Origin of the sequence: Kineothrix alysoides (assembly GCF_000732725.1) — a bacterium.
Classification (GTDB): domain Bacteria; phylum Bacillota; class Clostridia; order Lachnospirales; family Lachnospiraceae; genus Kineothrix; species Kineothrix alysoides.
Genome location: NZ_JPNB01000002.1, coordinates 1730144 through 1787814, shown reverse-complemented (window position 1 = coordinate 1787814; position 57671 = coordinate 1730144). Strand labels below are relative to the sequence as shown.

Below are 57671 nucleotides of genomic sequence, written 5' to 3'. Positions count from 1 at the left end.
ATAGGAAAAATCATCCTTCGGAAGGGGAAACGGAGAACCGATATAATCGTAATCCAGAAATTCATCACGCCACATATCAGGATTCACCACGAAGCCGTCATAATGAACGAGAAGCATGAAATCCGTTTGGATGTATTCATGAATCTTATAAATCATATTGTAATTGAAGTGATCGATGGTCTTTAAACTGTCGATATGCTTGTAAGTAATTCCTTTAGGAAGGAAAAAGGGGGTTCTGTGACTAATCAATACCACTTCCCCAAAATCGATATCTTTCATACTATAAGCAAGTGCTTTTACCGTTTCCTTCACTTTAACACTCGTCATTGCCGCCAATGTCACATTTGGCAGTTGTAACCTGCCATTGATATATTCGCTCATTTTACTTCGTTTTCCTCTCCTGAATCAATGAATCATCGTTCCTTTTTGAATATCTGGTCTTCTACCCGGTAAACGGAGTCACATTTCTCAATAGTTGACAGGCGATGTGCGATAATAACCAGTGTCTTCTTGCCATGCAGCCGTTCAATCGCCTCCATAATAGCCTGTTCCGTATCGTTATCGAGTGCCGAAGTCGCTTCATCGAAAATCATAATGTCAGGTGCCGTGTATAAAGCTCTTGCAATGCCAAGACGTTGTCTTTGTCCTCCGGAAATACGTACCCCGCGTTCACCGATGCTCGTGTCAAGGCCCTCCGGGAGCCCTCTTACGAATGCATCCATCTGCGCCTCTTTCAGCGCGTACCATACTTGCTCCTCATCGATATCCTCTTCATCCACACCATATGCCACATTATTTCTTATCGTATCATCCAGCATGAAAATCATCTGCGGAACATAACCTATTTTCGCATACCAGCCGGGATAATTCGTTCTGATATCTACACCATCTACGGTAATCCGACCCTTTTGCGGCTGTAAAAGCCCCAGAAGAATATCCACTGTGGTGGATTTTCCGGCACCGGAAGGCCCGATAAAGCCTACTGATTTTCCAATAGGAATCGTAACACCGGCATTCTCTAAAATATTCAGTTCCGTATTCGGATAAGCGTAAGTAATATTCTCAAGCTTCACTTCCTCCGCAAAATCCATCGGAACAATTTCCTCCGCTTTTAAGAAAAGGACATCCGTGTCCACATCCTTCTCATGACTGCGGATAATAATATCCTCCACCGCCCGTAAAGAAGGCTCGTAATAAGCGATGTTATTGATATAAGTAGAGAGCTTATTCGCGCTTGGCATAAGTTTGATAGCGACCGCCGCCAACATACCTACCTGCTTGATCATCTCTCCGATATTATTGCCCACTGCCAGAAAGACGGCTACAATCGCCAGAATTCCTGCCATACATACTGTTTCTATCGTGAGTCTCGGAATATTCTGCATGGAATTTTGCCGTTTCTGAATCGTATTAAGCTTAGAAGCGCTCTTCTCATACTGCTCCACAAAATAACGTTCCTTATTCAATACCTTCGTTTCTTTCATACCGTTTACAGCCTGCATGATCCACTTCGTCGTAAGAGCACTATTAGTCTGCACTTCATGGCCGAATTGCCGAAGGATAGGGCCTAGTACCTTTTTATTCAGCAGTAAAATGATTCCCAGAACTCCGCATATAATAATCGTCATAGCCGGGCTGATAGCAAGCGCCAGAATAAGCAGCGCAGTGAAAATAAATAACTCAGTGAACAACTGTAAAAAAGTAAGAAGCAGATTATAGGAACCGTTCACATCGCTCATAATATGGCGCATAAGCACTGGTGTACTCGCATCCAAATAGAATTCATAAGGACGTCTTACATAATCCTTAAACAGATTTTTGGATGTGTTGAACTGTCCGTTATAAATAAAGCGGTACTGCGCATAATACATAAAATATAAATAAATATTTTTTACGAAAAAAACAATAATGAGCACGATAGCCAGCATGATAAGAAAACCATTCGCATCAGTCAAATGGAATAGATCATAAAAATATTTCAAGTAATCGTTTTCCACAATGCTCCCCGGGTCCATAGCCACCGTAATAAAGGGAATGAGCAAGGAGGTTCCCACCGTTTCGAGCCCCGCACCGATCAGCATCATGAAAAGCAGAAGCAACAGCAGTTTTCTTTGTCTACTCGTTAAAATTTTTGATACTCGTTTCAATAAATCCATATCGATATCCGTCTCCTGTTATGACTTGGTCCGAAGCGGGATTACATATTTATCATACCCTTTTACGGCACAATAATATGCGAATGGGAACGCAAGAACTAATCTCATACGCACCTTATCCCCTGTCGCCACATAACCTTCCTTGTATATTCTTCTGATATTTTCTTTCTCTTTCCTGAGTTCTTTTGTAATCTCTCCTGCAAAATATCTGGTATCTTTACTTTCCATAAAATCGATATAATAGAAGAGCAGACGGCGATAGAAGTGATATGCTGCCTTATCGGACAGCTCTGTCAGCCCTTCCTTTGCCAAATGAGAAATCTGTTCCCGCCAAAAAGGGATTTCATCCTTAAGCCGGCGTTGTCCTATCTTTTCATTCATAATACTGCCTTCTCTGTCGAGCACATAGTTATAATAGGGCGCATCCAGATATGCGAGCCGTTCCATTCTGCAAAATGCCTTTGTAGTAAACATAATATCCTCGGAGTTTTTTCCTACCGGAAAACGTATATCCTCCACGAGCTTCGCCAGAAACAGCTTACTCCAAACAGAGTTATAGATAACATACGTCTCGTCTTCGCACAGATAAGCCTCCATGGCACGGGTTTTTGATAATGATACACTATTACCCGCAGGTGCGTCAATCTCAGGTACCAAGGTCTCCCCTGACGAAGTCCGTATCTGCTTGTAGCGGCATACTGCAATCTGCGCCTGCTCCTTCTCACACGCTTCATACATTGCCCGATACATATCTTGATCGATCCAATCATCACCATCCACAAAACCGATGTATTCCCCCGTAGCCATATCCATGCCCGCATTTCTCGCATCGGACAGACCACCGTTTTTCTTATGTACCGCTTTGACCCGTCCATCCTTCCTCGCATAACTGTCACAAATGGAGCCGGATGTATCGGCAGAGCCGTCATCCACCAAGATAATCTCCAGATTTTGAAAAGTCTGTGCCAAAAGAGAATCTACGCATCTTGGCAAATAAGCTTCTATATTATAAACCGGTACGATGACCGAAATCAATTTTTCCATACGCATCAATCCTAACCATATCCGGCGTGAAAATATCGTGACATTCACGCGTATTCAACCACTTTATAGGAGCAACCACACATTTACCAGGTCCGGCTCCAAGCCATGACCCCCACCAGCTAAAGCTGCTGTTGGCGATGATATGATGCCTGCATTTGCTCATAAGCATCAAATCGATATATCCGGTGGACTCTTGTGTTCCCTTTACTACTGTAAATGCCAATCCGGCATTTTCTTCTTGTTTTGCATCGCACCATTTCTCAGCCCAAAGGGTATCGTTCGTAAACACGAAAAAATGCGCTTCCGGATATTTGCTTTTCATATACTCTATGGCTTTTTCATAGTAAGCATCCGTACAGATGCCTCCATATACGTCCGCCGCCTGAAGATAATCTCCCCGCCTTATATGAATGCTGATGGAAAGTTTTTCGGCGATTTCCTTCTCATATCCTTTGACCTGCTTCTCTATTCCTGCAGGTATCCGGACATTCCGGAAGCGGAACGCTTCCCTCACTTCTTTTTCAATATCCTTAAAATACTTCTCGCTTTGAAAGTTTCCGCACAAATAAGCAGAATCCTTTCTTAATACCTCTTCGTCGTAATCGAAGGATGCTTCGTTATACTGCATGCTCTTTCGTCCCCGCAGCTTTCTTCTTACTCTGGACTTAAAGTCCAGGAAGCCGTCGGTTATCTCCATTATTTCATCCTTCGTCGCCCTCGGGTAATCGATGCCGAACACCGGAAGCATAATGGGCCTTGCGTTATCCAGTTCATACTCCGTCACATCATCGAACTTCACTTCCCTGCCGAGAGAAACGATCTTCAAATATAGTGCGTACTGAAACATCTGATTCCCGATTCCTCCGGACATACGAATTATATTCATTAACTATCACGCCTTTCCCGTCAGCATCCACTCCTGAAACATCAGTATAAACCATATCTGTATACGCCAAACACCATTCTTCGTATAGTCTTCCCAAATCTTCCATACTACGTCGGCATCGAGTATTCCCTGCTGCTGCAATGTCTTTCTGTCTATGAGTGCTTCTGCCCAGTTTCGAAGCTCCGGCTCAAGCAGCCATTTATCGACAGGTATACTGAACCCCTTTTTCGGGCGCTCCATCATTTCCCTCGGAACATATTTATACAACACATCCCTAAGAACCTTTTTCCCCGTCTTTCCCTGCCGTTTATATTCAATCGGGAGAGTCCATGCGAATTCCACCACGTCTTTATCCAGCATAGGCACTCTCGTTTCGAGGGAAACCGCCATCGCCGCCCGATCCACCTTCACAAGGATATCGTCAGGATGGTACATGAGCATGTCCATCAGCATAATGTTATGGTTCACTTCTTCCATATAATGGGTGAACTGACTGTATTTATACGGGCAGTCAACATGCGACCTGCTGATTTTCTTCGTAAGCGGATCCGTTTCATATGAAATTTCATATAGTCTGCCCGGTGTCTTAGCCCCTAAAAGGGTTGCCTTCGTACGGTAAATCTGGTTTTTTGCAAGGGGACTGTGAAGAACCAGCTCACTGCAAGGTTTTCTTACAAAATATGGTATACCCTTCATCTTATTCCAGATACGGCTTACCGACTCATAGGACGTATAGCCGCCAAACAGCTCATCTCCCGCGTCCCCGCTCAAGGAAACCGTCACATGCTCCTTCGTCATCTTACTTACAAGATAGGTAGGAATCTGGGAAGAGTCGGCAAAGGGCTCGCCGAACATATAACCCAGCTTTGGAATCACGTCGATGGCATCCTGTTTGGTAATATACAATTCCGTATGGTCTGTTCCCAAATGCTTTGCTATCTCTTTCGCCGCCGCCGCTTCATTGTACCCTTCCTCAGTCATTCCAATAGTGAAGCTTCGCACCTTGTTATGATTCAGAGACTGCATCAGCGCCACGATCGTGCTGCTGTCGATTCCTGCGGACAAAAAGGCGCCTACCGGCACATCCGCCACCATCTGCTCCTCTATGGACTCCTTCAAAAGGCGTTCCAACTCTTCTGCCGCCTCCTCTTCACTGCCCGTGAATAAATCCGATTGTCCTTTCACAGCCGCTTCTTTCATAGACCAGTAAGCGGAGATAGAAATATTCTCCTTATGGTAGGGTGCCTCAATTTTTAAAATACTGCCCGCTTCTAATTTATAAATATCTTTATAAACGGAATAGGGCGCCGGAATATACCCATGGGTAAAATAAATGTCCAGCACCGACGTATTGATTTCATTTTTGAAGTTTTCCAAAGCAGCGATACATCCTATCTCAGAAGCGAAGGCAAAAGTACCCTCTCCCACAAACCCATAATAGAGCGGTTTTTCTCCCACTCTATCCCTTACCAAAAATAACACCCGTTCTTTTTTGTCATATAAGGCGATAGCGAACATTCCCTTGCACATTCCAATTGCCTGTTCCACGCCGTAAGCCTCCATCGCCTCTAAAAGCACTTCCGTATCGCAGGTTCCCCTGAACTGTGCAACCTTTTTCTCCTCCAGAAGCTTTTTCGCGATTTTTTTATAATTATAGATTTCCCCATTGAATACGATGACAAAACGCCCGCTGGCAGATTCCATCGGCTGAGCTCCGGTAGGAGTCAAGTCCATGATAGATAGTCTCTGATGCCCCAGCACCACAGCTTCCTCTTCGCTTCTCCATACGCCGGAAGCATCCGGTCCTCTATGAAGCATGCGATGATTCATTCTATTTATATTGCTGTTCCAGTCGCCGCTTAAGTTGCAAAATCCCGCAATACCACACATATTCCTGTCTCCTTTATTCTTCTGCTGTCACTTCCGCAAAATCGCCATTTGCAATCCGTTCGGTAATTGTCTGTGCCGCTTCTTCATAGCTGCTTTTCCACTGCTCATATGCAGCATCCCATTTGGAATAGCGTTCATCGCCTCTTTTATCTTTTAAGGAATAATTGCTTGTGATATAATCCGTCAAAAATGACGTACACTTTTTCGCTCCCAGAGCATTGGTATGCCCGCCATAATCGCTGAAGTCGGAAGTGAAGTCCAGACCGATTTCTTCATAATAATCGTTCATATTCAGGAATTCATAACCATAGCTCTCAATAATATCCGTCATGTAATTGTACATCATCTGCTTTTCCTCCTCCATTACCGTTGGAGAGAGAATAAATAACGCTTGTAATTTTTCTTCTTTCAAATAATCGAGCAGCTCATATAAATGTTTCTCCTGCTCCCCGGGCATCTGGGTTTTCCCCGTAATCGCAGAGGTGTCCACCGCTTCGCAGGGCCCTACCTCGTCCGTCATCACATATCCCTTTTGTCCGTCCAAAAATTCATAGCGGAAGCATGCCAGCTGCTTTGGCAGCACCATCGTCTTCCAATTAGAATGGTATTTAAAAATATCGAAATAATACGTATAACGCTCAGAAGTTTCTTCTACCATGGCATTTATGGTCTTTATCCGGTTCCACGAGTATTTCATGTTGTCCGTAACGCCCCTGGTATATGCCATATTGTTGGTAAGATCTGTTTCACTGGCCGTATACATACGCATTTCGAATACATATAACGACGGACTCTGTGTCTTCCTTACTTCGTCCACCATATAGACTCCTGCTACCGGCCTTTGCAGATTGCTGGAGATGGGGTAAGCCGTTACTCCGTATTCTCCCCACATCTGTGGAGTGGCATAATAGGGATATACGGGGCTCGAACCTATCATGACCATGTCTATGGTACCCTTCGGTTCCGCATAAAATCCCGTAAACCTATCCTTCACATCCCCGTTAGTCCGTATAATATAAGTGACGGTAAGAAGGATATATATGAAAATAATAATAAAAATTGCCGATTTCACCGCTTGCTTTACAGTCATTTTTATACCCTTGCTTCTTTCAACCTTGTAAACATGCCGCGCTGCGGCACAAACATTTTTTCACACTTATCCCTGTATTATCTTTTCCAAATAATTTTTCCATGCCCGGTTTATGATTTCCGGATTGAATTCTTCTTTTACTTTTGAAGCATTTCTGCCCATTTTTTTTGCATAATCTATGTTATCTAATAGTTTTTGCAAGTTTTCTGCCAATTTCTCCCAGTCCCCTGGCGGGACTAACAATCCGTTCTCTCCATGTACGATCAGTTCTCTGGGCCCACCGGGAGGACAATCCGTAGAAATAACCGGTATTCCCAAGGCCATAGCCTCCAAAAGGGTATTGGGCATCCCCTCTGAGTAAGAGGATAGTATGAATGCCGATGCTTTATAAATGGCTTCCGCTACGTTAGATATGGCACCCGGCAGTTCAACCTGCTCCGACAGTCCCAAATCGTCGGCATATTCTGTCAGCTTCTGGCGCAGCGGACCTTCGCCGTATATGATGAGCTTATAGTCCGGATATCTGTCGGAGATTTCCGCAAATGCCCGGATAATCATTTCATGGTTTTTGTTGGCATCCAACCGCCCCACCGCCACGATCTGCTTTTCCCGCTCTCCTTCATAGCTTTCTTTTATAAATGCAGGATTAAGAGAATTTTTAAGTATAATTGCCTTTTTGTTCACCGCTTCCGGAAAAAACGTCAGGCAGCTTTTCGTCTGCAGAACAATACCCTCTGCCAACCGAAAGACATATCTTGCAGCCAATCTAAGTCCAAGAGAATAATATTCCTGCTCCGGCTCGCCCCTCACCGATACTACTACCGGTATGTGCAGAAAACGGGAGGTCAGTATCGCCATAATATTGTTCTTACCGATGAAGGATAAAATTAAATCCGGCTTTTCCCGTTTCCATATGCCGCGAAGCTTCATAAAGCGGCCGCAGAAATTGACCGCCCTGCTCTTTCTTATCTCATCTCCCTCAATATCCGACAGCACTCTTCTTATGCCTTCACTTACCGGATACTCGTTCTCCGAACGGTACTGGGTCACAATAGTTACCCGGTAACCCTGTGCATAAAAATATTCTGCGAGGTTGACCAGCACCCTTTCGGATCCTCCTTTATTCAAGGAGCTGATAAATAGAGCCAGATGTTTCTTATCCAAAAAATCATTCCTTTCTTATCTTAATGGCCGAGAGCTTATCCACCATTGGAAAGCAGTGCCCGCATCTTTAATTAAAATAATATTGGTACCACTGCTCAAATATAAAGAAGGACCATGAAAGCTTGGAATAATTAGCACCGGTAGCTGGACCTCCGTCCCCGGTCTTAATATACTCCCGAATCATATTGGACACATATGCTGAATCAAAAATCCCCTGCTTTTCCAAGTAATCTTTTTCACTGTAGGAAAGGAGCTGTTCCTTCAAAGGTCCTCTCAACCACTTGTCGAGAGGCACTCCAAAGCCTACTTTGGGTCTGTCCAGAAGATTCTTCGGTATATAATCATACGCAATATCCTTCAAAATATGTTTTTTTCCCCTTTGTAAAACTTATATTCATGAGGAATCCTGTAAGAATATTCCATAACGTCTCTGTCGAGAATGGGACATCTGGCCTCCAGAGAATACTTCATGGAAGCTCTGTCCACTTTGCAGAGAATATCTCCTGGAAGATAAGTGTCCATATCTAAAAGCATACGGCGGATCTGCCATTTGCTTTCTCCATATTTGCTTTCTATCTCGTAATGACAGGGAAATTCACTGCCATCGTTCTTTACCATAGCACCTGCGCGCACGATATAATTGCTGGCACCAAATTGCGTCTTCGTCTCTTTGTTTCGATTTTCCGCGATAACACGTACCCGAAAAGGAAGCTTTTCTGAAAGCCCCGTCTTATTTATGAAAGGTAATCCGCAGATTCCATGTACTGCAGCACCAGCCGCATCCAACATCTGTGCCTGAGCCACATTTTCATAGATATTATAGCCGCAGAAAAATTCATCACCGCCATCACCGGAAAGTGCTACAGTCACATGCTCCCTTGCAAGAGCCGAAACGAGCATAGAAGGTATCTGAGAGCTGTCGGCAAAAGGCTCGTCATAATACTTCGGTATACTCTCTACGAGATCGAACATTTGTTTTTCATCAATATACAGCTCCGTATGGTTAGTACCTAGATAATCCGCCACTTCTTTCGCATACTTGGCCTCATTATATCTTTCCTCCTGGAAGCCGATGGAAAAAGTCTTGACGGGTTCTGAAGAATGCTCCTGCGCAATAGCTGTGATCAAAGAGGAATCATAACCGCCGCTCAGAAAGGAGCCTAGCGGAACATCCGCAATCATCCGGGAGGCTGTGGCTTTTTTTAAGAGTTCCTTCAGTTCCCCTTTGGCCTGTGCATAATCCGTAACCATATGTTGTCTTTGCTTAGCGTATACATCTTTGATATCCCAATACTTCCATGTTTCTTTTGTAAGGGCAAGAGATTTACTATTCACGGAGATCTTCAGAATAGCCCCTGGTTCGAGTTTATAAACATTTTCAAAAATCGTCTCCGGCGCATTGATATACTGCTGATACAAATAACGTGAAATGACTTCTTTTTTTATTTTCTTTTCAAAGCCCGGAAAGGACATGATCGGCTTCAGCTCCGAAGCGAAAACGAGTTCAGTTCCATTCTCCATATAGTACACGGGCTTCTTTCCGATACGGTCCCGCATCAGGTACAATTCCCCTTTCTCCCTATCAAATAAGGCGATGGCGAACATACCATTAAAAAAATCCACACAGCTTATTCCCCATTTCAAATAAGCGGCGATAATTATCTCCGTATCACAAGTGGAGCAAAACGAATAAGCCGACAACTTCTCTCTCAGCTCATGAAAATTATAAATTTCACCGTTAAACACCACGCTGATACGACCGTTATCCGAGTGCATCGGCTGATGCCCCAAAGCGGACAAATCCTGTATGGAGAGCCTGCGTTGAGCCAGTCCCACACTATAGCCGTCCTTTAATCCATAGATTTCTTCTCCGCTGTCATTAGGACCTCTATGATACATTGTGTCATTCATTTCCTTTAATTGTGCCAGTCTTATATCCTGCCTCGACACAAATCCGCATATGCCGCACATTCCGGTACCTCCTGCCCTGTTCTTGCCTTCCTGGTGCATTGTCCTCAAATCAACTTGGTGCGATTATTTACAGGGCGATGCACTATCTTGCAAAAAGCTGTCCTTATATTCCGCAAAGTCCTTGCACTCCTTGTCGATGCTATCGATGAGCTCTATATATTTTTCGCGCACTAACGTCTTGTAATTTTCGTAATTGTCATATCCTTTTTTTGTCCATGCGAAAGGATGAGTCAAAATCTGCACCTTATCGCTTCCTAAAATGTTCTTCTCATCAGGATAGCCGTATCTCCATATATGGTTGGCATCTGACATGTATTTTACTCCCAGTTTGGAATCCTCCATTACATTTTCCGCAAAAGTAAAGAAGTTGTCCTGATATGCGTTGATAATGCCGGGAAGCTTAATATTTTCAGCCAGAACCGCCGGTGAAGGTCTATGAACGGAAAACTGGGATATTTCAAAGCCAAGCATCTCGCTTAGCATATGCATCTCCTTTACGATCTGTCTGCGAACCTCTTTCATATCCGTCATACCGTTCAGTGCAAAATGGAGGCCGATATTCTGCCCTCTCTCATGCATATCACATATCATATCCCTATTTTTTCTGGACAGCAGATTATAGGAATTGTTCGTCCACTGGAAAAAGAAGGTGGAGGTGAAATCCATGGAAGACTCTACTTTAGCCAAATCATATGCCCTCTCCACGCTATACTCCACGTCATGGCGCATAATGATGAACTTATCCCTATAAAGAGCCTCCTCGTAATCTGCCTGCAAACCGGTGGATTTAATTATCCTTATAATCTCCTTATAATCTTCGAATGAAAACATTTTTCTGCTCCTTTGTCAATTACTTCGGCAATTAAATACCGAATTTTCAAAATATCAAAAGCAGGCGTAATATTTACTGCCTCTGCTTTTAATATGCTTTACCGCTTACTTTTACTGCAAATTTCCTCTATATAATCCCGCCACTGCTCAAATATTGCCTTGGAATTGGCAATTTCACAAATCTTTCTTGCGTTATCTCCCAGTTCCTCCGCATATTCCGGATTCTCGATCAGCTTGTTAATTCCCTCCTCTAACGCCTTCTGGTCCTTGATTTCAATCAACAGACCATTTATCCCGTTTTTCATTATAGTACGCGGGCCGCCACAAGGACAGTCCGTAGCAACAATGGGAAGCCCTAATGCCATTGCTTCTAACAGTGCATTGGGCATTCCTTCCCAGTCGGAGGAAAAAGCATATACAGCTGCGTCAGTCAAATCTTTCTCCAGGGAGTCGCTGCCGCCCATCAGCTTTATATAATCTTCGGCATGATTTTCTTCGATAATACCCTCCAGAATTTCCCTCGTACCATCGAAGGAATCCGGGCCGTATATCTTGAGCGTATAATCAGGATGCTTCTTATGAACCTGGATAAACGCCCGAAGCAGCATCGGCTGATTCTTAAAGTCTACCAGACGCCCTGACTGCACCACTTCTTTTGTACGGCTTAAAGGCTTTGGAACACCAATATATTTATCATGCAGCGGATTCAATATGATCCGGGATTTTTTTTGTAAAAAGGGGGCAAAAAACTCGCGCTGGCCCTCTGTCTGGAACACACAGCCTGCTGCTCTCGGGAAGAGAAGGGGTATCTGTATCTTGTCCGAAAGAGCATCGTAATGTCCCATCGGGTCGGTACGAACGGATATGATAACCGGCACTCGCATAAAAAAGGAGGCCATCAGCGCCCTGTAGTTGGCCCGTTGGGCAAAGGCTATAAGAACATCCGGCTTTTCTTCTTTCATAAAGGCTTTCAAGTGCGAAATCTTCAGAAAAAACTGCATCGCCCGCGATTTCTTCTCATCTTCCTCCGTCAGTCCTACATGGACTCGTCTTATCCTCTCATCTATCTGAAATTCATTTTCTCCATACCACTGCGTTGCAATGAGCACCTCGTATCCTTCCTTCGCAAATTGATTCGCCAAATTGGACACTACTCTCTCGGCTCCGCCCTGCTCCAGACAGTTTAAATGAAACGCTATTTTTCGCTTTTCCAATATTTCATACCTCATGTAACTTTGCCTGGCAGGCTCAAAAGTTCTTAAGAACCCCCATTCATAATTCTTTCCAATTTTACCACATTCATATAGTAAGCGCAAATTAAAATACGGTAACGGAGATACAGATAGCCGGCCGGTATCATGGAAAGAAGGATATGCAGCCGCATATCCCTCTTATTCTATCGTTTATAAATGATTGCGTAAATCCATTATTTCTTCATAACTGATTTTTCATTCCTTTTCAGTTCAAATAAAATTCTAAGCGCTTCGGTGACTGATTTCATGCGAAAACTGGATTCAGAGCCTACATAATGAATGGGAACTTCTATCGTATGGTAATTGCGGCAGTAATACCTCATTTCAGTCTGATACATATGCCCCTTCGACAGAAATTTATCCAAATCCATATTTTCCAATATACGTCTCTGGAATCCTTCGAATCCGCTGGTCATATCTTTCAGTCTTGTTCCCAGCACTGCGTTAGCCAAAACAGTTCCTCCCGAACTCAATATTCTCCGATATAACGGATGATTGCTTACGCCTCCGCCCGTTACAAAACGAGACCCCCATACACAGTCATAGCCTTCTTCCAGTTTCTCTATAAACTGGGGTAACTCGGCCGGGAGGTGGCTGCCTCCGCCGTCCATCTCAATAATTCTCTCCGCACCATCCTTCAGTGCATGACGAAACCCCTCAAGATAACAACTAATAACCCCGTAAGATTCCTTATAGAAAATAAGCTTTACCTTATCCGTCTTTTGCTCAAATTCTTCCACAATTTTCTGCGTCTTATCCTTGGAGTAATTATCCATGACCGGATATATGTATAAATTGTCATAGCCTAACGATAAAATCTCATCGAGAACTTTTCCAATTGTCGCTTCTTCATTCGCTATCGGCATTACAATAATCGTCTTTTTCACTTTTACTATCCCTTCATCTACAATTCTATGTGTTTTTTCAGGATTTCCACATAAGCCTTATTCGAAAAATCTCCCGCACGCCTAACGGCAGCCTTTTTATAGCTCTCGTAGCTTTCCTTATCTGTCAGCAGCTTCTTTATTTCCTCATACAGTCTCTGTTCCTCTCCGGAAATCACCTTCTCATCCAGGTTCTTCTCCGGACTCATATTCGGTATAAGCACGCCATAGTCACTGTTTTGCAGTATTTCTCTCGGACCCGTCATACAATCTGTGGCAATGACCGGGATCTCTAACGCCATGGCTTCCAAAAGAGCGTTGGGAAAGCCTTCATTATAGGAAGTCAGAACATAGACTTTTGCCGCCTTCAAGTAAGGAAATGGATTTTTCTTCATTCCCGGGAAGTAAACGTGGTCTCCGATTTCCAAACACTTAGCGAGACTTCGATATTCTTCAAAATCGCCGTCCCCGATAATCATCAGCTTCGCATCAGGAATGTCCTTCTGTAAGAGTGAGAAACTCTTCATTAAATGCCAATAGCCTTTTACATCATCCTCCCGCCCCATGGAAACAATAATATGCTCCGCATTTTCCCATGGTAATCTGGGCTGCTGCATCGACGCGCTTTTTTGTATTTCTTCCACGTCCAGCGGATTGTACAAAGTAATTACCTTTTGGCAGTTGTATTTGGTACGGATTTCCTCCTCGATTAACTTGGAGCAGCATAATATTTTATCCGAAAGCCTGCAAAGCAGTCTGATTTTCCTTTCGTTCTCCATATCCATATAACTTCTTATGCCTACCCATACCTGCTCGCTCCTGCGGGAAAAAACATTTACCACATTTGCCGACGGCCCAAAGCTGTATGCAATATCGATTTTCAACTTTTTTTTCATTCCGCTCACTGCAAAGCTGCGTTTCAGAACGTTGAAAAGCTTGCCGGTCATATCCTTTTTCACGCCCATATGCAGGTCTATCACGTTCAACCCTTTGATATCATAAGCGATATCCTTGGAATCAAACATCACTATGTATACGTCGTAAAACGGCTCCAACAGCCGCGCCGTCGCTACGCATACTCTCTCGAACCCTCCCTGATGAAGCATTGGGACTATCAGCATGATTTTTTTCTTCATGATTACCTCCATTACATCTTTCCGGTCTTATAAAAGCCTTCCATCTTCGCCGCTTGTTCCTTTACATCGAATCCGGCTTCCTTTATCGTCTCGTACATGTCACTCCTTACGTATGAGGCATTCTCTAAAATATATTTCGCCCATAAATCCTCAGGCTCGTCTATGCTTTCGTAATGAACCAGTTGGCAAAGTCTCACTTCCGGCGTGATTTTATCGGATATTATGCACCTAATCCCTGCTGCCTGCGCCTCCACTACTGTTCCCGGAAGCCCTTCAAAGCGGGAAGGAAATACAAAAAAGTCCATCGCCTGATAATAATTTTCCACGTCCTTTTTATTCCCCATAAAAAACACATCTTCTTCCAGATTAAGCAACTTAGCCTGCTGGCGCACAGACTCCATTCCACCCCCGTCTCCGAGGAGGAGAAGTACGGCCCTTATACTTCTATCCTTCATTCCGGTGTGCAGAGCCGAAAATACCTTAAGCAAATATTCATGGTTTTTCGCATAATGAAACCGCCCTACATGTCCGATTACATAACAATCTTCTATCCCTAGCTCTTTCCTGACCTTATCCCTTATCTCCCCATTAAAAATATATTTCTCCGAAGCGATGGCATTGGGCAACACCACCGATTTCTTTGATTTCTCCCACCTTTTTCCAAAAACTGCTTCCCCTGCTTCCCTTGAGCAGGCAAAGCAATAGTCTGCCCGTTTTAACAACGGTAACCGCAGAATCTTGGTAACAATACCCTTCACTCCCTTATCCACTCCTGCACTTCTCGCATGGGCAACTGATACGGGAATCCCCGCCTTTTTCGCAGCAGGCAGATAGATAGAAGCAGTGCTGGTCATATGTCCCTGTATAAGCGCAAATTCATCATGTTCCTTAAAAAAATCTGCGACAGCTTTCTTATACTGAATATAATTATATACCTTAAACCTGGGGAGCACGAAAATCCTTCCGCCAAGCGACTCTATCTCTTCATCATAAAATTCGGGTTTTCTTGTCTCTACACATTCGGAGTGCACGAGAAAGTCAAACTGTATCTCTTCTCTGTCCATGCAGCGATATAAGTCCATGATGCGGCTTTCTGCGCCTCCAAGACTCACTCCTCCGAATACATGCAATATACGAATGGGCTGTACCATAATTTATACCTCATATCCACTTTCGCAGATTTTAAATCACAAAAACTTCACCAGTAAGCGCTTCACCGATGCCATCCCGTATTCGACAGCATTTCCGATCCATCCTCTTCTCACCGCTTTCAGCTTCAGATATTCTTCATAAGAAATTATTTCCTCAGACTGAAAAATCCTTCGGCATTTGTCAAAATCCAAATCCTTCATGGTATTCGTATGAATCACCATGGTTGTAACTCCCTGTTTTTTCTTCAGGCTGCTGCTCAGCTTGAAGGAAATCGGATAGAAAATGATTCCTCCGCGCATATACGGCTTGCTGCCGAACCCATCTGTCAGCTTCATAAATCCCAATTCCTTAAGTGCGCGAAGAGTATTTATGTCATAAGAATGTGCCGGAGCCATGAAGATGTCCGTTTCGATTCCATGGGAAGTGAAAATATCCTTACCCGCCTGCAGCATCCTTTTCTGCTGCTCCAAGCTTAAGCCGGCAAACTCCGAAAAACGGTTCAGCGGAAAACAGCCGCCCTTTTTTTGCGTATATAAGTGCTGATATCCATGCAATGCTACCGTCCAACCTTCGCTTTTCCACACTTTGACCTGTTCCCAGAAATACTCCTCCGGTAAGCCTCCGTCTTTATCTTTATTCAGATTTTCATCCCGGTTATCCGGAACAATCCCTACTAATGGCTTTACCCCATATTCTTTAAGAAGTCCCCGAAATCTCTCAAAGTTCTCCCAATCCATACAGGGCGTTATATCATCCATTCGAACAGCAATTTTCATTACTCCAGCACATCTCCCGTCATAAGCTCTTTTTCGCACTCATACCGTTCAATCAGAAGTGAACCGTCCACCGTGCGCACCACCGGCTTTCCGTCGAAAACGTCCACCACTTCTCCCGGCGCATAGGCTGAAAAATCTATAATCTCATCGAAGGGATGGGCCTCCCATATCGTAACCTTCCGCTCCCCGCACATAGCGAATGCCCCCGGAAAAGGCGCCGCCACCCCGCGAATCAGGTTATAAATATTTCTTGTGCGGTCATGAAAATCTATTTTGCCATCCGCTGCCGTACGTTTATTATACCATGAATCGAAGTCCCTGGACTCCGTTCTTATTACGATATTCTTCTCCGAATAAGCCTTTAACAGTTTCCTTATAAGGCTCTTAGAACAAATCATATTTTTATACTGAGCCGTGCGTATATCGTCATGGGGCGTTATGGAAAACATCTCCGTAGCAAATACGTTAGGGCTGTCCGCATTCTCATCATAACGGAAAAGATTCAAATTAAATCTCGTATCCCCGTTAATCATGGACCAGTTTAGCGGAGACCGTCCGCGCCCGAAGGGCAGGTACCCGCAATTGCCATGAAATCCGTACACACCGTATTCGAACTTTTCCAGCACATAAGCCGGAATCAGGCGCTGCCATCCCATAGAAATCGCTATTTCAAATTCATTCTCCGCCATGAAGCCGTGAGTTTTTTCATCTGTCAGGAAATAGCTTTGTGCCTCGAATACCGGTATCTGATACTTTTCTGTCAGCACGGACAGTCCCTTAAAGCCAGAGACCTCATTCTTACCCAAGACATCCTTATGGATGGTAATGACCAAATCCACCGGACAGATATTATTTTGAATGAATTCCACAATGTTTTCCGACGTATCTTTTACGCCGAATACCACAACCTTATACTTCATACACAGCTCCCTATTATTTTGTGCGATTCAGCCAATCAGCTTCATTGCAGCAAATTTTCCTTATACCAATCGATTGCCAGGCTGATTCCTTTCGCGAAGTCGTACTCCGGGTCATAGCCTAAAAGCTCTCTCGCCTTGGATATATCTGCATTGGAGTCCCGAATGTCCCCAAGCCGGTCCGGTCCGAAATTCGGTTCCACTTCTTTTCCCAGTGCCTTGCATAGATTATAATATACGTCAATTAAATATTCTCTTCCGCCGGCACCGATATTAAAGGCATTTCCTCCAGCTTCGCCGGAAGCGAGGCAGGCCCTTAAATTAGCCTCGATAACATTGTCGATATAAGTGAAATCGCGGGATTGCTTTCCGTCTCCATTGATAGTAGGCACTTCCCCGTTTAACAGCATACGGATGAACTTAGGAATCACCGCAGCATATGCGCCGTCCGGGTCCTGCCTTCTTCCGAATACGTTGAAATAGCGCAGGCCGTAGGTATCCAGACCGTACAGCTCCTTGTACAGCCTTCCGTATTCCTCATCCACCTTTTTAGTCAAGGCATAAGGGGATAACACCTTACCTTCAGCCCCTTCCTTCTTCGGAAGCTGCGGATGATTCCCATACACAGAGGAACTGGAAGCATAGACAAATTTCTTCACTCCGTTTTGCCTGCAGGCTTCCATCATATTCAATGTGCCCCTAATATTTATCTCTTCATACAAAAGCGGCATCTCGATGCTTCTGGGCACACTTCCCCAGGCTGCCTGATTCATACAGTAATCCACGCCCTTAGACGCTTCCAGACAAGTATCCAATTCTCTGATGTCCCCCTTTATAAAGGTGAATTTTTCATTTGCCGTAAGCGGTTCTATATTCTCATATTTACCGGTGGACAAATTGTCCAGACACCTTACCGCATATCCCATTCCTATCAGCGCTTCGCAAATATTCGAGCCGATGAAGCCGGCTCCTCCTGTTACGAGAAAAACACTGTCTTTATCGAATTTCAACTCTTTGTATCCCATTTTTCCACTCCTTTATAATTCTCTTGGCTGCAGTTCTTAACCACTCCATCAGTAATATGAAATATGCCGTATAGAATAAGGAAAAGCTATAGATCATATACCGCGACAATGCCATAATCGTAAGCGATACCGCAAATACATTAGCCGCTATTGCAAGAAGCGCCAGTATCATCAGCCATGCGCTGCCGCATATCCTTCCCTTCTCGCTAAGAGATCTTCGTATCCGCCATATGGTCATGACAATTGCCGACAGATAGAGAAGAACCGCTATCCAATTGATAACGGGATGTACTACCGCAATACTCCGAATGAGTCCATAACCGGCAATCAACAGATAATCGGCAAACCACTGACCGAAGCATTTCGGCAATATGCCCGCGATAATTTTCCCCGCCGTCTCATCTGCCATCAGGTTTTGTGTAATATAGTCGCTAGTCACCGTTTTATCGTATGTCTGATAAAAAACATCCTCTATCATTTCATATTTTACAGTGTCATGCCACTGCTCTATATGTTCCACCTTTTCCCGCCACGAATCGCCAGCGTATTTATAATTTGCCTGACGCATCTCGGTAAGGTCATACATTTGATTAAAAAACGCCTGTGCCTCTTCGTCCTTTATGTTTTCACCGTCTTCTCTGTCGGCAGCATAGAGTATATTGGTCAGGGTATTCACCGTTCCATAAGTATTATTGATAAAACGGCCGTTAAAAACTAAGTTGTAACTTTTTACCGCCATCGTTCTCCCGAAAAAGGCCAGAGCTACTATCAGGAGCACTGCTCCCACGAGACGCAGCGTGAGGAATCTATTTTTCACTCTGACTACAAAAAGCTTCGCACAGACCACAATCGCCCAAAGCAGAAGCGTCAGCATCATTTGGCTTCTCGTAAGTGCCAGAAGGAATGCCAGTGCCAAAGCAGGCCATGCCGATTGTGTTTCATCCGCAGTTTCTTCCCCGGCCGTTAATATTTTGAAGCATTCCAATAAAAACAAGGTGAAAAGAGGAATACAAAGTGCTTCGCTCATTACAGAATTCGTAATGAACAGATGCAGGGAAGAGAAATATTTCGTAACCATATGGGGCATTATCCCCAGGAAAACAACTACTGTTTCTCCCCAGAACCGCAAAGAAAATTTTTTCGCCATATGTTCCGCAAACAGCCATATACTGAGTGCGGCCAACAGATTCTGAATGATTCCCATAGCCGTAAGCCACGATTCTCCAAACAGCACCCGAAGACATAAGAGAAACAGGGGATACAACGGTTCCCTGTGAATGTGCATTTCAATATACTGATTGGAATCGTTGTATATGCCCGGTCCGAATGCGGCAAACATTCCGAGGAACAATGCGGCAAGTGCTATAAGAAGTCCTCCGGATTTTATCTTTTTTGTCATTACAGTCTCCAATATAGAAATTCACCGTCCGAATAATCCCTCTTATCGAATAAGCCCTTAAGGTCCATCAATACCTTTTGTTCATGGTCCTCATGGAAGAAACCTGCGATTCTCTCCTTAGACAGCTCGAGGAACTGGGAATGGGCTACCGCTATGATGACCGCATCCATATTCCGGATTTCCTCCATGGCATGGAAATCGATTCCATACAGTCTCTTCGCTTCCCCTGAATCCGCCGCCGGGTCTACCACGATCGGGGTGATTCCATATTCCTCTAATTCTTTATATATATCGATAACTTTGGTGTTTCTCGTATCGGGACAGTTTTCTTTAAAGGTAAAGCCTAAAATAGCCACCCTCGCGCCTTTTACCGGAACATTAGTTTTTATCAGATTTTTTACGAGGCTTTCCGCTACATATTTTCCCATGTCATCGTTAATGCGGCGGCCTGAAAGAATAATTTGTGAATGATATCCCAGCTGCTCTGCCTTATAGGTCAGATAATAAGGATCCACTCCGATACAGTGTCCTCCTACGAGTCCCGGGAAAAACTTGAGAAAATTCCACTTTGTGCCCGCCGCCTCTAAGACGGCCTTCGTATCGATTCCCATCCTATGGAATATAATGGACAGTTCGTTCATAAAAGCGATATTGATATCGCGCTGACTATTTTCGATGACTTTTGCCGCTTCCGCCACCTTGATGGATTCCGCCCGGTACACTCCGGCCTCTACCACCAGCTCGTACACCTTGGCAATGGTGTCCAGCGTCTCCTCATCCATGCCGGAAACAATTTTGACGATAGTTTCCAATCTGTGTACCTTATCGCCCGGATTGATTCTTTCCGGAGAATATCCAATCTTAAAATCTACACCGCATTTTAAGCCCGATTCCTTTTCCAGAATGGGAACGCATATCTCCTCGGTAACCCCGGGATATACCGTGGATTCGAATACAACGATAGAACCTTTTGTCAGGTTCTGTCCGAGCAGACGGCTTGCGCCCTCTACCGGGGAAAGATCAGGGGTATGGTCGTCATTTACCGGAGTGGGAACTGCTACAATATGGAATTTCGCTTCCTTTAGCTTGTCCGCATCAGCGGTAAATTCTACGGATGTATTTTTGATTACCTCCGCGCCCACTTCATTCGTAGGATCCACGCCTGACTTATATAAATCTATCTTCTCTTTACTTAAGTCAAATCCCACTACTTTTATCTTTCTTGCAAAGGCTACCGCAATCGGCATACCTACATATCCGAGGCCGACCAATGAAAGCTTTTCCTCTCCACTTACAAGCTTCTCGTATAAATCCATCTTCTTATCCTCCATTATGAGTTATATAATATCGTGTTGATTTCGCTTATATAAGAATCGATGACAGAATCTCTGTCGAATTCACATTCCATCTTCTCTCTCGCCGCTTTTCCCATATGTGCCCGCTCTTCCTTGGATAATGCGAGAAACTTCTCCATAGCCCGAATCAAATCATCCGCATTGCCCGGAGTGAAGCCAAATCCCGTCATTTCCTCCTCAAAGGCCTCCCTGCATCCGCTGATATTGGAAGCAATTACCGGACGTCCCGTCGCCGCTGCCTCTATAAGCGCATTCGACATACCTTCGTGAAACGATGCCACCACAATGGCATCAGCCTTTGCTATATAAGAATGCACCTCCGTATGGAAGCCCCACTGACTTATAATTCCTTTTTCCGTATATTCATCCAGCATTTCCTGATAATCTTCATCACAATAGCCCAGCACTGCAAATTCAATATCCTCTCTATGCAGCCGGACTGCTGCCTCCAAATATTCTAAGATACCGCGTTCCTTCATTACCCTTCCGACAAAAAGAAAGGTTGTCCTTACTCCCACGGGATATGGCTCGAAGAAATGTCTTTTCAGATTCACTCCGGAGCCGCTTACCATCCGCTCCTTTTTCCCTGCAATGCGATAGCTGGAAAAAATATCTCTGTTCTCAGCATTCTGAAAAAAAATGCACTCTGCCTTCTTAAGACCTGCCCGGTACATATGAACGATCATCTTAAGGAACAGTCCTTCCCTGTCGAAGGCACCGCCCAGTCCCGTTATCGTAGTGATATAAGGTACCTTCAATAGCCTGCTGGCAAAGCCTCCGTATATGTTCGGCTTTATAGTATAAGTAATTACCATATCCGGCCTTATCTGCTTTATCAGCCTTTGATATGTCATGAAAAGCTTCATGTCCTCCTTCGGATTCATGCCCCTTCTGTTAATAGGCGTTTCGATAATCTCACACCCTTCTTCCATCAGTTCAGCAGTCTTGGTCTGATCCGGAAGGCTGATGATCACCCGATGGTTTTCTAACAGCCGAAGGAGCAGCTCGTTGCGGAAATCATATAATCCGCCCGAGGAATTGGTTAAAATCAATATTATACCCATCTACTCTCTCATCTCCGTATCGCTCATGTCTTTGATCATAACTTCATTATATTTCATCATACAAATCCCTGCTTTATAGCTGCCCACAGCATGAGGATTGCTTTCTCCCATTAAGTTACGAATTACCTGCTTAGGCATATTCACGCCGCACTCATGAGCGTGGGGATAGCCTCCGCCAAATCGGGGATTCACTTCGGAAAAGTAATAAATGTCTCCGATCTTAAAAATGTCCATATCTATCATACCACAGAACCCACATTTTTCCACAAATTTTTCTATCGCGAAAAAAAGACTCTCATCCTTATAAGATATGGCTTTATCCGTCTCTCCGGCACGCATTTTTATCTTTTCTTTTACAAAAATCGAGGTACACTTCCCGCTCAGCATATCGATATACACATCTGCTCCATATTCCGTCCCATCCATGAATTCCTGGATCATAAGATCGTCATGCAGTCCGAAAAGGACCTCCAGCTCTTCTTTCCCGTACACCTTGTTGATGTGCAGGCTGGCACTTCCCTTTACCGGCTTTACGAATACCGGGTAAGAAAGTTCTCCTTTTTCCTCGGCAAGGTAGAAAGCCTCCTTATCGACAAAGCATCTTCCCGTTGGGATTTTCATCTGTGTAAGCAGCTCATACATTTTATATTTATCAAAGCAGGTTTCCACAAGCTCATAAGGTGAGATGATAGGAGTCGTTCCTGCGTCAAGAAATCTCTCCCGTTCCCTGGCAAGCAGGCTAAGCTCAGGGTCGATTAAGGAAAAAACCCCATCGATGTTTTCTTTCCTGCATATGTCCAGCACGGTATCCAGATAGTCGGGAGCATCGATACGCGGAACGAGATAAAATCTATCCGCTTCATAGATTGCAGGAGCCAGATTGGAACAGTCCGTAGCTATGACTCTGCCCTTTTCCGCCAGCTCCCTCTTAAAATATTGCACCACCTTATTTCTTGTTCCCGCACTTAAAATCAATATATTCATAGGTTATTATCAATCCTTTCAAAGCTTCCGGTCTCTTCCAGTCTTTTCTTTCTGATTTCGGCAAAGTTGCCCTCCGTCACATTGGTATCCTCCGCCACATCACTGCGTCCGAGCACGGTCCGCACGGTCAGCCATAACACCTTCATATCCATACCGAAGGAAAGGTTTCTCACATACTCCACGTCCTTCTTAAAACGGCTATCCCAATCGATGAAATTCCGGCCGCTTACCTGAGCCAGCCCGGTAAGTCCTGGACGTACCGTATGGCGCAGTTTCTCTTCCTCGGTGTAATAGGGAAGATAGGAAATAAGAAGCGGCCTGGGGCCGATGATACTCATATCTCCCCTTAATATATTCAGAAGCTCGGGAAGTTCGTCCAGACTGGTGGCGCGAAGGATCTTACCGAACTTAGTAAGCCTCACGCTGTCAGGCAGAAGATTTCCATTCTCATCTTTTTTGTCCGTCATCGTCCGAAATTTGCAAAGAGTAAAGATTTTCTCATTCTTCCCCGGTCTCTCCTGTTTAAAAAAAATGGGGCTTCCGAGCTTCGTCCTGACGAGAAGAGCCAGCACGAGAAATAAAGGAGACAAGGTAATAATTCCTATAAGCGCTAATAAGAAATCCAGTATTCTTTTCACATATCTACCATATATCGTAATGGCCGTTACCTCCTTATAAACCGAAAACCTGTTACTGTTCACTCCGTTCTCAGTAACGCATGATTTCTCCATTTAAATTCGCTCCGCAAAGCAGAAATCATCCCTTGCATCACTTTCTTACGTAACTCAACAGCAAGTGTTAAGCTACTATGTGAGCAGTAACGAAAACCTTTCTCACAATATTGATTATCCGGTCCATATCTTCCTGTGTATTCTTGATATCGCTGGGGAGACACAAGCCTCTATTGAAGATATCCTCCGATATGCTTCCTTTACCGCCTTTTTCTTCCAAAACAGAAATGAAATCGTATTCCTGAAATACCGGCTGCAGGTGCATCGGCTTCCAAATAGGCCGGCACTCGATATTCTCTGCCTCAAGCGCATCCATGACCATGTCGGGGGTTACTCTGGCGCCCTCTTTTATCGTCATGCAAGACAGCCAGTTATTGGCATCCCCATCCGGATTCAGCGGATTCATGGAAAGCTCCTCTATATCCGAAAAGGCTTCTTGATACTGTTTGTAAATCGCCTTTTTAAGCGCCTTGTGCTCCTCCAGAGACAAAAGCTGCCCTCTGCCGATTCCGGCAGTCACGTTGCTCATGCGGTAATTGTATCCAATCTGGGAATGCTGATAATGTCTGGCAGGGTCTCTAGCCTGCGTAGATAAGAACCGTGCCCTCTCTATCATTGCTTCTTCCTCGGATACCAGCATGCCGCCTCCCGAGGTCGTAATAATCTTGTTGCCGTTAAAGGAATAAATCCCGAACCTGCCGAAGGTTCCGGTATGTTTCCCTTTATATGTGCTGCTTAAAGATTCCGCCGCATCCTCGATGACCGCAGTCCCCTTTTCTGCGCAAATCTCCATGACTTCTTGGAGCTTTGCCGGGGTTCCATATAAATGAACGATGATGACCGCTTTGGGCGAAGGATATTTTTCATAAGCCTTTCTCAGCGCCTCCGGAGACATATTCCACGTTTCTTCCTCAGAATCGATGAATACCGGCGTAGCGTTCTCATAAATAATCGGATTGCAGGTCGCTGAAAAGGTAAGAGAAGGCACAAATACAATATCTCCCTTTTTCACTCCAAGCAAACGCAGTGCAAGATGAATCGCTGCGGTTCCCGAGCTTAGGGCAGCCGCATTGGGTATGTTCACATACTCCGCCAGTTCTTTTTCAAAACTGTTTACGTTAGGACCGAGGGGTGCTACCCAGTTGGTATCAAATGCCTCTTTTACGAATTCCTGCTCTTTTCCGTGCATGGTCGGAGAAGACAGGTAAATCCTTTTATTTTCCATTGAAAAACGCCTCTTTTCTTCTATAAAATAATCAATCCTTATAATGGTAGGTCGGCACGATTTCCTTTACTAAGGGACGAATATCCGTCACTTCTTCCCTTGATTCTTCCTTCAGCTTTTTCAACTGGGCAAAAAACTTCATCTCATCCAGCTCTATCGGTTTTCCCACGTGTATCAATTTATTTGCCGTTTCCTTCAAGCCCTCTTCATCCATGAGAAGCTCTTCGTACAGCTTTTCACCGGGGCGCAGTCCCGTAAACTCTATCTTAATATCCTCTCCTACCCGGTAGCCTGATAAACGGATCAAATTCTCCGCCAAGTCAAGTATCCTCACCGGCTCTCCCATGTCCAGCACGAAGATTTCTCCGCCCCTCGCATAAGCTCCCGCCTGCAATACCAGGGAAACCGCTTCCGGAATCGTCATAAAATAGCGGATAATATCAGGATGGGTCACCGTTACCGGCCCTCCCTTCATAATCTGCTTTCTGAAAAGAGGAATAACGCTGCCGTTGCTGCCAAGTACATTTCCGAAGCGCACCGCAACGAATTCCGTCTCATAATGGTTATTGAAGGTCTGAATGATCATCTCACAGATACGCTTGCTGGCTCCCATAATATTGGTAGGATTCACTGCCTTGTCGGTGGAAATGAGCACGAACTTCTTTGCCCCGTAAAAAGCCGCCGCCTGAGCGGTTTTCCAAGTACCGAAGACATTGTTCTTCACCGCCTCATTGGGGCTGTCCTCCATTAAGGGAACGTGCTTATGCGCCGCCGCATGGTAAACGATGTCCGGCTTGTAATGCTCGAATATCCAGTTGATTCTGTTCGTATTGCGAACGGAAGCGATGAGGACCACAAGATCCAAATGCGAGCCGGAGTCCTCATCGGAATATTTCCTCTTTAACTCCTGCTGTATGTCATATACACTGTTTTCATAAATATCCAGAATGATAAGCTGCTTCGGCTTATGTGCGGCAATCTGTCTGCACAGCTCGCTGCCGATGGAGCCTCCTGCACCGGTTACAAGCACCGTTTTATTCTGCACGTAACCAAGTATGGAATCGATGTCTACGCTGATAGGGTCCCGACCAAGCAAATCTTCGACTTCAATGTCCCTTAACTTGCTGACATTGACTTCTCCATTCACCAGCTGATACATGCCGGGAAGGGAACGCAGCTTACAGCTTGTCTCCTTGCAGATTTCCAGAACCTTCCGAAGCTCGGAACGGGAAATGGAAGGCATGGCCACTATAATTTCGTCGATATCGTAAATATCGGCGCATTCGATAATCTTATCCCTGCCGCCGGCTACCTTGATACCTTGGATGTATCTTCCCCATTTACCTTTATCATCGTCGATGATACAACGGATCACCATGGTGCTGAAATTGCTGTTCACAATCTCCTTGATAATGACGTTGGCCGCCTCGCCCGCACCTATTACCATAACGGAGATTCCATTCTTCTTATTCTGCTGCTTATGCTTCTGGCTTCGCAGAAACCGGTAAGAAAAACGGCTGACAAAAATCATGCTGATCAGCACGAACATATACAAAAAGTAATAGCTCTTAGGTACCGGCTGTTGTACAGTCTTAAAAAACTGCAATCCGACGCTGTTTAAAACTGCCGATATTACACAAGACATAACCACGTTTTGCAGCTCCGTCTCCCCTGCAAATGCCCACAGGCTGTGATACAGCCTAAAAAAATAAAAAATGAACAGCGTCAGCAATATATTGACCGGAAGAAACCTTGTAATAGGATCCAGAAAGTGAGCCGGTATCGTGTCGATATGAAATTCGTAACGAATGAGCACCGCCATATAGCTTGCAAAAATAATGCTGATAATGTCGTAAATAATCAGGCTCGTTCTTCTGTAGAATAATTTTACATTAAAAGGCTTTTTATCTTTCTTCATTCGTTTCATCCTTCTTCTTACCCATATCGAATAGCAGCGGGGCTAACACAACAAGCAAGGTAAATCCTGCCGGATGGCATAAATGAAATGTCCATTCTACCAGGCCCGCTGTGGCGAAAGCCACTACGATTGCCGCCGGCATCGCCGCGCAGGGAACGCTGTCCTTCCTTCTTCCAAAGAAAATACAGCCCTGAACGAAGGTTGCAGCTCCCAAGAGGATAAACACTACTCCTACAAGGATACCGTGGTCGTATGCAACCTGAAGATAAATATTATGCGCATGGACCGCCAGCGTTCCGTCCGGCAGTAAGGCTCCCATCTCATCATGCCCCGTCAGATTAAGTTGGTCCAGATAAGCGCGAAAAATATCCATACGTCCATTGGCATATTCCTCTGTCTTCTCATATACGCTGATATCTTCTGTAACCTCCTCCTGAACCTCGGGAGTCTCCGTAAAATCGCCTTCCTGTGCATCCTTGGCAAGCTCCGCCGCACGGGCATCGTCCGCGGCGCGCTCTTCCTCAGTCTTAGTGCCGATGATATTGAGCTGAGGCTCACTGTCATTACCTGCCGGCGTTTCGCCTGTTCCGGTGCTTTCCTGCGACTGGTATAAATCGCTTATGCCGCCTTCCCACACGACTTCACCGTTGCTGTTAAATCTCTTCGCACGGTATTTCTGATATTCTTCGCTTCTTTCATAGGAAGAAGTTCCTTTTTCCGGTATTCCGAAAATCTTATTGTTGAATACTTCTGCAAAGCGTTCCACCGTTATATAATACATGGAATCCCATTCATTCCCTCTTTCAATCGCATCCGGGAACACTTCCACCTCATATTTGTATACATCGTTACTCAGAGCAGGAATAATTCTCTGACCGGTAAAGATGATCGGGAAGCACCATATTACCGCCGCTCCCATCATCGCGAACAAGCGCAGAATATTTATAAGTCTACCTTTTCCTACGCCTCCTGCCGCCATTATCACACCTACCATCAGCATCGCGGCTACGGACATGAATCCGGTCCTGGATGCCGTAAACAGCATATAGGTGCCGGAAGCACCCAGTACCAGCAGCTCCGCCCACATATCCTTCAGTTTATGTGTCCCTTTGCATTTATCCATAAGCTTCATCAGCGCCGCACATATAATGAGCGTCAAATATACCGCGGTTACCGTCACCGTATGGAAAATAAACGGGAATCTCGGATATACCCACGATAAAAACGGTCTGTGCAGCATTGAAAATATAATGCAGCAGACAAAGTGCAGAAGCAGTCCGTTACTCATATTTTGCAGCAAATGCGCCTTTTTATCCCAAAGCGCATAACGAAGATAAAACAACGTAAAGGAAATGACCAAAGCTACCGTCCACCATCTCGTATTTCTAAATACGATGATGAGAATGAAGAATAATCCCAATATCCCGGCGTACCAGAGGGAGATTCTACCCATCCTTTCTTTTTTAAAGAGCATAGAAATAAGACGCGCTGCGATGGTTACAATTACTAAGCCGGAAAGTACTAGTGCCAGTACTCCGTACCGTATCGCCTTCAGATCCATCTCGTTCATCGCCAGATAGTCCACATAGAAGCTATAATAACGGTAAACTGTCGCCGCGGCCACGGCTGCATAAACCAAAGTAATCTTGCTGAATATCTCCTTCTTTTTGCACATAGTAAGGATAGTCAATGCAAAAAAGACGATGAACTGGCGTTCCGCAATTCTATGGTGAATGTCGTAAAGACCGTTCATATAATTGCAGCATGCCCATACAATTCCCGCGATAAAGGCCGACTGAAGATAATCCGCACCATGTACCTTTATCTTCTCCCTAAGAGGTATATACCCGCTTCTGTCTCTTTTACGGTTAATGGCATAGAATAGTGTGGCACTGCCCAACAGAGCTCCTATCGTATAAAAAATATTATCTGTAAACTGTCCGCTGAAAAATCTGCGCACGCTTATGATATATAAAGCGCCTCCTGTTATTGCTGCGGCCACAATATTTGCCGTATAACGCAGTGCCTTTTCCACGGTAATCAGCTTGTCCTTCTTGGTCAAACGGAAATATGCTTCCACAGCTCCTACTAACAGAGCAGCTAAAATGAGAAGTATCGCATCGTAGACAAATATTTTATCCTTGCGAAGAGGAACCATATAATAATATTCCCCCACAATATTATAGCCCTGAAGCTCATCATAGTTATAAACCAAACGGCTTACATACTGCGTCCCGGCCGACGCTGTCTCCTCCAGTCCGAACCATACGCGGCTGCCGTTTTGCCCTTGAAGGAAGAAATAGTAATCACTTCCCACGTTCATATCCTCATTGATATAGACAGGACAAAAGCCGGGGATATCGATGAATCTCACATCCACCTTTTGCTCGAACAAAACCTGCATGTTCGAATCCAACATGCGGAAGATAAAGGAATCCACCCTCTGGTCCTTGTTCCAGCCGTTCTCGAAATCTGCAATATACAAATTAACCGTTCCCAAATGGTCATACTGGGCAATAAAGCGCTGTAAAAGGTAATCCTCTCCTATGCTGTCCGAGGAACCGGCCAGCATCTGATTGCTGACGGAGGGAATCGTCTCGTCCCACATACGGATCGGATAAATTGTCATCATTGCTATTAAGGTTAGCAATATTATTACGCTCTGTATCGCGCGGCTTTTTTTCACAATTTTATACATATTGTCTCTCCATTTCAAATGGTAAGTATAGCACAGATACCCTCAGTTTACAAGAACGGCCACCGTGGCCGGAAGTGCGAACCATAGGATCAGCACATAGCGGGGCAGGTACGTAGGGCCGAGAATCGCAGTGAGCCATACGAGCAGCACCATCAGGAAGGGGATGAGCAGATCATAGCGCCTTGTGTAATAAGTATAGCCAAAAGTAAAGGCAAACACCCAGAAAAGGAATCCCGCTGAAAACAACATAGATAAGACAGGCACCTTCTGCTGTGTAACCTCTAAGGACATGCTTTTGTACCATTCATTCAGAAAAGACAGCTTGCTCTCCCTCGTTCCGGGCTGCTCCACCTCATAACCAAAGAACGAACTGTCCTCATAGGTAAAAGTAAATACTTCGTTTCCACGATATACGTCGATGATCGTGTCCGGATACCAGAGCCCGTAGGAAGTCATAAACCACGCGTTGATATACGTAAACGGATGCGCCATTCCTATCTTCGCCCAAAGCCGCATATATTTCCCGGGATCAGCCTTATAAGCCTCGTTATCAAACCATATTTTTACACCGTCGGATACCTTCGCAGTATAAAACCTAAGCGCTTCCTCCGGGAGAATCTCATACAAGGTTTCCAAGTCCTCCCCGGTAAAGCTTTCCCTATCATATTTATAAGCTCTTGAAAGCTGTTGGATCGGGACCGTAAGCATCTCCTGCTTTCCGGCAGGCTGTGCCGAAAGCAGTGCAGAAAGACCTGCCGCCGCCAGAAAATAAACTGCGAATGTACCTCCCAGAAGAAATGCCAGCTTCTTACGCCATCCCTTCATGTAAAGCAAAAGTACCGGTATCATAACTAAAAATGCATACATGCCATTATGTCGAAAGGACATCATAACAACGGCACACGCTGCGAAAAAAATCTGTTTCTTCCAAGAAGCAAAAAAGCTCTCCTTCTCTCTTGCCATATCCGCCAAAGAAAGAAGCAGTAAAAGCAGAGCTGCCGTAAAGATTCCGTCCTTCGCCGAGCATAAGGTGAACATAACAATTACCGGAAAGAAGGCAAAGTAAAAAAAAGTGCCTACGCGAAAAATAAATGCAACGCCTCTTTTTTTCATATAGGAAATCACATAAGTAAATACCCCTGACATAAAAAACATCTGAAACAGCGTATATGCTGCGATTCCTATATTATAAGAGCCGGTCAGCTTATTTACTCCTAAAATCGTCCCACCCAGCAAAAGCACGTGGAAAAGAGGATGGTGAGTGGTAAAATTTCTCGTCTGTACTTGAATGAACTCGTCCTGTGCATCGTACACAAAAAAACCCGGATATACCGCCAGAAATACCGGCAGCCAGCAAAGGAAAAGCAAGCACATCGTAAGAGCCGTCCGCTTTTTTTCAGACATGCTGTTCCACTTCCCGCAGAGCTTATACCATATGCCATCTTCGTCTACAAGCTTATTTTCGCCCTTATCCCTGCCTCGTCTCTCTTGCCAGACCTTAAGCGTTTCCCAGGTACATTGTATCCAGATTGTCAGTATTCCTGCCCAGATTAAGATAGATATCCACATTCCGGCATCCTTAAAATTTACGTTTTCCCCATAATCCAGCTGAACGCCGAAGGCAATGCAGCAGGAAAACAAAAGTCCCAAAAGCCCTGCCGCAGCAGCGCCTCTTCTATCCATTTTCTTTCCTATTCTTATTAAGGAGCGGTAAAGCGCATAGGCGCAGCCACCCCATAAAAATATACTAAAGAAGCTGTTGCTTATGGCAAGACTGTTTCCCTTCAAATTCAACATCTTCGGCAGGCACCACGTCCCTACGAGGGCCAGCAGCAAAGATACGATAATAGCCCTTTTTTTCTGCATAACCGCTTATTCCTCTTCATTCACGACTTCCCTGATGACAAATTGGGGGGAATTATTCATAGAAATATACATTCTGCCGATGTATTCTCCTATCAGGCCGAGCATTAGCATAATCATTCCTCCTATAAATACCAGCGCCGACATCATGGAGCTGAAGCCCATGGGAACAGCCGGATTAACAAACTTTTTAATTACCGTATATATCCCGTAAATAAATCCCATAGAAGCAAACAGACAGCCGATAGCCGTTGCTATGCGAAGAGGCTTTACGCTAAACGCCGTAAAGCCGTTAAACCATAATCCAATCAGCTTCCCAATGGTATAGCCGGAGGTCCCTACCTCTCTCTCCCTATGATGTACGTTCACGTTAGTAATACGATTCGTCGCCCGGAGCACCAGTCCGATTACATAAGGATATGCATTGGTATACCGCTTCATCTCCTCCACCACGAACCTCTTTGCCGCAAAATAACTGGAAACGTAAATATCTTTAGGCTTGCCCAGCATGAGCCTCGCCATCTCTTCGTTTACCCAGCTTCCGAAATTACGAAACATAGAGTGCATCTTATGGCCGTATTTCGCATATACCACGTCGGAGCCCTTTTCGATTTCCGCGAGCAGCTTGCCCACTTCATCGGCAGGCGTCTGTCCGTCGTCGTCCAGGCATACAACCACATCTCCCTTTACATGGTGAAAACCTGCCATGAGGGCCGCGTGCTGTCCAAAATTCCTTGCAAGATTAATGCCTTTAATTTTCTTATTATCCGCGCACAAAGTACGAATTACATCTAATGTCTTGTCCGGGGAGCAATCGTCTACCAGTACGATTTCGTAGTCGTACTTCTTCCCCTCCTTGTTCAAGCCTTTTACCGCTTCCGTTATTTCTGCCACAACCTTGGAAAGTGTCTGCTCCGATCGGTAGCAGGGAATCACGAAGCTTATCAGCTGACTACTGTCATTCTTTATATCTATATCCATCAAGTACATATCCTTTTTCTCGCCATCTGAACACTCTACGGCTTTTAGTGTAGATTTCCTGATAAAACCCGCTTTTTCATAACTGCTGACCGCGGCATCGTTATCGGTAAATACTCTCAATATAATCTTATGAAGCTTCATGTTCTCAAAGGCAAATTTTACCGCAAGCTCCGCGGCTTCCGTTCCGTAGCCATTTCCCACCGCATCGTCTTCTCCGATGAAGATGCCGTACTCCGCTTCTTTCTTGTCCATATCCACGTCCCTGAAATACACGCTTCCGATAGGGCGCATCCCTTCTTTTTCACAGATGATGAACTGAACGGCACTTCCGGTCTCCACCCTCGTCCTCATCCAGTTTTCATGACTTTCCGGAGTAAAGGCTTCCCTGAAAATGAAGTTCCTCCTGACCCTTTCCTTATTCCTCCACTCCACAATATAATCCGTGTCTTCATAAGTCATAGGTCTAAGTATTATATTCTTCCCGATAATATTCATAATCTGCATAAAGCCCTTATGCTCCTTCCCCGCGTAAAAAAATTATTTTATAATCAATCCGCAATCTCTTCTGCCATATATCCCTGGATTTCATATACGCCCATTATTCCGTTTATGGTATCGATCAGCTCTACTTCCGTCTCTACTCCCTGATCCGCATAATAGTCCGTCAAAAAATCCGTTCCCATTTCAAGCTTCACCATCATATAAACATTTTCACTGTAGGCCAGCGCCTCCTGCATGGAGCTTAGTCCAAAGGCCTTCAGTTTCTTGTCATAAAGCGGGCTTTTGTTCAGCCACCCACCCATGATGTCGTAATTTGCAATATGATTATTTACATTCTGAAACAGTTTCTCAGAATACGGTATTAAAGTAACGGAATCTGATACCGAAGAATATACGTCGATAAAATAAAAATTATCCGGATGAGCGCGGCAATAGTCCTTCATCGCTATATCTGTCGTATTTGCTTCCCTGCGCGCGGCATATTCCCTATCTACCTTCCCTATTCCTGCCATGAGGGAAGCTGCCGCCGTCAGCGCCAAAACTGCGGGGAAAACTACTGTCGCTTTTATCTTTCCACAGATTCGTGCTTCGATCCCCCGGCTTTCCACATGAAGCATAGCCCATAAGATGCATAATTCTATCAGATACAAGGAGTGTGTTATGCGTTCCGGGGAACGTCCGTTCATAAGAATATACATCCAGAGCACGGTTCTTACAAGTCCCATAAGAAACAGCTTCCAGCCTATTTTCCATACTCCGCAGCAAGTCCGCTTACCGTGTACTGCATCATGTTCCTTTGTCAGGCAATCCTTTGTCAGACAATCCTTTGTCTTGCATACCTCATTCCATATTCCCGCGATAAAAACAGAAATATACGTCAATACCACCATGACATTCCATGGATAATCGTCAGGAGTCGCCGAGCCTTTCGGCTCCCTATGGAAAGTTCTATACTGGTATTCTCCCAGTTTCTCCACAAGATTTTCTCCCACAGATACCGTTTGCTTCTTGGCTTCGGATTGGTATTTCGCCATAGCGTTAAGCATTCCCGCATCTAAGGTATCATCCATGCCGAAATTATATCTCTCAAATAGCATGTCCTGCTCCGCTCTCGTAATTCCCAGCCTTTCATACAGCTTTTCATTCTCTTCATAGGATGGAATTCCTTGAAAATCGTATAACTCGGTCCTGCTGTCGAAGTAATCGATAAACTTCCTCCAGCTCCCACCGCTGTAAGCCGCATCATTTATCACATAAACCAGTACGATACCCGCCAGAATGCTTCCGATAACGCCTAAATATTTCACTATGTTTTCCGTAGAAAACAGCGCTCGCTTCCCATAGACCTCTAAGGACCACCTATATATGCCCGCCACACAAATAAAAGGCATCGCCAGAAGAAGCATTTCCGAACGTATGCCGAATGCCACAATAACTAACACAATGCTGCATAGGTTCTTTCTTATAAATTTACTTACTGCCGGTTCATCCGCCGACGTAACGAACAAAAAAGCCGCCGTTCCTGCCAGCAATGCAGAGGTTACCGTATATTGTATAAATATAAAATGCGGCAGAAAAAGAACCGACATCACAAGGCCCTCCAGTACTGCCATCAGAAGCTTGGAAACCGTACTGTTCCGAAAATAAAGACTTCTTTGCACAATGAGATAAAAGCAGACAAACTGACAGCTGCACAGAAAAATACCATAAACCGGCATCTGCGGAAAAATTCTGTAAAACAGGCTAATCAGCAGGCTCATCGGATACATCATCTGTACGTTACGGCTTTCCGGCTTGCCCGTATAGACTCCTGCCAGAATATCTTTCATTACCACATCGTCATTTAAATCGAAATAGTAATCATACCGAACCGCCACCAGCACGCCCAGAAATATCATGAGCACCGCCGCAATTATTTTATTTTCATTTTTTTTATAGAACTCTCTAAGCACCATAAAATTCCTTTACCTTACCGGCAATGTAATCCACTTCCTGTTCCTTAAGTTTATAGAACATCGGAAGCCTCAACAGTCTTTCGCTTTCCTTTGTGGTATATATGTCTTCTCCGTGGAATCGTCCGAATTTTATTCCTGCCGGAGCCGAGTGGAGCGGTACGTAATGAAACACCGAAAGAATTTCGTTCATCTTTAAGAAATCGATGAGGGCTGTTCTTTCTTTTATGTCCTTCGTCTTTATATAGAACATATGTCCATTGTGGATACATTCCTCCGGCACCTTGGGAAGCTCTGCTTTTCCGCTTTCCATAAGAGGTCTTAAGCTTTCATAATATTGCTTCCATCTCGCCAGACGGATATCGTTGATTTCATCCGCCATTTCTAACTGTGCATATAAATAAGCCGCATTCATATCGCTGGGCAAATAGGAAGAACCATGATCCATCCAGCGGTATTTATCTACCTGACCTCTGAAAAATTTGCTTCTGTCCGTACCCTTTTCTCTGAAAATTTCCGCATCTTCAATGTATTTCTCATCACGGATCAGCAGCGCACCGCCTTCTCCCATACTGTAATTCTTCGTCTCATGAAAGCTAAAGCAGCCGAAGTCACCTATGGTTCCAAGCGGCTTTCCTTTATAAGAGGCCATAATACCCTGAGCTGCATCCTCTACCACGATAAGCTGATATTTCCCCGCAATTTCCATGATTTTATCCATCTCGCAAGACACACCTGCATAATGCACTACCGCAATCGCCTTCGTTTTTTCAGTAATGGCATCTTCAATGAGATTTTCGTCTATGTTCATCGTATCCGGCCGTATGTCCACAAATACGATTTTGGCTCCCCTCAGCACAAAAGCATCCGCCGTAGATACAAATGTAAAGGAAGGCATTATCACTTCATCCCCTTCCTTTATCTTCGCAAGGAGAGCTGCCAGCTCAAGCGCATGAGTACAAGAGGTTGTAAGAAGGCTCTTTCTCGTACCCGTCCTTTCCTCTATCCATGCACTGCACTTATGGGTAAATTCCCCATCTCCGCATATCTTCTGATTTTCTACCGCCTGCCGCATATATTCCATTTCTTTTCCTGTAAATGGAGGTACATTAAAGTTAATCATAATATCCATTCTCCCTTTCGGTTTTTCTACTGCCGATACACCTTGTAATTTTCATTTTCAAAGATACACTGATATTTATGCACCGCAATAAAATCCAGAATCAAATCCGTTTTTTCTCCGGGCACGATTTCCTTTCCCGTATCGTTATGAAGAACTATCATGGGCAAGGTATCTATTTCCTCAAGCGCCCGTTCGAGGGCATCATAGGTGTTGCTGGGTATCTCAGGCCAAGTAGTAAAAATTGCGGAGGGTATATCCAGAATATAACTAAGTCCCGGTGCATCTCCCCAAAAGATTGCCGGTTCCTTAGGAAGAGCCTCCTCCTGCCAAAACGCGATAAGTCCGGTCAGGCTTGCCTCATTCTCACCGGTCGTATTCATCCCTGCCAGCACACTGCTGTTTTCTACCTGCGAGTCTCTTTTTTCTCCGTATATACCGTCCCGGAACACATATAAACATCCAAAGCCGATTCCCTGTACAAGAGTCATCAGTATAATCGCCGCCGCAAATGCCTGGAGCGGAAAATAAACCGCTCGCCTTCCTGTCTTTAACCAGATACGATAACAAGCCCATAAGGTATAAGGTGCGACCAAAAACAAATTATTCATATTCTGATAGGTGTAATTATTGCTTCCAATTGGCGTGATTATGATAACAATGAGTACGATAGCCGCCAGTATACGCTCCTCCTTGTCCGACTTTCCGGAAATAAAACCTCCAATTCCTGCAATACAACAAACGACAGACAAAATAAGAAACAGCATCATCCACTGAAAAACGCTTCCTTCATTATAGTAGCGCAGGGAAAACATCCCCTGCCCCAGATAAAAGCGAATCAGTATTAAAATTCCAACGCAGTACAAAAACTTTTTAAACTTTTCGTACCGGCCCTTTTTTATATAGAACATAATGATTCCTGCGAATATACATGGAATCATATAAGCAATCCACTTTAAAGAGGATATATATGCACTTGCAATATCGGAAAGCATTCCCATAAGAGTGTAATCGGACGCTTCCTCCGTCATCCCGAACAGTCCGCTTATCATGCCGATAAAAGAATCCATTCCATACCTTACAATTATGATAAGCAAAACACTGCCTATTCCCGCAAGGTATCCGGCAAGGCAAAATCCCGTTTTCTTAATGATATCCCAATTTCTATCCTTATTCAACCAACCCGCGAACCACAGCGCCACAATCAACGCTGCTTCCATAAGGTTGGGAAAGCGCACCATCACATTGAGCCCAAGAGTTGCCCCCGCCAATATATAGTAGCTTTTTCTATCGCTTATTAACGCCTGATAGAAAAGAATGCCTCCCGCTGCAAACAAAAAATAGGTCAGATAATTATACAAAATCGTCGTAGGGCACCAACAAAGGCTAAGAGCAATCATCTCTCCTATAAAAGCTGCCCACCCGTTCATCCGGCGCCTTGCCGCATAATAACACATGAAAGCCAGAACGCTTAAAAACAGCCCCGTGTATAGATTCATACCCAAAAGCGTATTTCCAAGGGGCAGCCTCATCAAAAAAGAGCCTGTCACATTCGCCAGATAAGTTGCCAGCACCCATGTAATGTCCATGCGGTCCATAAAGCGATAATATCCCAGCGAATAGGTCGTATCCGTAATATCGATACCCTGATTGATAAGAAGCAAGGGATAAAGAAACAATATAAGCGGAAATACTGTCTTCTCCGCTATTTTGATATATACATTTCCGTTCCCTTCCCAAGCCGCAAGAGTTCTCATTCAAATACTCCTCTGTCCGCCTCAGCGAACACTGATTTCAAAAGTTGAAAAACTGCTGTCGATTTTCTTAAGCCATGCCGCCGGCCTCGTTTTCTCCAAGTTCCTTCCGATATAAGCAAAGATAATCCTGCGTATTGCGTCTATAGAACTTCCCACCAGATACACCAAAAACACCGACAACAATAAATGAACAAAAAAGCCGCCTATGCCCGCTTCGCTTACCGGTCCGATAAATTCATCCAACCATCCGATCCATATCGAACGGATATCAATATGCTCATGAAATAAATAAACCCCGAAGGTCAGAGGCGATACGGCACATATGATGCCAGCCGCTTTCTCCGGTATTCTCACGTAACGGAAAGCATAGAATAACGCTACTGCGCCCGCCAGACAAAGCAAATAATTATAGTGAAACGGCACCGTAAAGTAATAAGCAAATGCCCCCGTTTTTCCGTTAATATAATAAAATCCGCATACGATAGCAAATATGGCAAAGGCACAGCCCGCATAAGTGATCCATGCACGCCTGCCTGTAGAAAAAGCTCTCAACCCATACAGCCTGATATAAGCCGCTATCAAATAAACGCATAAAAACCAACCAAAATCATAACCGAACCTGTCTGTAACAAACTGCACCGGCGAAATGCTTTTGAACCCGCAAAAGAAGACGAGCAGCAGTACAAGCGTAACTTGCAGTTGTTTCTTGCTCATCGTTTTCACAGCCAGATTGAGCACCGGCGTAAACAGATACAAAATCACATAAGAGGTTGCAAACCAATAATGCTCCGTCCCTATAGGAAATAGATACTGTATCCATACATAAATGCCGCCCGCTTCATTTCCTGCGACTCCGCTCCCCAACATAATAAGGGGAATGAGCATCGAATAAAACCACACCTGACAAATAAGAATCACGATTCTCTTTACTTTGAATCCTGCTTCTACCAGAAAATAACCGCTAATCAGCACATATACGTCAACAGCCACGATACAAAAGGACTCTATAAGTGTCCCTATGATTTTCTTCGCATCCGCACTTTCCCCCAAAGAAAGCAATGCTCCTGTGTGATTCAAGTAATGCAGTGTCACCACCATGAACATTGCGATGATTCTTAATAATTCGTAGTTTGCCTGACGTTTCGAATTCGACATACGTCTCTCCCCTAAGCTTCTTTTTTCCTGAACACCCAAAGCTTACTAAAAACATAATTAGATACGATTACGATTACATTACATATAAATTTGGAAATAACATCGTCCACGCGAATTACATCTACTAAAACATACATGAGGATGAGTTCCATGATTCCCGTTACAATTCTTGCGCTGATAAACGATACGAATTCTTTATGGACTCCCGTTTTATCCGTTATCTTGCTTTTAAATACGAAGGTGCGGTTGGTCCAATAGGCGAAGAGAACCGCCACGACCCATGCAAAGGATGTCGCTATCAGTACCAGTACTACCTTGTCCTCATCCGCGCCCAACACTTTAGCCGCCGCCGCGTAAGCGAGCATGTTTACAAGAAATGCGAGGAAACCGAAGAATAAATAGCTCACCGCCTCCTCATATTTTTTGTACATATTCATAATAAATTCTATCATTGTTTCTTCCTTCTTGCTCCCTGCAATCCCTTCGTTTTATATTACCTTTCCCTCGATGCTTGTCCGTTTTCTACGCGGTAAACGATGTCACACTTCTCAATCGTCTGCAATCTATGGGCAATAATAACCAATGTCTTTCTTCCGTGCAGGCGGTTGATCGAATCCATAATTGCCGCCTCCGTATCGTTGTCCAGAGCAGAAGTCGCTTCATCCAGCACCAATACCTCCGGATCTTCAAACAGCGCGCGGGCGATACCGATACGCTGCCTTTGCCCGCCGGATATACGGATTCCCCTTTCTCCGATTCCCGTATCCAGTCCTTCGGGAAGCCCTCGCACAAACTCGTCAAGCTGTGCTTCCTTTAGCGCCTGCCATACCTTCTCATCGTCAATGTCCTCATCCGCATAGCCGAAGGCCACATTTTTACGAATAGTAGAATCAATCATAAAGATGGTCTGAGGAATATAACCAATATTTTTCAGCCAAGACTCATAATGCTCCCTAACCTCTAAGTCATCTGCCAGTATTTCGCCCTCCTGCAGGCGCAGAAGTCCCAGCATGATATCGACCACTGTAGTTTTCCCTGCTCCTGAGGTTCCTACGATTCCAACAGACTTACCTACCGGAATACTCATCGTTGCCTTATCGAAGATAAGAACGTCGGTATTTGGATACTTATACGTGATATTCTTTAAAAGTATCTCCCTTTTCACCGGAAGCTTTTCAATATTTCGTTTTTTCTTATAAACCTCTTCCTTATAATCGATATTTTCATCCTGGATATCCTCCTGCAGATTATCCGTTACTCCCATGAAAAACGGTTCAAAATAAGCGATAGAGGTCAAATAATTATTGATACGGTTGGCGCTTGGTATCAGGCGCATTGCCGCCACTGCAAGAGTCGTAATCTGAGGCACGATATCGCCTACCGCCGTTCCTCCCGCTATTTTTATCATCAGATAAAAGACCATTCCTGCAATCGCCACAGTCTCTATCAAAAGCCTTGGGGTCGCATTAAATATATTATAGCGCTGTACCGCATTCACATATCCTGCTCCGCATGCGGAATATTCGTTAATAAAATAGTTCTCTTTATTTGCTACTTTAATTTCTTTAATACCCATGACCGACTGCTCAATCCATTTATACAGTCCGCTATAATAGTCCTGATTCTCTTCTCCGGCCTTACGCATGATGGGCTTTAAGATTCCTTTTATTACAAGAAGCACCACAACTAACAGTATCGAAACCGTTGCCGTCATCATTATATCCGATTTCAGACATACAAAAACCAGACATATGAATACAATCAGCTCACTGAAAAGCTGCAAAAGACTTAAAATCAATCCATACATATTATTGACGTCGGAAGTAATACTGCGCTGAATCACCGATGTATCCGCGTTCAGATAATATTCATATGGCCGTTTCATAAAATTAATCATCATTCTTCTTGAAGTAGCGAATTGATTGCTGTATACGAATTTAAGCTGTACCTTATTTTGGAAAAATAAATAGGAATTCTTCACAGCGAACACCACAATCAAGGCTCCCATAACCGCCATCGTAAATTGTGTAACACTCTGCATATGGAACATATCGTATATTGTCGATAAAAGTTTACTCTTCTCAATTGCATTCGGATCCGTAATTACCGCCGCAACGGGATAAACCATTCCGATTCCCAAGGTCTCCAGCACTGCTCCTATGAGCATGATGAATACGAGCCCCACCATCTTTTCCTTCTGTTTTCTATCCAATAATACGTTTAACTTTGCCAGTATTTTTCCCATTAGATGTCTTACCTCTGCTTATTTATTCCATCGCTGCTCTGCCTTTTTGTGTCTTGCTCATATTGAGCCTGCCCCCAAAGAAGCGTTTTTATATTCTAACATATTTACTTATAGGATTGCAAATTTCTGATTCTGCATTCTATAGTACTTATTATCTTTTCAGATACACCGAATCTTTTTGAAAAAATTCCGCTGCCGCCGTATTGGGCCATTCATTCGCATCTTCACCGATATCATACAAAAACAAGGGGCCTGCTGAAACGGTAAGCGGTTTTATCTGAGCGTCCTTAATATTTTCATCCATTAGTATTTCATACCGTACATCCATTTCCCTGCCATACTGTGCCGCTTCTCCGCTTGCCAGATATTTTACGGTGCGGGTCATCGCCGTCATTTCATACCAGTGAGTATTCACCCCAATTAATACAGCTGAAAAAAGCAGCAGATATATTTTATAAGTATTCCATATATTCAAAAAGCCCTTACTGTATTTCTCTTCTTTGTTTTCCCCCGCTTTTTCTCTTATTACCCGGAGCAGCCATCCTGTCAAATAAACAATATTTATAATCAGGCTGAGCGTGAAATAGAAGAAGATTAAATTGGACATTCTTCCGAAAGGAGCTCCTACACCCGCATAATAAGTCGGTGCAAACATAGCCAGATAGCTTCCAAATGTCATTATTACGAAAAATACCGGATACTTAAACGGGAATTCATAGCTCTTTCCTACCATTCCTCCAACAATAAATAAAGTAATAATTATCATTGATATTAATATTACCGGATTCCCCAAGAAATCGGAACGAACTACTTTCAATCCACTATAAATAGATTTATAAATTACCGTAAAAACTTTATGTATATTAAAGCCAATCTCGCCTCCCCGAACGCTGGTTCCCGGAGCTTTCATATTGATAACTGCCGTTACTGTGAATACCATAAGAGGTACAAGCAAATAAAGTGCACGCTTCCTAGATGAAACAAATAAAAACAATATAAGAATAAGCAAGAGTGGAAATAGCACAACGGTCAAATAGTTGCCCCCGCCGATAAAAAATGCTGTAAATATAGCAAAAAACAGTTTTCTCTTCTGACCTCCTCGGATAAATTCGAGGCAAAAATATAAAGAAAGCAACATAATCGCATATGCAAGGGTATAAGCTACCGCTCCGTTAAACCAATAAAATGCTTCTCCTGTAGACGGTATATACTGTATTGTAATTAGCAGGTACAAAAAAGTAATTATTCCATAAACCGACTTATTCATTTTTAATATTTTAACCAATATGCAATATATTAAAAGGGCGGTTCCTCCACAAAACAAAAAAATCATGATGTAGGGCACAATAAAATAAGCACGGGGATGAAAAATTTCCGGCTGAAACGCTTGTACGAAAGTCGTTGTAAATGTTCCCTGCCATTCGTTATATATATCTTTCGTCGTCCGAAGTGCAGTGGAGGTAAAGTGTACAATAGAATGTGTTTCATCCCAAACTTGCTTTCGCACGCTGGCATACCATCCAAAATCGTCCGCTGAAGCACGGGAATATTGGGCTGCTACCAACATAGGAATTATCGTCACTCCAAAAACCGCTGCTATCCCCTTCATAATCTTATTATCGTCGAACCACCGTCCGATTCTAACCATCATCATTCGCATTCTATCCATACATTCTCCTAAGTATCCATGAATTAATCAAATCATCTCATTGAATTAATCAAATCATCTCATTCTGCCTGTGCATCTCCGGCGGCTCATAATTGTCCATAAAGTCCTCACCCAAGTACACGATTTCTTCCGCGAAGCGGATGGAGGAAGGCACCGTAAATACGGAAATTACCCGCCTAAACCTAAGCCCCGGAATGAAATTAAGAACTTCCATAGGAAACTTGCCGTCTAAAACAATATACCGGGAAAACAACCTATGATAATCCAATACATCTCTCGGATGAGGTTTTATCATAATGATTGTATCCTCACCGCAGGCATGGCCGTACTGCTCTATCACATCGCGAAAAAGCCTTTCTCTAACTTCCAGACTGCATAGCGGCTCCGTTAACACAAGTACTTTGTTCTCACCGCCCTCACGAAGCTTTCTGGCGATTTCATCCATGTCGGCAATAAATAAGTGAATTAAAATATCCTTCGCCTCTTCGTCCAAAGCCTCTACTAATTCCGCTCTGGGTTTTTGGACATACTTGGGGCAGGGATAGGGCAATATGGAAATATCGTTTACTTCCATATCAATGCAGTATTTTGCCCAGCCATTCTGGATGAAAATGAGATTCAAGGATGCCATAAATGCTTTCAGCTTAAAATGTCCCCGGTTGTCATAACGGGCTGTATCGTAGGTGCTGATGCAATCCAACCCGTCCTCCAGCGCGTGATACTTTATCTTCTTATAACTTAAATAATAGCCAATCGGATCGGAATCGCAGAATACATAAACATCCTTATATTCTTTAAAATCCACCGGCACATAGGATTGCTGCAATTTTCCCAAAAGTTTTGTGTATTTTATTCTGTCGATCATATTGAGGAGAAGATTTCCTCTATCCGTATGATACTTCATAAGCTCCGGAAAACAAATATCCTCTTTTTCTTCAAATATGTACACGGCCCCAAAAAGCCCGGATGCTTCCGCCCTGCTTTTCAAATCTCCGAAATCGTTGGACATCGTGCTGAGTAACAGCTCCGCACGCCCTCTTCTTTCCAGCGGAAGGTTCAATTCCTTCAGGCATGCGACGTATACATGATAATAAGTATGACAGACATATATTCTTTCTTTCATGTCTCCTATTCCTTTTCCATATCGATATGAATAAATTCCAGCGCTTTTCCGGCGATGTCCAAGGCTTCACCCGCGGTCTTTCCGCTGGCAATCACATGCCCCAGTCTGTCGTTGCTGGACTTCGTTCCGTTTATTTCATCTCCGGCCTTTTTATACAATACGAATTCCTCTAATCCTTCCAGGGCGTGGATATCCTCCTCCACTGCTATACTCCTAATTCTTCCCGGAATCCCCGGTATAAAACGGATGGCAGAGCCCTTTTCCCATCTGGCTGACAAATCTGTTTTCTCTCCGGCAGCCAAAAGTACGGAACTGCCTACCATGTCCACTCCGGTGGACAGAGGCACAAGCTTTGAAGTAATGAAGTCTCCGCCCAGCCTTGCCGCAATTTCTACGATTTTCGGTCCGCTTTCGGTTACCTTTATTTCCGTATGGGAAGGACCGTTCTGCAACCGTATTGCTTTCACAGCCTGCAATGTCACCTTTCTTATCGCTTCCTTGACCTCCCCAGGCAAAATGCTCGGCTGAGAATGTCCCAATTCCACGAAGTACGGAGGCGGGGTTATGAATTTATCCGTAATCGTAACGATAGTCGTTTCCCCGTTTACGGTCATGGACTCCACGCTCACTTCCGCACCTGTCATAAACTCCTCCGCCATGACGATTCCATTTCTGGAATTGCTCTTGCTATATTCATAAATTTCTCTTAATTTTTCATCATCAATTTTTATAAGTCCTACGGCTTCCTTCTCCGAATCTGCTGCCTGCCCGCTGCAGTCCCTAAAATCCACAAGCACGACTCCACGGCTTCCTGCGTTGTCCGCAGGCTTCACAATACAATATCCGTTAAGCTCACTTACCGCCTTTTTCAATTCCCCGAAATCATGTATCGCATAATATGCAGGAATAGGTACACCATTTTCTTTCAGTCTGTCGCGCATATGACTTTTTATCGTAGCGCACAAGGAATCTCCATAAGAAAGATCCGGTTTTTTTCCAAGCTTCTCATTCACATAAGCAGCGGTGCGCACCGGCCCGTCGCTGGTAGAGGTAATTACCACATCCGGCTGGTAAATAAGTGCCTGCCTGTAAACCTCCTCCTGGTCCAATGTACTGACTACAAGCTTCACATCGGCAAGAGGAAAGCCTGGTGCATTCTCATCATAATCCACAAGAATAATTTGGAAGCCCAGCTCCTTTGCCTTTTTGATTGCCGGAATCTGTAAGGCACTGGCTCCTAAAATCATCATTTTTTTTTGCATGAGCATACTCCCTCTCAATGTTGATGACCAAACTGTAATCTTTGTCACCCTATATATTTCCAGTCCAGAGGGGTTCCTTTTGAAAGTGCCTCCTTTGCCCGTTTTCCTAAAATTTCATCAAAATACATTGTGTGCATACCAAAAGCCGGACGGATGGAACGGACATTCTCTTTTGTAAATTCCTCCCCCGCTTTCATATCCTTTACTACGAACAAGCTCCTTCCGTCCTCTCTGCTCTTCTTCTGCTTCTCGGTCAATTCATAGGTTACCTTACCGAGGGCTTTTTCCACAATACGGATATCCGTTACCATTTGTTTGAATTCTGCCGGCTCCATGGAAAATGCTGCATCCGGTCCACCATCCCCGCGAGACAGTGTAAGGTGCTTTTCCACCATCTTAGCTCCAAGCGCCACACTTGCCACCGCTGCTGCTGTTCCCATGCTATGGTCCGACAAACCGGTGATACAGGAAAACACTTCCGCCATATTCGGTATTACCTTCAAGTTCATATCCTCATAAGGTGAAGGATAGGTAGAGGTGCATTTTAACAAAATTATCTGATCGTTGCCTTCCCCTCTACACGCTTTCACCGCTCTCTCTATGTCCTCCAGATAAGCGATTCCTGTAGCGAAGATAACCGGCTTACCTATCCGGGCAATCTTTCGTATCAGCGGTATGTCATTAATTTCAAAAGAAGCTACCTTGTACGCAGGCATGTCCATTTCTTCCATAAAATCCACAGCCGTCTCATCAAAAGGAGAAGAAAAGCATTCCATCCCCAGCTCATTTGCAAGCTTCATCAGCTTAGGCTGCCATTCCCACGGCGTATATGCCGTTTCGTAAAGCTTGTGCAGAGTCGTTCCGTCCCAGATCGTGCCCTGCGTTATTTGAAAATAATCGTTATCACAGTTCAGCGTAATCGTATCAGGCATGTAGGTCTGCAGCTTTACCGCATCTGCCCCCGCCTCCTTTGCTGCCTCGATGATTGCCGCAGCTCTGTCATAGTCCTGTAAATGGTTGGCAGAAACCTCCGCCACCACGAAGGTCTTTTCTCCCTCTCCCACATAACGGCTGCCAATCTTAATTTTCTTCTCCATTTCCATCCTCCTCCATCATACGGTACTTGATTTCCGCCAGCTTCCAATCCGAAGCATTATCAATATCCTGCACTTGCGTCTCGGGAACCACGATCGGTACATAGCCTTCCTTCAAGTCTCCTCTGCAGGCGCGGTATTTTTCCGTATTGTAAAAATAAAACTGTCCGCAGTCATGATACATCGTCTCCAAGTCCTGGGAGCGCTTCATTGCGTTCTCCGGATAACAATATTCCAGTCTGCCATCCCTTATCGCCATCCCTCGCTGCGGAGGAAAAGAGAAGCTGACCACCGGCATAACGCCTGAAGCATTGTCCCTTTTCAAGATATGAAACGCACTTTTTAGCTTCGCTGCCGTAACGAATGGGGCGGTGGGATAAATGCACGCCATATATTCGAAAGTCTTTCCTCTTTTTTCGTATTCCTCCAGCACCTCTAAAAGCACATCATCCGTAGTCGCGTAGTCGTCCGAGGCTGCATCACTTCTCATAAAGGGCACACTCGCGCCTGCCTTTACCGCGATATCCTCAATTTCTCTATCATCGGTGGAAACCATCACTTCATCGAACAATCCACAGGACAACGCTGCCTCGATGGAATAGCAGATAATGGGCTTACCCAAAAATTCTTTTTTATTTTTCCCCGGAATCCTCTTACTTCCGCCTCTTGCGGTAATAACCGCCACTGCGCCTAACTGCATCTTGTTTCCTCCGCATTCTATAACTTTATGATCTCCTCCGCAATACGGGCCGCTCCGTTGCCATCCGTCACCTCATGCAGCTTTTTTTTCATCTCACCTCGCAGCTCTTCATCCTGAAGAAGCCGTTCCAATTCATCGCATATCCTCTTTATACAGCCCACTCTGTCTGTTCTTATATCTCCTGAAAAAAGCATTCTTTCCTCTTTATCGAAAAAATCGCTGTCATATTTCTGATTGTCCGCACAGACAAAAAATACCGTAGGCACCTGCATAGCACAAAGCTCGAAAAGTACGGTACCCGCCGCCGATACAGCCGCCTCGCAGCCGCCCATAAGCTTCGCCATATTTTCTACATTGCGATGCAGCACGATTTGCTCATGTCTGTCCGCAAGCGCTTTCAACTCATCTTCTCTTTGATGGAATCTTCCTACCACCGTGTCGAGCACAACGCCCGAAAGCGTCTCTCTCGTTACAGCCTCCGCAAGAATACCGGAAAGAGCGTTATGAACATCCCCGCCTCCGCTGCTTAACAGAACATGCCTCTTCCCTTTGCAAAAAGCACCGTCCTCTTCGGAGAATTCCTCGCGGAGGGGTACGTACTCCGTACCTAAGAGCAGCTTCGTATCCTGCCCGTAAACCTCCTTATAGGGGAAGCGATGGTGATACGCATTGTAATTAATGATCATACGCACCGGGTAAACAGCTTCAAACATATCATCGATATAAATAACATCACATATTTTCTTCAACGCTTCAAAATATATGATAGCATACTTGCCATTTGTCACCTGATAAGAATCCACCAGCAGTTTTTCACAGCCTGTCTCTTTCAGTTCAAAAGAAAGCGTCTGCAATTCGCTCTCCGGCTCCTTCCACTTCGTTTGCATGCATACATATTCCATACCGGCCTGCTTTAACATCGGAACGGCAAATTCATCAGCCACAAAGAAGCATACTCTTTCGCCCATTTTCATAAGCTGCTTTGCAATCGTAATGCAGCGCATGATATGCCCGGTAGCAATTTCTTCATTGGCATCCGCCCTTATTCCTATAGAATATCTGCCTCCTGCAGATATTTCATTCATACGGGTTATCCGTTCGTAGTCGAAAATCGCATTCCTTATTTGCTCCATCGCCTCACTGCCATATCTTTGATCCATAGGCAATGCGAGAAGATGATCGAAGATATATCTTTCCTCCATGGAAAGATAACCTTCATTCTCCTTTCCTACGGGCCAGAGCACCGGAGCATACACATCCCTCTTTCGCAGAAATTCCTGAAACTCCTCCCGTTCCTTGGCATAAACCGGAAAATACAAAGGCGCTGACTTCTCTTCCGGATATTTGAAAACGGGTCTGACACTTTTTGTGTCCTGAAACACCTGATGCAGCTGCTTATAATTCTCATTTCTCCTTCGCTTGCACATTCCTTCATTTTCTCTATCCAGAATTTCTCTCGAAATTTCCGATATGGAGTTTACATCCGAATTCTTATCCAGCCATTCCTCCATCTCTTTGTTTTTCTTAAGATAGGCTTCCTTCAAGGCTCGTTTTTCTCCCTCGTCCTTCCCTCCGTAAAGGTAATCCCACTTATCAGTCAAAAGTTCAAGCCTGCTCTGCGTAAATTCTCCGCTGTCTTGAAGCTCCTTTTTCGAAAGGGGCATATCGGAAGCTACGAAGCCTCCGTCCGGCAACGGATACCATTTTCTAAGGCTGCCTATTACGTAATCGGCCTCTGCTCCCGTCTCCTCCAAATAATAGGACTGCGTCACATCCTCCATAATGTGAAGCCCCTGACTGCGCCATTCTTTAAGCAAAGACCGCATCGGCTTCCATGTATCCATTCCGTAATAAGGATGGATAAAGAGCAGACCCGGTCTTATATGTTCTATCTGTTTTCGAAGCTCTTCCTGCGCTGCCTCCAGATTCTTTCCAATATGATAAAAATGAAGTTTCCACCCTTCCTGCTCAAAGGGGAAAAATACCGTATCGCACATATAGGCAGGCATCAGGCATTCTTTTAAGATTTCAGGCTCGTTTTCCTCAAGGCTTCTAAGAGCCCATGCAATCGCCTCCCTGCCGGACTGAGTGTATGCGCAGTATTTTTTATTGTATTTCTCCACTTCCTTTAAATATAGCTCTGCCGTGCCGCCTAAGCGTCCTGCAGATATATTTTCCGGATCGATTTCATAAATACTTCCTATTTCCATAAAAGAGCCTTTCCCTATCTATGTCCAATCACTCCTACCGCACAGGCTTTTCTCCACCTTCGGTACGCCCATAACAATTTATAATACAGCATAAAAAAAAGCGTAGATTTCTGCTGCATTCTCACCAGCTTCTTCTCTTCCTCATGAGTTCTTTCCAAATAATACGGATTCTCCATAAAATCAGGGAAGGTCTGCCTCATTTCTTTTCCCAGCTTCTTCACAAAACGATACTTCGTATGCGCTACGCCGGCCATATATGTGAACAGCGTATTGACATAAAACAAAAGAGTAAAGCTATATTCCAGCTCAGAAGCAAAATCCTCCATATAATGATGACGTCTCGCCTCTTCTAACATCAACCGGCCTGCCTCCATGCGGTCTTCGCAGCGCTTCGGCGAAATCGTATGAACAGTGGAGGTTTCATGCTGATAATAAAAATAAAGAGGCTCTTGTATATATTCAAAGTGTCTCGCAAGTATTAAGTAGGAATTTCCAAGCGCATTATCCTCATAAAAGATATTTTCGGGAAACCAAAGCTCATGCTCTGTAATCATTGACCGCTTAAAAATCTTAACTACTAAGCTCCCTCCATCCAATATGAGGCTGCGCCGTTTATCTGCAGTAAGTACGCCGCTTTGCTGCGCCTTGTTGTTATGCACGACCTGCCCGACCTCCATGGAATGTACATCCGTCAGGCTGTAATCGCAGCCCACCAAGTCGGCACCCGTTTCCTCAGCTCTTTTCAAAAGACGTTCATACATATCGGGAGTGATCCAGTCGTCGCTGTCGATGAATCCGATCCACTCCCCCTGAGCCAGTCTTAAGCCGATGTTCTTTGCCCCGCCCTGACGCTTATTCACTTCGGAATGTACCGCTTTGAATTTTTCAGGAAAACGGATCTCATAATCCTTTAAAACGGCAAAAGAATTATCGGTGGAGCAATCGTCCACCGCTATAATCTCGTAATCGTTTATCGTCTGATTCACCAGGGAATTCAGGCAGTATTCCAGTTTTCCGTCCGCCGCCATATTATAAACAGGTATGATAATACTCAGCTTCATCTCCTGCACCGCCTTTTCATCATTTCGCATAATGCTGCGCGATTTTTGTTACTGCACGGATAACGTCCTGCACATCCTTATCCGTCATCGCGTAGTAAAGAGGAAGGCTGATCATCTCCTCGTATAACTTCTCCGCTTTCGGACAAAGTCCCTTTTTATACCCGAGCTTCTGATAGTACGGAAAGTAATAGGTAGGAATATAATGTACGTTACAAATGATGTTTTCCGCTGAAAGCGCCTCGAAAAACTGCTTTCTGTCTATAGTGAGCCGTTCCGGTATCAGTCGTAAAATATATAAATGCCTCGTCGTATCAGACTCGGGAATCTCTTGCTGCAGGGCTATCTGCGGAAGCTTTGCAAACGCTTCATCGTAAAGAGCAACGATTTCTTTTCTCCGACCCGAAAAGGCCGGAAGCTTATTGAGCTGACTGATTAAAAGCGCTGCCTGTATATCTGTCATGCGGTAATTATAACCCAAATCGATCTGCTCATAGTACCATGGACCATCCGGCTCATGCTCCATCTGCTTTGCATCTCTCGTTATTCCGTGGGCTCTGTAAAGCAAAAGCTTTTGATAATATTCTTCGTTATTCGTCAGTACCGCTCCGCCTTCCCCGCTGGTTACCGTTTTCACCGGATGAAAGCTTAGAGTAGTCATATCCGCAATAGAACCGTTTGGCTTGCCTTTATACTTTGTGCCTATTACGTGTGCGCCGTCCTCTATCAGCACTAGCTTCTTTTCCCTGCATAAGGCTAGGAGCTCGTCTTCTTCAATAGATTGCCCGGTAAAGTCCACTGCCACTACAGCTTTCGTCTTCTCGGTAATATGTGTCTTCACCGATGACGGGTCAATATTATAGGTCCTATCGTTAATATCCGCAAATACTGGTTTGGCGCCAACATAAAGAACACAGTTGGCGGAAGCTGCGAACGTAATCGGGGTGGTTATTACCTCATCTCCCCGGGTAACCCCTGCTGCCATGCAGGCAATATGAAGAGCAGCCGTGCCGTTACTGCACACAACCGCATATTTGGCTCCTGTTATTTCACACAGCTTCTCTTCCAGCTCAGCGATTTTAGGGCCGCAGGTCAGACAGTCGCTTTTCAGTACATCCACCACCGCCTGAATATCTTCTTCATCGATATATTGATGTCCATAAAATATTTTCGTATCGCGCACGGGAGTTCCGCCGCAAATTGCCGGTTTTTCCATCTTATTGACCATATCTTTCTCATACCCTTTCCGGTTCCGAAATCCGGTACTTTCTCATTTTTCTAAATCTACGGTCTTAAGGAGCTCCTTTATCTCTTCTATTGACAGCCACTGCGCGTTGTTATCCGAACTGTAGGAAAAGCCTTCCGCCACCTTTTTGCCATTTAGATTTATCTGCTGCTTGCTGTTCCAGATCACCTGCGGATAAACGATAAAATGCTTGTCATATTCATAAGTCGTATCGGAATCCTCCACTGTCACCATGATTTCGTGGAGCTTTTCGCCCGGGCGGATTCCCACCTCAGGCATCTGACAGCCCGGAAGCATCGCCTGTGCCAAATCCGTAATCTTAAAAGAAGGAATCTTGCTGATGAAAGTCTCTCCTCCGGTAGCTTCCCCAAGTGCCTTGATGACCAGTTCCACGCCTTCCCTAAGGCTGATCCAGAATCTGGTCATACGGTAATCCGTAATCGGGAGCTCCGTTTTGCCATTCTTCACCATATTGTGGAACAGCGGAATGATAGAGCCGCGGCTTCCCGCCACGTTTCCATATCTTACGATAGAGAAGTTGATGTCCTTCGTACCTGCATACGCGTTTGCCGCCACGAACAGCTTATCGGATACAAGCTTGGTACCGCCATATAAGTTTACCGGATTCACCGCTTTGTCCGTAGAAAGTGCCACCACCTTCTTCACATCGCTGTCCAGTGCCGCATCAATTACGTTCTGGGCACCGTGTATATTTGTCTTAATTGCCTCATTAGGATTGTATTCGCAGGCGGGCACCTGTTTAAGCGCCGCCGCATGAATCACGTAGTCTACCCCTTCAAAGGCTCTTTGCATTCTCTCCCTGTCCCGTACATCGCCGATAAAAAAGCGAAGCTTGTCCTTATATTCCCTGAATTCATTTTCCATCAAGTATTGCTTAAATTCATCTCTCGAGTAAATGATAATTTTTTTCGGTTCATAGTGTTCCAGAACATATTTGGTAAAACATTTTCCAAAAGAGCCCGTCCCGCCCGTTATCAATATCGTTTTATTATTCAGCATAGTTAATTCCTCCAATATTATTATTATTGGGTATAAAACACCCAAGGTATAAAACTCCCAATGGATAAGACACCCGGAATATAAGCCACTCAGGGCAAAGTACACCAACGGTGTAATTCCGCTAAAAATATACGAATGGTATAATTCGAGAGAATTATACCATAAATCAAATCACATGACTATATATAATGCACCAAAAGGCATTAGGTATTAGGTTATTAGTCACGCATTACTCGAATTCATACACACTCCAAAGGGATTTCTGTCCTACCATCCGGTAGCCTTCAAGCTCCGGATTGCTTCTAAGAATCAGTGCAAGACTTTCCTCCTTAGTATCTCCATCCGCCGCGTATACAATCAACTTATGGCTGCCGCATACGATTCTATCGGTAATCTCCTCCTGATTATCTTCACTCATAAAATATGCACCATCATATTCTAACAGCTCATCGGAGCACCACCAGACATGATAGGGGGTAGCCGCATTATATAGAATCACTACCGGAGCATGGGCATTTTCCTTAGCATATTCCACCCTGTCTCTATCTTCTTCATAGAGAAACAGTACCTTGCCTGTTACAAGCTCATGAACATCCTGTGCCAAAAACAGAAAGAAAAGAAATGCAATGCCGGCCCTTCTAAGCCTCTCGTTAATGAACAGTGCGCGGAAGATTCTTCCTGATAACGTATATACCGCCGCGATGGTCAGCAGCATGCATATCCCATATACAGGAAGCTCATAGCGGTTAGATGTCTCATAAAGCAAGAGCGCCGTTTTGGAAACTGTAAAAAAATAACCGAAGACCGCAAAGAGCAACAGAAAATATGTCTTATAATCTCCTTCTATCACAAACGTTTTCACCTCGGAATTCTTTTTCTTCCGGATAAAAAGCACGATTGTCATAACAAAAATCAGCGCAAGAAGCAGCAGGAAATGTCCGTCAAAAACATATTCATCCATCAGACTGCCAAAAAAACGAAACCGGTCCGCCGTATTCGCCCCGTCCAGAAATTCTGCCGCAGCTCCGGTTCCCCGATAGCCTCTGAAAATATGCGCCAGAGAGGCCGGATAGCTTATAACAGCCATCCCTATGGAGACGGCGCAGCTAAGTCCATACCGAAAACAATTCCACAGATTTTTATCCCGCCACAGAAGCCACAGACAAAAGCCTGCCGCCATGAAAAACAAGAAAATAATATAATAATATTGTGTCAGAAATCCCAGATAATTTACAAACATAAGAGGCAAAAGGAATTTGTGGAAACTCAAATCCCCCTTTCTCATCGAGTGTTCTGTAATCATTGCCCGTACATGCAGACAGGCGAGAAGCAGCACGAATAGCGTCAGCCATTCATACATCCTTATAAAAAGTACCCCGGAAATAATAACCGCATTGAACCCATGAGCTGCGCTGACTAAAAAGGTAAGTATTTTATTTCTGTCCGTTACCATATAGGTCAGCCATGCCAATAGAAAAAAGTTAACAGCATATGCGAATAAGTTCACCCCAATGCCCAGCCATTTGCTGAATATGCCCGGAAACAGCGAACAGGCGGTATGCAGGAGAAAATAGAAAAAAGGCGGGTGCACGTCCCAAGATTGCACCGTCGCTACCAAACTGTAGTTAAAGCCTTCTCCCTCCAGTACGACGAACTCATTGCGATACGTATCCTTATCCAACCATTCCCTATCCGGCTCGTACAGCCCTGCCGTACGATTGGATGAATAATAGGAATAATATTCATCCTCATGAAAGCCTGCTTTTTTGCCTCCGTAGTATAGAACAAGAAGAACTTGCAGACAAAGCAAAACCAGCATGCCAAGCTGCCAAGCATAATCTCTGACCGTCTTTTTTTTATTAAAATCCCATTTCTTTTCTATCATGTTAATTTCCGCCGTGTATTTATTTCCTTATTTTCCGCTTTATCTTTTTTACTTTTATCTTCTTATCTTTTTCTTTACCATTATCTTCTCATCTTCAAACGGTGAAGCCTGCGTACTGTCTTTGGCGCTATGGTAAGAAGTATTAGATAAAGCTTGTTCTTTGCCGTAAGATAAGGATTCCCTGTTGTATCAGCCGAATGTCTCCGCAGATATTTCTTTACTGAGCGGTAGAATTCATCTTCATCCGACATCCTGGAAACCGGAATATGAAGCATATAATCCAATCTTTGATACAGTCCGAACCGAACTGCTTCTTTTTTTAACGCCGGATACTTTTCCTTCACCAGTTCTTCAACCATATCCGCATTGTTCACAATATCGATAAATACCCTTGAAAACTCATCCTTCGTTTTCTTTCTCGTATTGCTTCCGACACGATAAAACACATGATAACACTGCTGTGGAATCACAGCGATGCCTCCCGCCTCCTCCAGCATATTTACGAGAAGGTGAAAATCCTCATTTAATACTCCCTCGGGAAAACAGCGGCCTTCAAACAGCCTCCTATCCGTCAGCTTCGTACAAAAAGAGCTGTCTCCCCTATGCAGCAGCAGCTCCCGCAAGAACCTTTCCGATTCGCATATATACGCCGCTTCAGGCGGTTTGCATACGTCAGGAAGTCTCCGTCCATTCTCATCGATTTCATCCCTGGAGGTCTGCGCCATGCGAACCCCATATTTGTCCACACATTCCATCAGCCGCTCATACATTCTGCTATCGATAAAATCATCGCTGTCCACAAACCCAAGCCAGCTTCCCCTCGCTTCACTGATTCCCAGATTCCGGGCAGAAGAAGAGCCTCCGTTTTCCTTATGGAACACCCTGATTCTTTCGTCCTTACCTGCAAGCTCATCTACCAGCCGCTCCGTTCCGTCATTTGACCCATCGTCCACCAATATGATCTCCAAGTCAGAGTATGTCTGCCTGCATATGGACTCTACGCACCGCGGCAAATAATCTATAATATTATAAACGGGAACGATAACGCTGATTAGCCTCTGCTCCGTTTTCTCCATATTCATTTCATTCCTCATGCTCTTATCCCTGCTTCCTACACTTGGTGTCCGGCCACTCTTTCATACATCCGCCTCGGCGCAATAACAGGTGCCGGACTTAACGGTCCCTCTTTTGCCGGAATCACCTTCCCGTCCTTTAAATCCCCGCAAAAGCGAAGCAACTCCTTTGCCGCATATTCCGCATTCCACTTACCAATAATTGTACGGTAAGCTTCTTTTCCAAGCCTTTTGGTAAGCTCAGGTTCTTTTACCAGCTTCCTGACTTGCATGGAAAAATCCTCATAAGAGCCGTTTTTATACACCAGACCATTTTCTCCGTGTTTTATCAAAAACGGAACCGCTCCCGCTTCCACATTAGCTACTACGGCACAGCCGCTGTTCATGGCCTCGTTCACAACCGCTCCCCACCCCTCCAGATAATTGCTGGTAAACAGATGGATTTGGCATTTTTCCATAACTTTTCTAACCGCTTTCGGTTCCGTATAGCCGTAGAAGGTAAAGTATTCGTCCAGACCTTCCCCCTTTACCGACCGCTTCACTTCCTCTTCCAATTCGCCGCTTCCCACCATATGAATATGGAAATCCGATATTTCTTCCCGCAGCTCCTTCGCGAGCTTTACCACAAATTCCGGGTGTTTTAACGGTATAAACCGCCCCGCCCATATCATATCGATTCTCTCCGAGCTGCCCTTCAAGCCCTCAAGCTCTCCCTCGGCATATCGAACAGTCTCAGGGAAATAACCGAATCGGAACATTTTATCCGGATAAGCCCTTACGATATGAAAGTCCGAAGCCACATAAGCTCCCGCACACAAGAGGCATACCGGTGCCTTCCGGTATTTCGTATGCTCCTTATATTTCTGTACCAGCCCTCTCGGCGAAACAGCTTTCCACTGACCTTCCCGATACAGCCTTTCGCTCACCCGTATGACCGGCTTTCCCCCGCGCAAGCGTTCTTCCACAATATCCTCCCGTCCGGTCCAGCCGAAAATAACGATATCGCTCTCCATGATCAGCCTGCGACACTCCTCCTCCTGCTCATACAAGCAGAGCACGTAGGGCAGCTTATGCAACTCCACGCTCCATCCCATTGCAACACGCTCCGTTTCCATGGGCTCGGTCTGTATAAAATGATAGCCTTCTCCCAGTTCCTTATAGCATGCGTTCGAAAAAGGAATCTGATGATGATTGATGTAATTGGATACAAAGGTAACCGTCATTCGCAAATCTCCCTATATACTTCCAAAAGCCTTTCGTAATTGGCATCTCCGTTATGAGTTCTATACGCCCTTTTTCTTGCTGCTTCTGCTCTTTTCTCTGCTTCCTCCGGATTCATCCACACCTTGATCACCGCTTCTGCCAGCTTATCCACATTGCCTGCATCGTAAAGAAGTCCTTCGGTGCCGTCTCCGAGCATGCCGGGAATGCCTCCCGTCCGCGCTGCCACCGCAGGTACTCCTAAAAGCATAGCCTCTCCTATGGAATTGGGGGAATTCTCCAGAGAAGACGGGCAAATGAATAGGCTGCTTTTTAAAAATTGCCTCTTCATCTCCTCTGCTGAAAGCTTGCCAAGTATCTTCACCTTATCCTTTAGACCGTATTCGCGTATCAGCCTCTTTAAATATTTTCCATAAGAGGAAATTTTTATCCGGTCTTTCATCGTCCCGTCAGCGATAATACTGTTCCCTGCCACATAGACGATAGCATCCGGATATTCGGAAAGAATCTTCGGCATAGCCAGAAGCACATAATGAAAGCCCTTTAGGGGATAATCCCCCTGACTTAGAAAAATGCTGTGAGGCACGCTCTCTTCCATTTTCCATTTTCCATCATAAAAATTGTATCGCATCGTCTCGTTCATATGATAATATTTTGCATGGGCATTGATTTTTTTCGTTTCTTCTCTGTCGAATACAGTTCGTCCGGTAATATTCCCGGCATTTCTAATAGCCTGTTTCTCATGTTCTCCCCGCAGCCTGAACTTCTCCTGCTGTTCAATTATTCCGTCTTTTTTTATCCAATCACGGAAAGTCCTTCTCCTCTGTACGTATTCCGGAAGGTCTGCCATATAAGCGTCAGCGCAGGCGAAACAAAGCCCTTGTATCCCTATCAGTATCCTCTCCGGCCGTCCGAAGGCTCTTGTCATAGCCAGCGTATGCGGAAACTCCGTTCCAAAAATATGAACCACATCGGGGACAAAATCCT

At 44.6% G+C, this 57671-nt stretch carries 46 protein-coding genes (2 of these 46 running past the window's edge); all 46 read right to left on the bottom strand.

All coding sequences use genetic code 11. The annotated features are described in order from the left end of the window. Positions 1-381 carry the 5' portion of a DUF5672 family protein gene (locus CC90_RS0119195; protein ID WP_031392333.1) on the bottom strand. Its footprint begins 300 nt before the window's first position, so the window shows 381 of its 681 coding nt (coding positions 1-381); the start codon lies at positions 379-381; the stop codon falls past the left edge of the window. A 32-nt stretch (positions 382-413) separates the two neighbouring features. Continuing rightward, complete coding sequence (locus CC90_RS0119190; RefSeq protein WP_031392332.1) at positions 414-2156, bottom strand: ABC transporter ATP-binding protein; 1743 nt, start codon at positions 2154-2156, stop codon at positions 414-416. Between the two features lie 18 nt (positions 2157-2174). Next, complete coding sequence (locus tag CC90_RS0119185) at positions 2175-3200, bottom strand: glycosyltransferase (protein WP_031392331.1); 1026 nt, start codon at positions 3198-3200, stop codon at positions 2175-2177. Further along, positions 3163-4086, bottom strand: a complete 924-nt coding sequence (locus CC90_RS0119180) for an alpha-1,2-fucosyltransferase (protein WP_051869788.1) — start codon at positions 4084-4086, stop codon at positions 3163-3165. Before CC90_RS0119180 ends, CC90_RS0119185 begins: the two co-directional genes overlap by 38 nt. 6 nt (positions 4087-4092) lie before the next feature. Then, the gene (gene asnB, locus CC90_RS0119175) at positions 4093-5976 is read right to left on the bottom strand and encodes an asparagine synthase (glutamine-hydrolyzing) (RefSeq protein ID WP_031392329.1); all 1884 of its coding nucleotides are present in this window, start codon (positions 5974-5976) and stop codon (positions 4093-4095) included. Positions 5977-5989: 13 nt separating this feature from the next. Beyond that, the gene (locus tag CC90_RS0119170) at positions 5990-7066 is read right to left on the bottom strand and encodes a hypothetical protein (RefSeq protein ID WP_031392328.1); all 1077 of its coding nucleotides are present in this window, start codon (positions 7064-7066) and stop codon (positions 5990-5992) included. A gap of 66 nt (positions 7067-7132) precedes the next feature. Next, positions 7133-8230, bottom strand: coding sequence for a glycosyltransferase (locus tag CC90_RS0119165; protein WP_031392327.1), 1098 nt, complete (start codon positions 8228-8230; stop codon positions 7133-7135). Between the two features lie 67 nt (positions 8231-8297). Continuing rightward, positions 8298-8591 (bottom strand): asparagine synthase-related protein, encoded by a 294-nt coding sequence (locus tag CC90_RS24890; protein ID WP_278245489.1) that lies wholly within the window; start codon positions 8589-8591, stop codon positions 8298-8300. Beyond that, positions 8588-10201, bottom strand: coding sequence for an asparagine synthase (glutamine-hydrolyzing) (gene asnB, locus CC90_RS22660; protein WP_278245488.1), 1614 nt, complete (start codon positions 10199-10201; stop codon positions 8588-8590). The genes CC90_RS24890 and asnB (CC90_RS22660) overlap by 4 nt, the downstream gene beginning before the upstream one ends. A 63-nt stretch (positions 10202-10264) precedes the next feature. After that, positions 10265-11032 (bottom strand): polysaccharide deacetylase family protein, encoded by a 768-nt coding sequence (locus tag CC90_RS0119155; RefSeq protein ID WP_035315855.1) that lies wholly within the window; start codon positions 11030-11032, stop codon positions 10265-10267. A gap of 98 nt (positions 11033-11130) precedes the next feature. Next, positions 11131-12246: a glycosyltransferase gene (locus CC90_RS0119150; protein ID WP_242843341.1), complete on the bottom strand. Its 1116-nt coding sequence runs from the start codon at positions 12244-12246 to the stop codon at positions 11131-11133. A 212-nt stretch (positions 12247-12458) separates the two neighbouring features. Further along, a complete protein-coding gene (locus tag CC90_RS0119140) occupies positions 12459-13172 on the bottom strand; it encodes a glycosyltransferase (protein WP_051869787.1) in 714 nt (237 codons plus the stop codon). Between the two features lie 17 nt (positions 13173-13189). Next, on the bottom strand, positions 13190-14305 hold the full coding sequence (locus tag CC90_RS0119135; RefSeq protein ID WP_031392323.1) for a glycosyltransferase: 1116 nt from the start codon (positions 14303-14305) through the stop codon (positions 13190-13192). Between the two features lie 11 nt (positions 14306-14316). Further along, entirely contained in the window at positions 14317-15456 is a 1140-nt protein-coding gene (locus tag CC90_RS0119130; protein ID WP_031392322.1) for a glycosyltransferase family 1 protein, read from the bottom strand. 36 nt (positions 15457-15492) lie between these two features. Continuing rightward, positions 15493-16233 (bottom strand): DUF2334 domain-containing protein, encoded by a 741-nt coding sequence (locus CC90_RS0119125; RefSeq protein WP_031392321.1) that lies wholly within the window; start codon positions 16231-16233, stop codon positions 15493-15495. Next, positions 16233-17153 (bottom strand): methionyl-tRNA formyltransferase, encoded by a 921-nt coding sequence (locus CC90_RS0119120; protein WP_031392320.1) that lies wholly within the window; start codon positions 17151-17153, stop codon positions 16233-16235. Before CC90_RS0119120 ends, CC90_RS0119125 begins: the two co-directional genes overlap by 1 nt. 41 nt (positions 17154-17194) lie before the next feature. Beyond that, a complete protein-coding gene (locus CC90_RS0119115) occupies positions 17195-18175 on the bottom strand; it encodes an SDR family oxidoreductase (RefSeq protein WP_031392319.1) in 981 nt (326 codons plus the stop codon). Beyond that, the gene (locus CC90_RS0119110; RefSeq protein ID WP_031392318.1) at positions 18147-19574 is read right to left on the bottom strand and encodes a hypothetical protein; all 1428 of its coding nucleotides are present in this window, start codon (positions 19572-19574) and stop codon (positions 18147-18149) included. The genes CC90_RS0119115 and CC90_RS0119110 overlap by 29 nt, the downstream gene beginning before the upstream one ends. Next, positions 19574-20890: a nucleotide sugar dehydrogenase gene (locus tag CC90_RS0119105; protein ID WP_031392317.1), complete on the bottom strand. Its 1317-nt coding sequence runs from the start codon at positions 20888-20890 to the stop codon at positions 19574-19576. The genes CC90_RS0119110 and CC90_RS0119105 overlap by 1 nt, the downstream gene beginning before the upstream one ends. Positions 20891-20904: 14 nt before the next feature. Then, positions 20905-21993, bottom strand: coding sequence for a glycosyltransferase family 4 protein (locus tag CC90_RS0119100; RefSeq protein WP_031392316.1), 1089 nt, complete (start codon positions 21991-21993; stop codon positions 20905-20907). After that, positions 21994-22977, bottom strand: a complete 984-nt coding sequence (locus tag CC90_RS0119095) for an ATP-grasp domain-containing protein (protein ID WP_031392315.1) — start codon at positions 22975-22977, stop codon at positions 21994-21996. It lies immediately after the preceding gene. Next, entirely contained in the window at positions 22974-23630 is a 657-nt protein-coding gene (locus tag CC90_RS0119090; RefSeq protein ID WP_035315979.1) for a sugar transferase, read from the bottom strand. The genes CC90_RS0119095 and CC90_RS0119090 overlap by 4 nt, the downstream gene beginning before the upstream one ends. 145 nt (positions 23631-23775) lie before the next feature. Then, positions 23776-24933, bottom strand: coding sequence for an aminotransferase class I/II-fold pyridoxal phosphate-dependent enzyme (locus CC90_RS0119085; RefSeq protein ID WP_031392313.1), 1158 nt, complete (start codon positions 24931-24933; stop codon positions 23776-23778). A 31-nt stretch (positions 24934-24964) separates the two neighbouring features. Further along, positions 24965-26860, bottom strand: coding sequence for a polysaccharide biosynthesis protein (locus tag CC90_RS0119080; RefSeq protein WP_031392312.1), 1896 nt, complete (start codon positions 26858-26860; stop codon positions 24965-24967). Continuing rightward, entirely contained in the window at positions 26838-29549 is a 2712-nt protein-coding gene (locus tag CC90_RS0119075; protein WP_031392311.1) for an O-antigen ligase family protein, read from the bottom strand. The genes CC90_RS0119080 and CC90_RS0119075 overlap by 23 nt, the downstream gene beginning before the upstream one ends. A gap of 42 nt (positions 29550-29591) precedes the next feature. Further along, positions 29592-31415: a DUF6020 family protein gene (locus CC90_RS0119070; RefSeq protein ID WP_031392310.1), complete on the bottom strand. Its 1824-nt coding sequence runs from the start codon at positions 31413-31415 to the stop codon at positions 29592-29594. A 6-nt stretch (positions 31416-31421) separates the two neighbouring features. Next, positions 31422-32897, bottom strand: a complete 1476-nt coding sequence (locus CC90_RS0119065; RefSeq protein ID WP_081906057.1) for a GNAT family N-acetyltransferase — start codon at positions 32895-32897, stop codon at positions 31422-31424. 44 nt (positions 32898-32941) lie between these two features. Then, positions 32942-34849 (bottom strand): hypothetical protein, encoded by a 1908-nt coding sequence (locus tag CC90_RS0119060; protein WP_031392308.1) that lies wholly within the window; start codon positions 34847-34849, stop codon positions 32942-32944. After that, positions 34839-35969 (bottom strand): dTDP-4-amino-4,6-dideoxygalactose transaminase, encoded by a 1131-nt coding sequence (gene rffA / locus CC90_RS0119055; RefSeq protein WP_031392307.1) that lies wholly within the window; start codon positions 35967-35969, stop codon positions 34839-34841. The genes CC90_RS0119060 and rffA overlap by 11 nt, the downstream gene beginning before the upstream one ends. 26 nt (positions 35970-35995) lie before the next feature. Next, entirely contained in the window at positions 35996-37723 is a 1728-nt protein-coding gene (locus CC90_RS0119050; protein ID WP_031392306.1) for a glycosyltransferase family protein, read from the bottom strand. A gap of 21 nt (positions 37724-37744) precedes the next feature. Continuing rightward, positions 37745-38878, bottom strand: a complete 1134-nt coding sequence (locus CC90_RS0119045) for an acyltransferase (RefSeq protein WP_031392305.1) — start codon at positions 38876-38878, stop codon at positions 37745-37747. Positions 38879-38889: 11 nt separating this feature from the next. Further along, the gene (locus CC90_RS0119040) at positions 38890-39330 is read right to left on the bottom strand and encodes a GtrA family protein (RefSeq protein WP_051869785.1); all 441 of its coding nucleotides are present in this window, start codon (positions 39328-39330) and stop codon (positions 38890-38892) included. 41 nt (positions 39331-39371) lie between these two features. After that, complete coding sequence (locus CC90_RS0119035; RefSeq protein ID WP_031392303.1) at positions 39372-41123, bottom strand: ABC transporter ATP-binding protein; 1752 nt, start codon at positions 41121-41123, stop codon at positions 39372-39374. A 151-nt stretch (positions 41124-41274) separates the two neighbouring features. Further along, a complete protein-coding gene (locus tag CC90_RS0119030) occupies positions 41275-42792 on the bottom strand; it encodes a DUF6056 family protein (RefSeq protein WP_031392302.1) in 1518 nt (505 codons plus the stop codon). Between the two features lie 49 nt (positions 42793-42841). Further along, the gene (locus CC90_RS0119025) at positions 42842-43915 is read right to left on the bottom strand and encodes a glycosyltransferase family 52 (RefSeq protein WP_031392301.1); all 1074 of its coding nucleotides are present in this window, start codon (positions 43913-43915) and stop codon (positions 42842-42844) included. Between the two features lie 5 nt (positions 43916-43920). Beyond that, on the bottom strand, positions 43921-45177 hold the full coding sequence (locus CC90_RS0119020) for an ATP-grasp domain-containing protein (protein ID WP_031392300.1): 1257 nt from the start codon (positions 45175-45177) through the stop codon (positions 43921-43923). Positions 45178-45221: 44 nt separating this feature from the next. Beyond that, positions 45222-46274 carry a pseudaminic acid synthase gene (gene pseI / locus CC90_RS0119015; protein WP_031392299.1) on the bottom strand — a complete coding sequence of 351 codons (1053 nt, stop codon included), beginning with the start codon at positions 46272-46274 and terminating at the stop codon, positions 45222-45224. Then, positions 46258-46971: a pseudaminic acid cytidylyltransferase gene (gene pseF, locus CC90_RS0119010; protein WP_031392298.1), complete on the bottom strand. Its 714-nt coding sequence runs from the start codon at positions 46969-46971 to the stop codon at positions 46258-46260. Before pseF ends, pseI begins: the two co-directional genes overlap by 17 nt. A gap of 17 nt (positions 46972-46988) precedes the next feature. Then, complete coding sequence (pseG, locus tag CC90_RS0119005; RefSeq protein ID WP_031392297.1) at positions 46989-49181, bottom strand: UDP-2,4-diacetamido-2,4,6-trideoxy-beta-L-altropyranose hydrolase; 2193 nt, start codon at positions 49179-49181, stop codon at positions 46989-46991. 14 nt (positions 49182-49195) lie between these two features. Further along, complete coding sequence (locus CC90_RS0119000; protein WP_031392296.1) at positions 49196-50242, bottom strand: glycosyltransferase family 2 protein; 1047 nt, start codon at positions 50240-50242, stop codon at positions 49196-49198. Positions 50243-50261: 19 nt separating this feature from the next. Further along, on the bottom strand, positions 50262-51467 hold the full coding sequence (gene pseC, locus CC90_RS0118995) for a UDP-4-amino-4,6-dideoxy-N-acetyl-beta-L-altrosamine transaminase (protein ID WP_051869781.1): 1206 nt from the start codon (positions 51465-51467) through the stop codon (positions 50262-50264). Between the two features lie 42 nt (positions 51468-51509). Next, positions 51510-52505 carry a UDP-N-acetylglucosamine 4,6-dehydratase (inverting) gene (pseB, locus tag CC90_RS0118990; protein ID WP_031392294.1) on the bottom strand — a complete coding sequence of 332 codons (996 nt, stop codon included), beginning with the start codon at positions 52503-52505 and terminating at the stop codon, positions 51510-51512. Positions 52506-52734: 229 nt separating this feature from the next. Then, on the bottom strand, positions 52735-54390 hold the full coding sequence (locus tag CC90_RS0118985; protein ID WP_031392293.1) for a hypothetical protein: 1656 nt from the start codon (positions 54388-54390) through the stop codon (positions 52735-52737). Positions 54391-54470: 80 nt separating this feature from the next. Next, the gene (locus CC90_RS0118980; protein WP_242843340.1) at positions 54471-55484 is read right to left on the bottom strand and encodes a glycosyltransferase family 2 protein; all 1014 of its coding nucleotides are present in this window, start codon (positions 55482-55484) and stop codon (positions 54471-54473) included. Between the two features lie 17 nt (positions 55485-55501). Continuing rightward, positions 55502-56686 (bottom strand): glycosyltransferase family 4 protein, encoded by a 1185-nt coding sequence (locus CC90_RS0118975; protein ID WP_031392291.1) that lies wholly within the window; start codon positions 56684-56686, stop codon positions 55502-55504. Continuing rightward, positions 56683-57671: the 3' portion of a glycosyltransferase family 4 protein gene (locus CC90_RS0118970; protein ID WP_031392290.1), read on the bottom strand. 295 nt of this gene lie beyond the right edge of the window; only the last 989 of its 1284 coding nucleotides appear in the window; its start codon lies beyond the right edge, outside the window — the gene reads right to left on this strand; the stop codon is at positions 56683-56685. Before CC90_RS0118970 ends, CC90_RS0118975 begins: the two co-directional genes overlap by 4 nt.

What these genes read in the sequence shown, in the direction of transcription:
- pseI (WP_031392299.1), bottom strand. Translation starts at nt 46,274, where the DNA reads ATGGAGAAGAAAATTAAGATTGGCAGCCGTTATGTGGGAGAGGGAGAA.
- CC90_RS0119085 (WP_031392313.1), bottom strand. Translation starts at nt 24,933, where the DNA reads ATGGAAAATAAAAGGATTTACCTGTCTTCTCCGACCATGCACGGAAAA.
- CC90_RS0119030 (WP_031392302.1), bottom strand. Translation starts at nt 42,792, where the DNA reads ATGGATAGAATGCGAATGATGATGGTTAGAATCGGACGGTGGTTCGAC.
- CC90_RS0119000 (WP_031392296.1), bottom strand. Translation starts at nt 50,242, where the DNA reads ATGAAGCTGAGTATTATCATACCTGTTTATAATATGGCGGCGGACGGA.
- CC90_RS0119130 (WP_031392322.1), bottom strand. Translation starts at nt 15,456, where the DNA reads ATGGTACAGCCCATTCGTATATTGCATGTATTCGGAGGAGTGAGTCTT.
- CC90_RS0119045 (WP_031392305.1), bottom strand. Translation starts at nt 38,878, where the DNA reads ATGTCGAATTCGAAACGTCAGGCAAACTACGAATTATTAAGAATCATC.
- pseF (WP_031392298.1), bottom strand. Translation starts at nt 46,971, where the DNA reads ATGCAGTTAGGCGCAGTGGCGGTTATTACCGCAAGAGGCGGAAGTAAG.
- asnB (WP_278245488.1), bottom strand. Translation starts at nt 10,201, where the DNA reads ATGTGCGGCATATGCGGATTTGTGTCGAGGCAGGATATAAGACTGGCA.
- asnB (WP_031392329.1), bottom strand. Translation starts at nt 5,976, where the DNA reads ATGTGTGGTATTGCGGGATTTTGCAACTTAAGCGGCGACTGGAACAGC.
- CC90_RS0119095 (WP_031392315.1), bottom strand. Translation starts at nt 22,977, where the DNA reads ATGAATATATTGATTTTAAGTGCGGGAACAAGAAATAAGGTGGTGCAA.
- CC90_RS0118980 (WP_242843340.1), bottom strand. Translation starts at nt 55,484, where the DNA reads ATGAGGAATGAAATGAATATGGAGAAAACGGAGCAGAGGCTAATCAGC.
- CC90_RS0119110 (WP_031392318.1), bottom strand. Translation starts at nt 19,574, where the DNA reads ATGACAAAAAAGATAAAATCCGGAGGACTTCTTATAGCACTTGCCGCA.
- CC90_RS0119155 (WP_035315855.1), bottom strand. Translation starts at nt 11,032, where the DNA reads ATGTTTTCATTCGAAGATTATAAGGAGATTATAAGGATAATTAAATCC.
- CC90_RS0119100 (WP_031392316.1), bottom strand. Translation starts at nt 21,993, where the DNA reads ATGGGTATAATATTGATTTTAACCAATTCCTCGGGCGGATTATATGAT.
- CC90_RS0119070 (WP_031392310.1), bottom strand. Translation starts at nt 31,415, where the DNA reads ATGCAGAAAAAAAGGGCTATTATCGTATCTTTGCTGCTGGCCCTCGTA.
- CC90_RS0119020 (WP_031392300.1), bottom strand. Translation starts at nt 45,177, where the DNA reads ATGCAAAAAAAAATGATGATTTTAGGAGCCAGTGCCTTACAGATTCCG.
- CC90_RS0119180 (WP_051869788.1), bottom strand. Translation starts at nt 4,086, where the DNA reads ATGAATATAATTCGTATGTCCGGAGGAATCGGGAATCAGATGTTTCAG.
- CC90_RS0119025 (WP_031392301.1), bottom strand. Translation starts at nt 43,915, where the DNA reads ATGAAAGAAAGAATATATGTCTGTCATACTTATTATCATGTATACGTC.
- CC90_RS0119190 (WP_031392332.1), bottom strand. Translation starts at nt 2,156, where the DNA reads ATGGATTTATTGAAACGAGTATCAAAAATTTTAACGAGTAGACAAAGA.
- CC90_RS0119050 (WP_031392306.1), bottom strand. Translation starts at nt 37,723, where the DNA reads ATGAGAACTCTTGCGGCTTGGGAAGGGAACGGAAATGTATATATCAAA.
- CC90_RS0119080 (WP_031392312.1), bottom strand. Translation starts at nt 26,860, where the DNA reads ATGAAACGAATGAAGAAAGATAAAAAGCCTTTTAATGTAAAATTATTC.
- CC90_RS0119105 (WP_031392317.1), bottom strand. Translation starts at nt 20,890, where the DNA reads ATGGATTTATACGAGAAGCTTGTAAGTGGAGAGGAAAAGCTTTCATTG.
- CC90_RS0119040 (WP_051869785.1), bottom strand. Translation starts at nt 39,330, where the DNA reads ATGATAGAATTTATTATGAATATGTACAAAAAATATGAGGAGGCGGTG.
- CC90_RS0119065 (WP_081906057.1), bottom strand. Translation starts at nt 32,897, where the DNA reads ATGCAGATTATGAATATTATCGGGAAGAATATAATACTTAGACCTATG.
- pseB (WP_031392294.1), bottom strand. Translation starts at nt 52,505, where the DNA reads ATGCTGAATAATAAAACGATATTGATAACGGGCGGGACGGGCTCTTTT.
- CC90_RS0119135 (WP_031392323.1), bottom strand. Translation starts at nt 14,305, where the DNA reads ATGAAGAAAAAAATCATGCTGATAGTCCCAATGCTTCATCAGGGAGGG.
- CC90_RS0119075 (WP_031392311.1), bottom strand. Translation starts at nt 29,549, where the DNA reads ATGTATAAAATTGTGAAAAAAAGCCGCGCGATACAGAGCGTAATAATA.
- CC90_RS0118985 (WP_031392293.1), bottom strand. Translation starts at nt 54,390, where the DNA reads ATGATAGAAAAGAAATGGGATTTTAATAAAAAAAAGACGGTCAGAGAT.
- CC90_RS0119170 (WP_031392328.1), bottom strand. Translation starts at nt 7,066, where the DNA reads ATGACTGTAAAGCAAGCGGTGAAATCGGCAATTTTTATTATTATTTTC.
- rffA (WP_031392307.1), bottom strand. Translation starts at nt 35,969, where the DNA reads ATGATTAACTTTAATGTACCTCCATTTACAGGAAAAGAAATGGAATAT.
- CC90_RS0119035 (WP_031392303.1), bottom strand. Translation starts at nt 41,123, where the DNA reads ATGGGAAAAATACTGGCAAAGTTAAACGTATTATTGGATAGAAAACAG.
- CC90_RS0119060 (WP_031392308.1), bottom strand. Translation starts at nt 34,849, where the DNA reads ATGGTGCTTAGAGAGTTCTATAAAAAAAATGAAAATAAAATAATTGCG.
- pseG (WP_031392297.1), bottom strand. Translation starts at nt 49,181, where the DNA reads ATGGAAATAGGAAGTATTTATGAAATCGATCCGGAAAATATATCTGCA.
- CC90_RS0119120 (WP_031392320.1), bottom strand. Translation starts at nt 17,153, where the DNA reads ATGAAGTATAAGGTTGTGGTATTCGGCGTAAAAGATACGTCGGAAAAC.
- CC90_RS0118975 (WP_031392291.1), bottom strand. Translation starts at nt 56,686, where the DNA reads ATGACGGTTACCTTTGTATCCAATTACATCAATCATCATCAGATTCCT.
- CC90_RS0119115 (WP_031392319.1), bottom strand. Translation starts at nt 18,175, where the DNA reads ATGGGATACAAAGAGTTGAAATTCGATAAAGACAGTGTTTTTCTCGTA.
- pseC (WP_051869781.1), bottom strand. Translation starts at nt 51,467, where the DNA reads ATGGTCAATAAGATGGAAAAACCGGCAATTTGCGGCGGAACTCCCGTG.
- CC90_RS0119125 (WP_031392321.1), bottom strand. Translation starts at nt 16,233, where the DNA reads ATGAAAATTGCTGTTCGAATGGATGATATAACGCCCTGTATGGATTGG.
- CC90_RS0119185 (WP_031392331.1), bottom strand. Translation starts at nt 3,200, where the DNA reads ATGGAAAAATTGATTTCGGTCATCGTACCGGTTTATAATATAGAAGCT.